The organism is Capnocytophaga canimorsus (assembly GCF_002302565.1).
GTDB classification, from domain to species: Bacteria; Bacteroidota; Bacteroidia; order Flavobacteriales; family Flavobacteriaceae; genus Capnocytophaga; species Capnocytophaga canimorsus.
Genome location: NZ_CP022382.1, coordinates 115,343 through 173,013, shown reverse-complemented (window position 1 = coordinate 173,013; position 57,671 = coordinate 115,343). Strand labels below are relative to the sequence as shown.

At 35.8% G+C, this 57,671-nt stretch carries 53 protein-coding genes and 2 tRNA genes (1 of these 55 cut by a window edge); 15 read left to right on the top strand and 40 right to left on the bottom strand.

All coding sequences use genetic code 11. The features are described 5' to 3' along the window. The 3 genes from CGC47_RS00775 to CGC47_RS00765 all read left to right on the top strand — a co-directional run. Positions 1-702: the 3' portion of a metallophosphoesterase gene (locus CGC47_RS00775; RefSeq protein WP_042000908.1), read on the top strand. Its footprint begins 144 nt before the window's first position; the window shows 702 of its 846 coding nt (coding positions 145-846); its start codon lies beyond the left edge, outside the window; the stop codon is at positions 700-702. A gap of 500 nt (positions 703-1,202) precedes the next feature. Next, complete coding sequence (locus CGC47_RS00770; protein ID WP_042000168.1) at positions 1,203-3,623, top strand: glycoside hydrolase family 95 protein; 2,421 nt, start codon at positions 1,203-1,205, stop codon at positions 3,621-3,623. 57 nt (positions 3,624-3,680) lie between these two features. After that, the gene (locus CGC47_RS00765) at positions 3,681-4,061 is read left to right on the top strand and encodes a LysM peptidoglycan-binding domain-containing protein (protein ID WP_041984616.1); all 381 of its coding nucleotides are present in this window, start codon (positions 3,681-3,683) and stop codon (positions 4,059-4,061) included. A gap of 40 nt (positions 4,062-4,101) precedes the next feature. Here CGC47_RS00765 and CGC47_RS00760 read toward each other — a convergent pair whose 3' ends face one another. The 10 genes from CGC47_RS00760 to CGC47_RS00715 form a co-directional block, all read right to left on the bottom strand. Beyond that, positions 4,102-4,428: a translation initiation factor gene (locus CGC47_RS00760; protein WP_042000171.1), complete on the bottom strand. Its 327-nt coding sequence runs from the start codon at positions 4,426-4,428 to the stop codon at positions 4,102-4,104. A gap of 23 nt (positions 4,429-4,451) precedes the next feature. After that, positions 4,452-5,735 carry an adenosylmethionine--8-amino-7-oxononanoate transaminase gene (gene bioA / locus CGC47_RS00755; protein WP_042000174.1) on the bottom strand — a complete coding sequence of 428 codons (1,284 nt, stop codon included), beginning with the start codon at positions 5,733-5,735 and terminating at the stop codon, positions 4,452-4,454. 380 nt (positions 5,736-6,115) lie between these two features. Beyond that, positions 6,116-7,126: an META domain-containing protein gene (locus tag CGC47_RS00750; RefSeq protein WP_095899856.1), complete on the bottom strand. Its 1,011-nt coding sequence runs from the start codon at positions 7,124-7,126 to the stop codon at positions 6,116-6,118. Between the two features lie 187 nt (positions 7,127-7,313). Beyond that, a complete protein-coding gene (locus CGC47_RS00745) occupies positions 7,314-9,854 on the bottom strand; it encodes a GIY-YIG nuclease family protein (protein WP_042000177.1) in 2,541 nt (846 codons plus the stop codon). 15 nt (positions 9,855-9,869) lie between these two features. Beyond that, positions 9,870-10,454 (bottom strand): Uma2 family endonuclease, encoded by a 585-nt coding sequence (locus CGC47_RS00740; RefSeq protein ID WP_042000180.1) that lies wholly within the window; start codon positions 10,452-10,454, stop codon positions 9,870-9,872. Positions 10,455-10,567: 113 nt separating this feature from the next. Beyond that, positions 10,568-12,067, bottom strand: coding sequence for an Eco57I restriction-modification methylase domain-containing protein (locus CGC47_RS00735; RefSeq protein ID WP_042000183.1), 1,500 nt, complete (start codon positions 12,065-12,067; stop codon positions 10,568-10,570). A gap of 43 nt (positions 12,068-12,110) precedes the next feature. After that, on the bottom strand, positions 12,111-12,752 hold the full coding sequence (locus CGC47_RS00730) for a hypothetical protein (protein WP_013997089.1): 642 nt from the start codon (positions 12,750-12,752) through the stop codon (positions 12,111-12,113). Positions 12,753-13,479: 727 nt separating this feature from the next. Next, positions 13,480-14,403 (bottom strand): cation diffusion facilitator family transporter, encoded by a 924-nt coding sequence (locus tag CGC47_RS00725; protein WP_042000192.1) that lies wholly within the window; start codon positions 14,401-14,403, stop codon positions 13,480-13,482. A gap of 130 nt (positions 14,404-14,533) precedes the next feature. Next, the gene (locus tag CGC47_RS00720; RefSeq protein ID WP_042000194.1) at positions 14,534-15,397 is read right to left on the bottom strand and encodes a pirin family protein; all 864 of its coding nucleotides are present in this window, start codon (positions 15,395-15,397) and stop codon (positions 14,534-14,536) included. Between the two features lie 67 nt (positions 15,398-15,464). Further along, positions 15,465-15,860: a hypothetical protein gene (locus tag CGC47_RS00715; RefSeq protein WP_042000197.1), complete on the bottom strand. Its 396-nt coding sequence runs from the start codon at positions 15,858-15,860 to the stop codon at positions 15,465-15,467. Positions 15,861-16,109: 249 nt separating this feature from the next. On the opposite strand from CGC47_RS00715, the gene CGC47_RS00710 reads away from it, so the two are divergent. The 6 genes from CGC47_RS00710 to CGC47_RS00685 all read left to right on the top strand — a co-directional run bounded on the left by CGC47_RS00710 (position 16,110) and on the right by CGC47_RS00685 (position 20,044). Next, the gene (locus tag CGC47_RS00710; RefSeq protein ID WP_095899855.1) at positions 16,110-17,096 is read left to right on the top strand and encodes a hypothetical protein; all 987 of its coding nucleotides are present in this window, start codon (positions 16,110-16,112) and stop codon (positions 17,094-17,096) included. Positions 17,097-17,198: 102 nt separating this feature from the next. Further along, on the top strand, positions 17,199-17,555 hold the full coding sequence (locus CGC47_RS00705; RefSeq protein WP_018278986.1) for a winged helix-turn-helix transcriptional regulator: 357 nt from the start codon (positions 17,199-17,201) through the stop codon (positions 17,553-17,555). A gap of 13 nt (positions 17,556-17,568) precedes the next feature. Then, positions 17,569-18,138, top strand: coding sequence for a Crp/Fnr family transcriptional regulator (locus CGC47_RS00700; RefSeq protein ID WP_042000202.1), 570 nt, complete (start codon positions 17,569-17,571; stop codon positions 18,136-18,138). Between the two features lie 75 nt (positions 18,139-18,213). Then, on the top strand, positions 18,214-18,714 hold the full coding sequence (locus CGC47_RS00695) for a DUF6252 family protein (protein ID WP_095899854.1): 501 nt from the start codon (positions 18,214-18,216) through the stop codon (positions 18,712-18,714). 66 nt (positions 18,715-18,780) lie between these two features. Beyond that, complete coding sequence (locus CGC47_RS00690) at positions 18,781-19,386, top strand: hypothetical protein (protein ID WP_042000209.1); 606 nt, start codon at positions 18,781-18,783, stop codon at positions 19,384-19,386. A 10-nt stretch (positions 19,387-19,396) separates the two neighbouring features. Further along, entirely contained in the window at positions 19,397-20,044 is a 648-nt protein-coding gene (locus tag CGC47_RS00685) for an outer membrane beta-barrel protein (RefSeq protein WP_095899853.1), read from the top strand. A 182-nt stretch (positions 20,045-20,226) separates the two neighbouring features. Here CGC47_RS00685 and CGC47_RS00680 read toward each other — a convergent pair whose 3' ends face one another. From CGC47_RS00680 to CGC47_RS00660, 5 genes are all read right to left on the bottom strand, one after another. Next, positions 20,227-23,655, bottom strand: a complete 3,429-nt coding sequence (locus CGC47_RS00680) for a T9SS type B sorting domain-containing protein (RefSeq protein WP_095899852.1) — start codon at positions 23,653-23,655, stop codon at positions 20,227-20,229. 98 nt (positions 23,656-23,753) lie between these two features. Further along, positions 23,754-24,602, bottom strand: coding sequence for a hypothetical protein (locus tag CGC47_RS00675; RefSeq protein WP_042000226.1), 849 nt, complete (start codon positions 24,600-24,602; stop codon positions 23,754-23,756). A gap of 3 nt (positions 24,603-24,605) precedes the next feature. Then, positions 24,606-25,307: a hypothetical protein gene (locus CGC47_RS00670; RefSeq protein ID WP_042000229.1), complete on the bottom strand. Its 702-nt coding sequence runs from the start codon at positions 25,305-25,307 to the stop codon at positions 24,606-24,608. A 40-nt stretch (positions 25,308-25,347) separates the two neighbouring features. Further along, a complete protein-coding gene (locus tag CGC47_RS00665; RefSeq protein ID WP_042000232.1) occupies positions 25,348-26,061 on the bottom strand; it encodes a CDP-alcohol phosphatidyltransferase family protein in 714 nt (237 codons plus the stop codon). A 61-nt stretch (positions 26,062-26,122) separates the two neighbouring features. Then, positions 26,123-26,968, bottom strand: coding sequence for an FKBP-type peptidyl-prolyl cis-trans isomerase (locus CGC47_RS00660; protein ID WP_041985670.1), 846 nt, complete (start codon positions 26,966-26,968; stop codon positions 26,123-26,125). A gap of 89 nt (positions 26,969-27,057) precedes the next feature. Here CGC47_RS00660 and CGC47_RS00655 point away from each other — a divergent pair, with 89 nt between their 5' ends. From CGC47_RS00655 to CGC47_RS00635, 5 genes are all read left to right on the top strand, one after another. Next, positions 27,058-27,435 (top strand): RNA-binding S4 domain-containing protein, encoded by a 378-nt coding sequence (locus CGC47_RS00655; protein WP_041913570.1) that lies wholly within the window; start codon positions 27,058-27,060, stop codon positions 27,433-27,435. 27 nt (positions 27,436-27,462) lie between these two features. Beyond that, positions 27,463-27,954, top strand: a complete 492-nt coding sequence (locus CGC47_RS00650; RefSeq protein WP_042000235.1) for a phosphoribosyltransferase family protein — start codon at positions 27,463-27,465, stop codon at positions 27,952-27,954. A gap of 355 nt (positions 27,955-28,309) precedes the next feature. Continuing rightward, positions 28,310-29,113, top strand: coding sequence for a M48 family metallopeptidase (locus CGC47_RS00645; protein ID WP_013997075.1), 804 nt, complete (start codon positions 28,310-28,312; stop codon positions 29,111-29,113). Positions 29,114-29,191: 78 nt separating this feature from the next. Beyond that, on the top strand, positions 29,192-30,526 hold the full coding sequence (locus CGC47_RS00640) for an MFS transporter (RefSeq protein WP_095899851.1): 1,335 nt from the start codon (positions 29,192-29,194) through the stop codon (positions 30,524-30,526). 51 nt (positions 30,527-30,577) lie between these two features. Continuing rightward, entirely contained in the window at positions 30,578-31,222 is a 645-nt protein-coding gene (locus CGC47_RS00635; protein ID WP_095899850.1) for a hypothetical protein, read from the top strand. A gap of 98 nt (positions 31,223-31,320) precedes the next feature. On the opposite strand, the gene CGC47_RS00630 is transcribed toward CGC47_RS00635, so the two are convergent. The 22 genes from CGC47_RS00630 to CGC47_RS00525 all read right to left on the bottom strand — a co-directional run bounded on the left by CGC47_RS00630 (position 31,321) and on the right by CGC47_RS00525 (position 50,778). Continuing rightward, positions 31,321-31,629, bottom strand: a complete 309-nt coding sequence (locus CGC47_RS00630; RefSeq protein ID WP_081461655.1) for a septum formation initiator family protein — start codon at positions 31,627-31,629, stop codon at positions 31,321-31,323. Continuing rightward, the gene (gene udk / locus CGC47_RS00625) at positions 31,629-32,252 is read right to left on the bottom strand and encodes a uridine kinase (protein ID WP_042000238.1); all 624 of its coding nucleotides are present in this window, start codon (positions 32,250-32,252) and stop codon (positions 31,629-31,631) included. The genes CGC47_RS00630 and udk overlap by 1 nt, the downstream gene beginning before the upstream one ends. A gap of 111 nt (positions 32,253-32,363) precedes the next feature. Continuing rightward, the gene (locus tag CGC47_RS00620) at positions 32,364-34,523 is read right to left on the bottom strand and encodes a S9 family peptidase (protein WP_042000241.1); all 2,160 of its coding nucleotides are present in this window, start codon (positions 34,521-34,523) and stop codon (positions 32,364-32,366) included. A 171-nt stretch (positions 34,524-34,694) separates the two neighbouring features. Continuing rightward, complete coding sequence (gene azu / locus CGC47_RS00615; RefSeq protein ID WP_042000244.1) at positions 34,695-35,213, bottom strand: azurin; 519 nt, start codon at positions 35,211-35,213, stop codon at positions 34,695-34,697. A 67-nt stretch (positions 35,214-35,280) separates the two neighbouring features. After that, the gene (gene lpxB, locus CGC47_RS00610; protein WP_042000247.1) at positions 35,281-36,390 is read right to left on the bottom strand and encodes a lipid-A-disaccharide synthase; all 1,110 of its coding nucleotides are present in this window, start codon (positions 36,388-36,390) and stop codon (positions 35,281-35,283) included. 55 nt (positions 36,391-36,445) lie between these two features. Next, positions 36,446-37,606, bottom strand: a complete 1,161-nt coding sequence (locus tag CGC47_RS00605; RefSeq protein WP_042000314.1) for a class I SAM-dependent methyltransferase — start codon at positions 37,604-37,606, stop codon at positions 36,446-36,448. Positions 37,607-37,619: 13 nt separating this feature from the next. Beyond that, complete coding sequence (locus CGC47_RS00600) at positions 37,620-38,003, bottom strand: thiol-disulfide oxidoreductase DCC family protein (protein ID WP_042000249.1); 384 nt, start codon at positions 38,001-38,003, stop codon at positions 37,620-37,622. Then, positions 37,996-39,252 (bottom strand): ABC transporter permease, encoded by a 1,257-nt coding sequence (locus CGC47_RS00595; protein ID WP_042000317.1) that lies wholly within the window; start codon positions 39,250-39,252, stop codon positions 37,996-37,998. The genes CGC47_RS00600 and CGC47_RS00595 overlap by 8 nt, the downstream gene beginning before the upstream one ends. A gap of 47 nt (positions 39,253-39,299) precedes the next feature. After that, positions 39,300-39,503 (bottom strand): hypothetical protein, encoded by a 204-nt coding sequence (locus CGC47_RS00590; RefSeq protein ID WP_013997064.1) that lies wholly within the window; start codon positions 39,501-39,503, stop codon positions 39,300-39,302. Positions 39,504-39,516: 13 nt separating this feature from the next. Further along, entirely contained in the window at positions 39,517-40,323 is an 807-nt protein-coding gene (gene mazG, locus CGC47_RS00585) for a nucleoside triphosphate pyrophosphohydrolase (RefSeq protein ID WP_042000252.1), read from the bottom strand. Between the two features lie 91 nt (positions 40,324-40,414). Continuing rightward, positions 40,415-41,197: a zinc ribbon domain-containing protein gene (locus CGC47_RS00580; protein ID WP_044729008.1), complete on the bottom strand. Its 783-nt coding sequence runs from the start codon at positions 41,195-41,197 to the stop codon at positions 40,415-40,417. A 6-nt stretch (positions 41,198-41,203) separates the two neighbouring features. Then, positions 41,204-42,298: a Nif3-like dinuclear metal center hexameric protein gene (locus tag CGC47_RS00575; protein ID WP_042000255.1), complete on the bottom strand. Its 1,095-nt coding sequence runs from the start codon at positions 42,296-42,298 to the stop codon at positions 41,204-41,206. A gap of 15 nt (positions 42,299-42,313) precedes the next feature. After that, positions 42,314-45,124, bottom strand: a complete 2,811-nt coding sequence (uvrA, locus tag CGC47_RS00570; RefSeq protein WP_042000258.1) for an excinuclease ABC subunit UvrA — start codon at positions 45,122-45,124, stop codon at positions 42,314-42,316. A 235-nt stretch (positions 45,125-45,359) separates the two neighbouring features. Further along, entirely contained in the window at positions 45,360-45,629 is a 270-nt protein-coding gene (locus CGC47_RS00565; protein WP_041913817.1) for a GlsB/YeaQ/YmgE family stress response membrane protein, read from the bottom strand. A 222-nt stretch (positions 45,630-45,851) separates the two neighbouring features. Further along, positions 45,852-46,565 (bottom strand): DNA repair protein RecO, encoded by a 714-nt coding sequence (gene recO / locus CGC47_RS00560; protein WP_042000261.1) that lies wholly within the window; start codon positions 46,563-46,565, stop codon positions 45,852-45,854. A gap of 12 nt (positions 46,566-46,577) precedes the next feature. Next, the gene (locus CGC47_RS00555) at positions 46,578-47,684 is read right to left on the bottom strand and encodes a hypothetical protein (protein WP_052456123.1); all 1,107 of its coding nucleotides are present in this window, start codon (positions 47,682-47,684) and stop codon (positions 46,578-46,580) included. Positions 47,685-47,784: 100 nt separating this feature from the next. Continuing rightward, positions 47,785-48,042, bottom strand: a complete 258-nt coding sequence (gene rpsT / locus CGC47_RS00550) for a 30S ribosomal protein S20 (RefSeq protein ID WP_013997047.1) — start codon at positions 48,040-48,042, stop codon at positions 47,785-47,787. Between the two features lie 61 nt (positions 48,043-48,103). Then, a tRNA-Glu gene (locus CGC47_RS00545) sits at positions 48,104-48,175 on the bottom strand. Positions 48,176-48,223: 48 nt separating this feature from the next. Then, positions 48,224-48,295: transfer RNA gene (locus CGC47_RS00540), tRNA-Glu, on the bottom strand. Positions 48,296-48,435: 140 nt separating this feature from the next. Then, positions 48,436-49,629, bottom strand: coding sequence for a bifunctional phosphopantothenoylcysteine decarboxylase/phosphopantothenate--cysteine ligase CoaBC (gene coaBC / locus CGC47_RS00535; RefSeq protein WP_042000263.1), 1,194 nt, complete (start codon positions 49,627-49,629; stop codon positions 48,436-48,438). 15 nt (positions 49,630-49,644) lie between these two features. Next, a complete protein-coding gene (locus tag CGC47_RS00530; protein WP_013997049.1) occupies positions 49,645-49,965 on the bottom strand; it encodes a DNA-directed RNA polymerase subunit omega in 321 nt (106 codons plus the stop codon). Between the two features lie 12 nt (positions 49,966-49,977). Continuing rightward, entirely contained in the window at positions 49,978-50,778 is an 801-nt protein-coding gene (locus tag CGC47_RS00525; protein ID WP_041913815.1) for an outer membrane protein assembly factor BamD, read from the bottom strand. 204 nt (positions 50,779-50,982) lie between these two features. On the opposite strand from CGC47_RS00525, the gene CGC47_RS00520 reads away from it, so the two are divergent. Continuing rightward, positions 50,983-51,465 (top strand): carboxypeptidase-like regulatory domain-containing protein, encoded by a 483-nt coding sequence (locus tag CGC47_RS00520; RefSeq protein WP_042000266.1) that lies wholly within the window; start codon positions 50,983-50,985, stop codon positions 51,463-51,465. 69 nt (positions 51,466-51,534) lie between these two features. Here the strand turns inward: CGC47_RS00520 and CGC47_RS00515 are convergent, their stop codons facing one another. From CGC47_RS00515 to CGC47_RS00505, 3 genes are read right to left on the bottom strand one after another with little or no spacing between them, the layout of a single operon-like run. After that, entirely contained in the window at positions 51,535-52,962 is a 1,428-nt protein-coding gene (locus CGC47_RS00515; RefSeq protein ID WP_042000268.1) for a TlpA family protein disulfide reductase, read from the bottom strand. A 12-nt stretch (positions 52,963-52,974) separates the two neighbouring features. Beyond that, complete coding sequence (locus CGC47_RS00510; protein ID WP_095899848.1) at positions 52,975-54,321, bottom strand: RagB/SusD family nutrient uptake outer membrane protein; 1,347 nt, start codon at positions 54,319-54,321, stop codon at positions 52,975-52,977. 11 nt (positions 54,322-54,332) lie between these two features. Then, positions 54,333-57,620 (bottom strand): SusC/RagA family TonB-linked outer membrane protein, encoded by a 3,288-nt coding sequence (locus CGC47_RS00505; protein ID WP_095899847.1) that lies wholly within the window; start codon positions 57,618-57,620, stop codon positions 54,333-54,335. Positions 57,621-57,671: the final 51 nt, after the last annotated feature.

Below are 57,671 nucleotides of genomic sequence, written 5' to 3'. Positions count from 1 at the left end.
CTTATCGGCAAAACATTGATGCAAATCAGTGACCTACACGTGGGGCATAGGGTCAGTACCGATTTTTTAATCGACGCTTTGAGAAAAGCACAAAACTTTCAGCCTGATTTTGTAGTTTACACAGGAGATTACATCACCTTACACCAACGTAAAGTATTGTACGATGAACTAAATAAAGTATTGGAAAACAGTGTAAAAGGTACATTAGGCACAACAGCCATTTTAGGAAATCACGACTACGGACACCATTGGCGTGAACCTCATATTGCCGATGAAATCACCCAACTCATTGAATCAAAAAACATTAAAGTCCTCAGAAATGAATCTGTTGAATTTCAAGGATTACATTTTATTGGATTTGATGATTATTGGGCTGGCACTCTTGATGCCCAAAAGGCTTTAAAAAATTATTCTCCTGAAAAGGCAAATATCGTGCTTTGTCACAATCCTGATGTATGCGATTTGGAGGTTTGGCAATCCTTCAAAGGTTGGATACTATCGGGGCATACCCACGGTGGTCAATGTAAACCACCCTTTTTACCTGCACCTATTCTACCGGTAAAGAACAAAAAATATGCTTCTGGTAAAATTGAACTTTCAGACGAGAGAACACTATACATCAACAGAGCATTGGGGCATTCCTTACAAGTGCGGTTTAACGTCAGACCCGAAATTACAATCTTTGAACTTGAAAAAGCTTAAAAAATTGATTTGATAACGATTAACCTCTCTCCTATTCTATTTTCTGTATTTTCTTGAACAAATCAGACAACAACAATCTGAATATAGCTCCCTTTTTTCTAGATTGTCGTGACAACTCTTATTTAAAAAAAGATTTTATACAGCAACTATTTAAAAATAATTGGCTATATTATTTATAAGTGAAAAATACTGATAGGAAATAGTTTTTTACTGACAGGAAATCCATTTTTCTTGATACAAAATTACTTTTTACTGATAGGAAATTCAATCTTACCAATAGAAAATAAAATTTTACTGATGAAAAATTGATTTTCTTTGATAGAAAATGAATCTTTACTGATAGGAAATTAATTTTTACCGATGGATAATGAGTTTTTACTGCTATAAAACAAATCTTTTGTAAAGTATTTCCTTATTGGGTTGCCTTTTTTGCGTAAAATGATTATCTTCGGACCTCTAAAAATCAAAATGATATAACAACCCATATTTGTAATTGCATTATGAAACAACTTTTTTTTATTGTTTTTGTAACGATTTTCAACTTCGTAATTGCTCAAAAGCAAGATATTTCGGTGGTGTTTGACCAACCTGCCGCTTTTTTTACCGAAAGTTTACCTTTAGGCAACGGACGTTTAGGAGCTATGGTATTTGGTAAAACCGATATAGAAACCATAGTACTCAACGAAATTTCATTATGGTCAGGAGGTAAACAAGAAGCCGATGATGAAAATGCGCATAAGTATTTAAAAGAAATTCAAAATTTACTTCTGCAAGGGAAAAATCTGGAAGCACAAAGTTTACTGATGAAACATTTTGTTGCCAAAGGAAAAGGAACGTGTCACGGCAACGGTGCAAATTGTCATTACGGATGTTATCAAACATTAGGACAGTTAAAAATCGATTGGAAATCAGATGCATCGGTAACCCATTACAAACGAGTTTTAGACCTTGAAAAGGCTGTGGCTACCACCCAATATGTACGCAATGGAAACCAAATCGAACAAATCGTTTTTACTGATTTCAATAATGATGTGATTTGGGTAAAAATTAAATCTGCTCAAAAAACGAATTTGGGTTTAAGTCTATTCCGTAAAGAAAATGCTCATTTTTCTTACGACAAAAATAAACTTATAATGCAAGGTACACTTCCGAATGAAAACCAAAAAGGAATGGAATTTGCCACAATAGCAGAGGTTTCCACTGACGGAGAGCTCACTGCCTCATTAGCTGGTTTAGAAGTACGTTCAGCCTCTGAGGTAATTGTAAAAATCAGTGCATCAACCAACTATAGTTATGAAAATGGAGAACTTGAAAACACCGATGTCGTAAAACAAACACTAGCGTACTTAAAGGCGATAAATTCCTTGTCTTTTCAAAACGCTTTACTTGAAAATCAGGTAACCTACGGAAAGATATTTAATCGAAATCGATGGGAAATGCCTACTTCATTAACCGATGAAAACTTGACTACTTGGCAACGATTACAGCGTTATCAGGCTGGAAATACAGATGCTCAACTTCCTGTTTTGTATTATAACTTCGGACGATATTTACTCATCAGTTCCTCTCGAAAAGGATTACTCCCTGCCAACCTACAAGGGCTTTGGGCTGAAGAATATCAAACGCCTTGGAATGGTGATTATCACCTAAATATCAACGTACAGATGAATTATTGGTTAGCAGAGGTCACTAATCTTTCTGATTTGGCTGAACCTTTACTTCGTTTTACTAAAAATTTGGTGCCTAACGGAAAGAAAACGGCAAAAGCCTACTATAATGCCGAAGGATGGGTAGCGCACGTGGTGAGCAATCCGTGGTTTTTTACCTCGCCAGGCGAAGGAGCTTCTTGGGGTTCTACCCTAACAGGAGGAGCGTGGCTTTGTCAGCATATTTGGGAGCATTATCAATTTACACAAAACATTGATTTTCTTAAAGAATACTATTTTGTACTGAAAGAAGCAGCCCATTTTTTTGAAGATATGCTTATCAAAGAACCTAAAAGTGGATATTGGGTAACTGCCCCTTCCAATTCTCCCGAAAATGCGTATTATTTACCCGAGTTGAAAGACGGAAAAAAACAACACGGATTCACGTGTATGGGACCAACAATGGATATGCAAATCGTACGTGAATTGTTTTCTAATGTACTCAAAGCCTCTGAAATTTTAAATAAAGATACGGACAAGCACCCTAAATGGAAAGATATTATTAAAAACACCGTACCTAATACCATAGGGGAACAAGGCGATTTGAACGAATGGTTTCACGATTGGGAAGATGCTGAACCTACTCACAGACACGTATCCCACCTATATGGGTTGCATCCGTATGACGAAATTACCCCTTGGGATACGCCCAAATTGGCTCAGGCAGCCCGAAAAACCTTAGAAATTCGTGGTGATGGTGGAACAGGTTGGTCGAAGGCTTGGAAGATCAATTTTTGGGCGCGTTTAGGTGATGGAAATCACGCTTTGACACTTCTAAAGCAATTGCTTACACCTGTAGCTATGGGTAGGCAACAAAGCGCAGGAGGAACGTATGCTAATTTATTTTGTGCCCATCCGCCATTTCAAATTGACGGAAATTTTGGTGGAACAGCAGGAATTGCCGAAATGTTACTTCAAAGTCACGGAAAAACCAATACCATTCGGTTCTTACCTGCGCTTCCTTCACATCCTGACTGGCAAAAAGGTAAAATAACTGGAATGAAAGCACGTAACGGCTTTGAGGTATCTTTTTCTTGGGAAAAAGGAATGTTAAAAGAAGCTGAAATTATTGCACAAACAGCAGGGAAGTGTTCGGTGGTGTTACCCGCACGTAAAGGTCTCTACCATAATGGAAAACGTATTGCTCGAGCAAGATGTAAGGCAAAACAAATTGATTTTCAAACTTTGAAAAATAATAAATATATCATAAAATAGAGAAAAGTTAAAAATAAATGACTATCTTTATCGGAGATAATTCAAAAAAACAAAAAAATGAGCATTAAAGAAAAGTACAGTTCTCTTTTGGACTTTGGCAAGGAGTTAGGAATGAAAAACGTGAGTGTTGAAGAAAAAGAAGATGCACTTTATGTTAATGGAGTGGTTAATACCGCTTATGAAAAGAACATCTATTGGGATAAGTTAAAATCAATTGGAGGAGAAAAACCTTCTGATATTAAAGCAGATATACGCATATTGGACGAATCGGTTTATGCTTATCATACCGTACAAAAAGGTGAAAGCTTAAGTAAAATAGCCAAACATTACTATAAAGATGCCTCAAAGTACAACGCTATTTTTAAAGCAAATACCGACATTTTAAAAGACCCAAATTTGATACACCCTGGGCAAGTACTCAAAATTCCTAAATTGTAATGATTTTAAAGGAAAAATGGTAGCTTTCGCTACCATTTTTTTATCCACCTACTCGTTTTACTTTAAAGCCTTTTTTGCATAAAAATTGCATAATCTTCTCCCGATAATCGCCCTGTATAATAATACTTTCGTCTTTGAAAGCACCACCTACCCCCAAAAAGATTTTGATTTCTCGGGCAAGAATTTTAAAATCGGCATCAGCTCCTTGGTATCCTTCAATAATAGTTACAGGTTTGCCTTTTCGTTTTTCGTATTTGCAATGTAAGGGTTCGTCTTGCATCCAAATATTGGGTTGTTCGATTGTAACTTCCTCTTGTTCAATATGATCAGGAAATAAATTTTTCAATTGTTCGCGTAAGTCTTTCATCGTTTTTTGATTTAAAATAAAGGTTACTCAATTCCGAAACGTTCAATGGCTTTTTCAAGCACGTGATAAACTGTATCTAATTGCTTGTCAGTAATGATATAGGGCGGTAGCAGATAAATACTATTTCCTACTGGGCGTAAAATCACCCCTTGTGAAATAAAAAAATTATACAATTGGTTGCGCAATGCTCCGTAATAATCGGTTTGTTGTTTTGTTTTCAACTCAAAGGCTAAAATAACCCCCAATTGCCGTAAATTTTCGATTTTGAAATTATTTTTATGTTTATTGATAAAGCGCTGATGTTGATTTTCAATACGTTTTATGTTTTGTTGCATCTCTTCGGAAAGTAGCAAATGTAATGCCTCCAAAGCAATGGCACATCCTGTGGGGTTTGCCATAAAGGTATGCCCGTGGAATAAGGCTTTATTTACATCTTGGTCGTAAAAAGCCTCAAAAATACGTTCGGAAGCTGAGGTAACGGCAAGTGGAATGGTTCCTCCTGTTAAAGCTTTGGACAGACAAATAATGTCGGGCTTTTCTTGCAAATAATCACAAGCGAAAGTTCTTCCCGTTTTACCAAATCCGGTCATTACTTCATCAGCAATGGTGATTACTCCGTTTTTTTGAGCGATTTGTAGCAGTTTGTCCAATGCCTTTGGCGCATACATTTGCATTCCTGCAGCCCCTTGTACTAAGGGTTCAAAGATAAAAGCAGCTACATCTTTTTCGGTGATAATTTGTTTTAGTTTTTCGGCGACAAGATTTTCATTTTTTTCTGTTGGAATCGGGATACGAACCACTTCAATGAGTTGTTTTTCAAAAGCTTTTGTAAAAAAAGAAATTCCCGAGGCAGCCATAGCCGCAAAGGTATCTCCGTGGAAAGCATTTTCAAAAGCAACCACTACGTGTCGTTTTTTTCCTTGATTGAAGAAAAATTGTAGTGCCATTTTAAGAGCAACTTCAACAGCTGTGGAACCGTTATCGGAAAAAAATATTCTTTGTTGATTGTTAGGCAATAACGCAAGTAATTTTTCGGCAAGTTGTACCGCAGGGGCGTGAGTAAATCCGCCAAAGAGCACGTGTTCAAGCTCAGTAAGTTGCTGGAATGCAGCTTGAGCCAAAGCATTGTTACAATGTCCAAACGGATTTACCCACCAACTGGCAATGGCGTCGATGTATTCATTTCCGTTTTCGTCCCAAAGCAAAGCATCTTTTCCTTTGACGATGCCTATTGGAGCATTGGCAGTTGCGTGTTGCGTGTAAGGATGCCAAAGGCAATTTTGGTCGCGTTCTTGTAGAGTAGGCATATTTTTCAATAAAATGTTTTGGGTTATATTACAAAAAAGAGGATGACAATTTTTAGTGTCAAGCTCAACGAAGTCGAAGCTTAAATATATGATGCCTTATTCACATACTCAATTTCGCAACTTTGATCAGCTTAATAAGACACCTTTTTGTTTCTCCGATATCATACCTTTTTAATCATTCCTATGTCTTATACTATATTTTGGGGTAAAGATACCACATTTTTAACGATTCCTTATTTTTCATTTGGTCGTTATTTAAACATTCTGTTTTAAGATGTTTATTTTTAGGTTGATATGATATTAAAATTTAAAAACAAAGTTTGAAAGATATTTCGTATTACAAAATTTCTCACAAGAATAGACACAAAAAAAGAGGATTTTTAATCCCCTTTTATAAAAGCAAGTACTTCATTTCCCTGAGCATCATACAGCGTCAGATTTAATTCCTCAAGCTTATAGGAAGTTACCTTTTCCATAGCTTGGTTGTACTGATTGGCAATTTCCATTTCAGGACATAATTTGGCGGTTACCCCTATTCCTGCGAAGACAATTTTCTCATCAGTAAGCTGCTCAATCTGACCGAAATAATTATTACAGCTATCGCTTCCACTGATGCTCATTTCTGTAAGATTGATTTCCAATATCGGAATGCCTTCTTTTTTCTCAATCGACTTTCCTCCAATGCGAACAGCTCCCCAAATATCGTGCAAACGCTCATTTACCTTCTTTTTAGGACTGAAAATCAGTATCTCTTTATTTGAAGCATCCAAGAAAATCAACTTTCCTTCGTCTATTTTAAAGGTACGAACCTGCGACAAGGCATCGAAATATGCCATTTCGATGTTATCATCCATACACATTTTTTTGGTTGCACCAATTTTTCCAAACTGAATTTTATTCTGATGAAGTTCTGTAATCGTTCCGAAATAATTGTTACATCCGCCAACTCCGTTTATTTTTTTCTCTTGTAAATGAAGTTCCAAATTGGGCTTTAATGATTGTGTAACTTGGTTTCCGTTAATTTTTTCCAATGTCCAATTTGCGTTAAGTTCAAAAGACATATCTTTCTGTTTTTCAATTTCTTTTATCATCGTGTATTTTACCGAAGAAGCATCGGCAGGGACATTTTTGCTATCCAATTGGGTTTCTTTGACTTGTATCTTCTTAAAAAATCCTTCCTCGAAAACAAAATTTTCTATTGGAGCATAAAAATATTCCCATTGAGCTTTATCAAGGTCTTCATTTTTAGAAACTTGCAAACATTCGGCTTTTCCTGCTCCTGTATCACAATCTACTTTTACGGAATTCACCCAATAAATTTGTTCTTTTGAAGTAGAACACGCCGAAATGGCACCCCCAATTGCCAAAAAAAGAATATATTTTAATTTCATATCTTAATAATTTAAAAATTTGCTAAGCATTACTACAAAAAGCATTCCATTTTCGCACAAAATCTGGATTTTTTATTTCTACTTAGGAAATAAATTCGAAGCTTTTTTTCAACTTTTAATCATAAAAAAAGACACATTATATTGTGTCTTTTAGTTTCTGTTATTGTATATTTCTCTCAAATTAAGGCTACTGTTGTACATATTCTTTTACTGGAACTATGGTATCAAAAGCCCCTACAAAACGCAAGCCTTCATAGGTAGGTTTTCCTGTGTAGGCGAGTGAAGCGTCTTCGTAATGTTTGAATTTTAGCACGGCATCGTTCATCAAGGCATTATTGAATAAACCTAAACGGCTGAGTAGCTCAAAGTCTTTTACCGTGATGCCTGTTACTTTTTTAAATAACTCGGGTTCTAATAGGGTAATCACATCGTGTAAAGTTTGTTCTCTATGCTCTGAGAGATACATAAATATTGGGATTCTGGTAGCAAATTTGATGAGTTTTTCTTGAATTTGCTTTCTTCTATTTTTATACTCTTTTTCCTCTTCTGTGAGTTCTTTTTTAGCTTTACTATCAATGGTTTCATTAGAGTTTGCCATCTCTTTTTTGGTTTTCTTTATCTTCTCTGATGTATTGATGATGGTTTCTATCTCTTGGCTCAGATTACGGAAGCCTTCTATCTTTTCTAATACGGCTAAGGCTTCGGAATTGCTCAGAAGCTTTTGCAGGGTTACATTATCCACATTCACCAAGAGTGCCGATTCCCAACGCCTTGCTAAAAGTGTGGCGGATGTTCCGCTACTTGCGATGTCTAATATTTCTGCAGGACTGATTTCTTTCATACTACTGCCATCATACGCTAAAATAGGTAAGAAGTTCACCAGCTCGGCTACTTTTTCTTCGGGGGAGACTTTGGGGGCAATGTTCAGCCTTTCCGAATAAGCGGCCACTTGCTTCAAAGCTCGGTTGGGAGCAAAATCAAATATATAGCATTCGTTCTTGATGATTTCCTCCTCGTTGGGGCTATCGCCATTAGGGTTTTTAATGACCCAAGGTGTTTGTACACGGAAAATCGATTGAAAATAAGTTTCGGGGCTGGAAGAGTTACGAAGCATAAAGAATCCTGACCAAGGGTGTACCGAAACTCCTGTAGTGAGCTTCCCACAAGAAAGGGTAATGGTCTTGGTTTTTAGTGGGTCTTGCATTGCTTCTTTTACTGGTTTTAGGGCATCTACCCCTATTCCTGCCTCTGTTCCTGCACATACAATTACTTTATAGTCATCAAAGAATTTGTTTTGTGGCTCTGCTAATAAGTTTGCCATTGCGTAGCAAGAAGCTACATTGGGCAAAAACCAAAAAGTATGTTGTAAGATACCTAATAAACGGCTGTCGGAAAAAGGCATTGGAGGTTTGTTCTTTCCTTGTTTTAGGTCAGACTCTACCGTTCCAATGAATTGTCCACGGATAAGATTTAGCCATTTTTGAACTTCGTCTCGGTATTTAAAAGTAGCATTTTTGCCTTTGACCTCTGCGGAGAAAAATACATTCAGGTCAAACTCGTTAAACTCGCCTTTCATTGCGATATGCTGTATTTGTTGAGGAAGTTGGTAAGTCATCATTACCATTCTTGGGAGCGAGGCATAGGGGTTATTTTCGCCTTGCCATTGGGTTTTGGCTTTTTGCTCATCAGAATAAGTCCAGTTGTAGATTTGTTCTTCGATAAACTCCCCATCGGCAATGGCACGGAAGGGCGTACCCGAAAGGTATAAATAATGCTTGGTAGTAATGGGTAATAGCTCTTCATCAAAGTAGCTGAAATCCTCCACCTTACCTAAATCCTCTTTCTCTAATTCTTGTTGCTCCTGTGTTATGCTTTCTAGCTCCTTTTTCTCTTCTTTACCGAAAAGGTCTTTAGATTTGTCTCGCCACGCCCCGAAGTGGTATTCATCAAAAATTACGCAGTCCCACCGCTCCTGATGTACCCATTCATTTTTAGCCTTGATACCTCCGGATTTTTTGTCTAGACCTAAATGATCTTGAAACGAACCAAAATAGACAAAAGGCTTGCTGTTATCAATGTCTTTGGGAGATAAATCTTCTTCTTTGTTGGAAACAAATTGCCAGTCTTTAAAGTCAATATGATTTTGTAAATCCTCACGCCAAGCACTGAGTACGGCGGGTTTGAAGGTAAGTACCAATATCTTTTTCCAGCCCATTTTGAGTGCCAACTGATAGGCGGTAAAAGTTTTCCCGAAACGCATTTTGGCATTCCAAAGGAAATGAGGGGTAAAGCCTTCGTCTTTTACGCTGTTAAAATATTGGGTGGTTTTTTCTACGGCAGCTTTTTGCTCGGGACGCATACCGAAACTTTGCGTCCTATCGGTAATGGTTTTAAGTCCTTTTTTCTCAGAGAGAATGGCGGCTTTTACATCATTTAGCGAACACTGAAAAAACTCTGTTCTTTTGCCTTTATCTCCCACAATTCTGGCAAAGCCCATTTGCTCTAATCTCTTATGAATATTGGTGTCTTTGAAGTAAGTGCCGTCTTCTCGGGTGGCGATTTCCTCCAACACGATTTCCCAAGTTTGGCGAGGGAGATTGATGTTTTCTTGTTGCTGACGCACACGCTCTGCAGCATCATTCTGCGTGGTATAGCCCACTTTTAGGCAGCCCTCAAAACGCTCGTCTTGATAGGCGTAGATTTTTGGGATATTGTTGTTTGGAAACATTATTTTAATTTTTTTTTACATCTTAAAGATTTCATCTGTGTGTATCTTTAAGTTTGGAAATATTATAGAATTTACATCATCATCTACAATAGGGTTTTGTGTATGATATTTTCCGTTTTCTAATACATTGACCAGTACGCTCTCTTGGTTGGGGTCTATGATCCAATATTCCTTAACACCAGACTCTTCATAAAGCTGGAACTTCTCTTTCATTTCTTTTTTTGAATTGCTGGGTGAGAGAATCTCCACCACCAAATCAGGGGCTCCTATACAGCCTCTTTCATCTAACTTGCTAAGGTCACAAATGATACAAAGGTCTGGCTGAACCACGCTGAAAATATCTTTATCTTCAAGACTCTGTTTGGGTATTCTGACATCAAAAGGAGCAGAAAATAATTTACAGGTTTGCTCTTTAAAATGTAGTTTCAGCTCAAAATGTATATTCCCTGAAATGATTTGATGTTTAGTGCTTGGTGCTGGGGACATTTCCATTATTTTACCCTTGAATAGCTCCACTCTCTCCTTAAATCTCCAAAGAAGATAATCAGCGTAAGAATAGGTTTTATTTAAGTCTAATTGGTTAATATCTGTGATTTCCATACCTTAATATTTTCCACAAATTTAGAATTTATTATTTAGAAAATCAAGTTACAAGAGCCAATAATCAAGTTGTGAAAACAAAGAGCTTACCTCATCTAAAATCTCACTTCTCTCTACTCCATGGGTCTTACCATTTTTTCTATATAGGCGATTTCTTCCTCCGTAAGACCATACTTAGCATAAAGCTCATCGTCCGTCCAAGGCTTGGAAAAATCCTGCATTGGCACGAATTGGTAAGTGCCTTTTGATGTGTTTTGAGTAGGTTTCTTCAACAATACCATAAACCGAAAAAATTGAGTCTTGATATAGCTCATTACATTCTCGCATCGTTTTTTATCTCTAAAAGGACCGATGACCAAATAAGTTTCTGTACAAGCCGAATTAGGTTCTCCATAAAGAGGCGTGTTTAAAATCTGGTGAGGAAAACCTTCCCCCGCACCATAGGCTTTACCTACATATACCTTATGAGCATCTATCCATTGAGTGTTTTGTGGAATATCGTTTCTTTTGTAATAAGCCGTTCCTTTGGTTTGGTATAACAAAACATTATCTTCATCTTTATAAGGCTTGACATTACCTTTTATCGTGGATTCTAATCCAAAAGGTCTTCTTGAACTCACCACCGTAGAAAAAGATTCTTCTTTAAAACTTTGTACTTTTCTCAAAATAGGGATAGCTTCATTATAACGGATAAAGACTTCATTCCCTTCCTCTTTTAGTGGTCTTTGCATTTCAGAAACCACTTTACCCTCTTCGTAAGTTTTTATCAAACAATCTCCATTATAATCACTTTGCCAAAGGAAATAATTTATACCCCCTTTAATTTCTACCCCTGGGAATACTTCGGAAGCCATTGGATAATCGTAGATTTCTTTTATTCTTTTGTCTTTGAGCATTTCATCTCTAAAATCATCTAAGCCTTTCCCACCAGCAAACCAACGGCTCGGCACAATCATACAAAGATAATGAGGATTAAGCTTTATAGCTTGTTGGATAAATAAATGGTAAATAGGCTTTGCTGAGCTACCCATTCCTCCACCTCCATCACTCATTTGATAAGGAGGGTTTCCTATAATGACATCAAATTGCATATCTTGGTAAGGGTTATCGTTATGGATAAAATTATAAGCGTGCTGGGAGAGTCCTTCTCTTTGGTCTTCACCAAATTCTTTTTGGGTGGCTCCGCAGTAGGTGCATTTCCCGTTTTTGTCCCAGCTATGGGGCAGTTCTTTAAAGTAAATATTACCGTTTTCGTTTTCAAAATGGGTAACAGAGTGTTTGCCATTGGCACGGGTAGAGCAGTACAGGCTTCGGCGTGAGAGATAGACGGTAAGCTCGGTAATACCTATGCCATAGAGCTGGCGGTGCATAATGTGGTCTATCCGCTCTTGCAGGTCGGGGATTTGGGGTTCCAGTCCTTTTAAAAGTCGTTTAGCAATTTCGCGTAAGAAAACGCCACTTTTAGAAAAAGGGTCCAGAAATTTGGCGTCGGGGTTGCTAAAGAGTTCCTGCGGTAGGGTGTCCAGCATTTGGTTGGCAATGTCTGGTGGGGTAAAAACCTCATCGTTGCTCAGGTTGGCAAGGCAAGTGAGTACATCAGGGTTGTAATTCATTTTTAACTAGGTGATTAGCGTATGGCATATTGCCTATCGCTTTTTATTCTGTTCCCAGTTCCAAAAAATGCTTTGTGATAGGTGCTTTTACGGTTTGTTCGGCAAAAAGTGAGAGCATCCCTCCTTTGACATTGGCTTTTTCACCGTAATCAAAGTAGTTGGCTATAATTTCCCTTGTAGATAGTAATCCTGACCAATGGGTGAAGAGGATAGGCTCGCCCTCGGGCGTGGTATAGCTTAGGGCATCGCCACAGATGATGTTTTGGGAAATGATGAACTGTACGCTCTTCATCAGTTTTTGATGGTCTTCGTTTCGTTCGATAAATTTTTTGGGATACGATTTTTGGAATTCCGCAAAGAGCCTTTCTCGGCATTCTTGGGTATTATCAGGAAGGAGCTCCACACCATATAGACTACCTGCCACCAGCACCAAGCTAAAATCGTAGTCTAATTTGTTTTTTTGGGTGGCTTTTAGCAAGCTGATTTTTCGTCTTAAAATCTCAATGAGGAAGTTACCCGAGCCACACGAAGGTTCTAAAAAAGTAGCGGTCAATACTTTATCTGTGGTGCCTTGTTCCAGATTTTTCCAGACCAAATCTACCATTGCTTTTACCTCTCGTTCATTGGTAAATACCTCACCGTGGTCGGCTACTCGCTGTTTAGATTTTACTTGCCTTCCCTCCATCTAATTTTTAGATACAGAAATAAAATATCTCCTTGTTCCTTGGGGAGATGTTAGTATTCAACTCAAAAAAGAGCAGGAACAGAAATTTTATTCCTTACAAGATAGAAGAGGTGCTACACAGCAGAGGAACAATGAATGTTCCTCCACCTCATAGGCTAACCTATTCTGCATTGCTTAATGAAATTTTCCAGTTTTCAAACAACAGAATAAAATTAACTCTTTTTATGTTTCCTAAAATAAACGAAAAAAAGCGTGAGTATTTTACATATCTTGTTGTTTGTGGCACTGGAATAGCCTAGCAATACAAAATAGAAAATCTCACGCCTATACAGCGAGAGCATTAACCATTTGTTTCTGTATTGCTAAGAAAGTTTCCAGTTTTCAAACAACAGAACAAAAGCCAACGCTTTATTTATCGTTAAAATTTGTGCAAATATAATAAAAAAATTAAAACATTAAAGTCTAGCTACATTTAACTTCTATAAACGTACGAAATAATATTTTTTGAGTTATTATAATTTGAAACACATAGAAAGCATAAAAAACACTACTCAATGTATTATTTTGTAAATTATTTGTAAAAATTTTATTTTTTTAACTAATTTTTTAAAGATATCATACTTTTTACATTACCTCCTGATTTTGAGGCAAATTTAAAAACTTTTTGCTGTTTTTCAATATTTTAAAAAAGAGACGTTTCTTCGTTATTCCATAAATTTAGAATTTATCAAAGACAATCATCACATTTACATTTCATTTTTGAGAGTTCTACTTCAAAAGTTGTATGATGGATATTCTGATGTTCAAGCGTGTGCTTTAGTTCTTTTTTGACTCTTTCCATTTCTTCAAATGTAATGTTGTCCTTCACCACCAAATGAGCCGTCAGTGCGTTTTGCGAACTACTTAAAGCCCAGATATGTATGTGATGTACCGAACAAATTGCAGGGTGCTGTTCTATAATTTCTCTGATTTTATCCACCTTAATATTTTGCGGAACTCCGTCAAGAATTAACTTGACGCTCTCCATAAGCAAACGCCAAGTAGAAATAAGAATAATTACCGCAACAAGGCAACTTGTTATCACATCAGCAATATTCCATCCAGTAAAATAAATTATTATCCCTGAGATAATTACACCAACGGACACTAACGCATCTACCAATAAATGCAAAAACGCCCCCTTGATATTGATGTCCTCTTTTTGTCCTTTATGGAAAAGAAAAGCGGAAAGTGTATTGATAATCACTCCAATAATAGCGGTAATAATAATCACACTGCTGGTCATTTCAGGCGGAGATTGCAATCGCTCAACAGCTTCAATAATAATTTTAATAGCAATGTACACCAGCAACAACGCATTGATAAGAGACGCTAAAATAGAAGCCTTTTTGTAACCATACGTAAAGGAATAGGAACTCGCTTTTTGTGTCAACTTAAGTCCGATGAGGGAAATTAAAAGACTTGCTACATCGCTCAGGTTGTGTGTTGCATCTGAAATAAGTGCCAATGAATTTACTTGAAAACCCGCTACAAATTCAACAATGGTGTAAATCAAATTCAGCCCGATACCCACATAGAAAGCTCTGCTGATATTTTCCAAATGGCTCACAGAATGATGATGGTGATGATGCTCTTCGTGTAAATGTCCCATTGCTTTGTATTTTTAGTTTGTTGTTTATCGGTTTTGTTTTTCTTCGCAAAGGTAATGCTTTTCGGATTGAAAATCACGTTAAAAAGAAAAAACTACCCTTTTCAGGATAGTTTTATTAAGTTTCTTCCAATTATTTCAGCTCTCCAAACTTGCCTTGTTCAAAATCTTGGAAGGCTTGTATGAGTTCTTGGCGGGTGTTCATCACAAACGGACCATAAGCTGCAATGGGTTCGGCAATGGGTTCTCCGCTAAGCACCAATATCAAGGCATCAGAAGTGGCTTCCAAAGTGAAATTTTCACCATCGTTTTTGAACAAAACAAAGTGGTCAGCAGCGACTTCCTCCTGTTCGTTTACACGGATGCTTCCCTCCACCGTTACCAAAGTCGTGGTGTAATGTTTTGGGAAAGAAAGTGTGGTTTTTCCTCCTCTTTGCAAACGCACATTATACATATGGATAGGACTAAAAGTAGAAGCCGCACCTTTCACGCCGTTGTATTCCCCTGCAATCACCGCTACTTCGCCATCGGTTATCGGAACTTTGGGGATATCCGCATTTTTTATCGCCTGATACTTAGGCGGAGTGGTTTTGTACTTTGCCGGAAGATTCACCCACAGCTGCATCATATGGAAAATTCCGCCCGATTTACTCCACTCGGTTTCGTGAAATTCTTTGTGCAAAATGCCATTTCCAGCGGTCATCCATTGTACATCGCCCTCTCCGATTACTCCACCTCCACCTGCACTATCAGTGTGTTCTACCTTGCCTTTGTAAGCGATGGTTACGGTTTCAAAACCCTTATGCGGATGCACATCTACACCTTTCGGAATTTCACTCGGTGGGAAAACATACGGGGCATTATAATCCATCATTATAAAGGGGTCCATACGCTCCATAGAAGAAGTTCCAGGAATGAAATTATGTACGCGAAATCCGTCTCCCACAAAATGCGGTGTGCCAGGACGAACGATTTTTTCTATATGTTTGGTGTTCATAGTGTTCTTTTTTTGATATGTTATTTACTGTTTTACAACATATTAACTACAATGAAAATTATTCTGACTAATCGTTTTTCTTAAAAATATTGGTTTTATCCAAGTTCAGAAAAGGATTGTTCAAATTCGGATTATCTTCAAAAGTATAATTCGACATTCTTCTTCTAAATAATTCATTACGAAGATTGATGACTACTTTTTCCAAATCTGCCATATTTTTGAAATCTGCTTTTTCAAATATAATCTCCGAATCTAAAATTCCTGCGATTTTCTTTATTTTGAGAATTTCTTGTTCTTCAATAGTTGCATCTGCCAATATTGCTCCCACAGCAAAGAGATTCAATTTTTCAATAGCTTGTTCGGCATTATCCGCAAATTCAAACACAACTGAAGTATATACTTTTGCCAACTCTTTGATGAAAGTTTCTTCTTTAGAAACAATCAAAACAACATTTTTTTTCATTGTTTAATCTCCTTTAATTTTTCCAATACAAAGATACAACTATCTGCAATATATTTTTCAGTAATAGCACATTATCTAGCTAATATACTTTTATATATCAATTGATTTTCATCATATTAACAAAGTTACAATACAATGTTTTTGAAAAATTATTGTTTTTAATTTTGAAAGTAAAATAACAGAAATCATTCTGTTTTTATTTAAATATATGAAAGTTTTTATATTTTAGCCTTTTAAAATCGGTATTCTATGAAGAAAATAATTTTACTGATACTCACCCTTATAACATTTGTAGGATATAGCCAACAAAAGAAAAAAAATCACTTAGAAGAAGCTGACCTAAAAGGTAAAGTAAAATCCATTAAAATCACTCAGTATGAGTCGCTTGAAATGACAAAAAAAGACACCATTTTAAATAGTAGTCAATTTATTCTCTATAATGAACAAGGCAATAAGATTGAAGAAAACAACTATGATGCGTACGGAAAACTCTATAACAAATCTACTTATATATATGACGATAACGCTCGTTTAATCGAAAAAAACTGGCTCAGTTCCCAAAATGGGAATTTGATTCTCATTGATAAGCACCGTTACGAGTATGATAAAAACGGAAATAAAACAAAATACAATAGCTACGATTCCAACGGAAATAACTATGGAACAATTGTTTACAATCACGACAGCAATGGTAATAAAATTGAAGAAATCAGATACAATTCCGATGGTAGCATTGGTAGAAAGCTCACTTATCAATACAATCAAAAGCAACACTTAACAGAGGAAATTCGGTATGTTCCCAAGGAAAACTTGTCTTTAAAAATCATTTATAAATATGATAATCAAGGACATCTAATAGAAGCTTTTTTTTACAGTAGCAGAGGTAAACTTGAAAATAAACAAACTCACAAATACGATAAAAAAGGTAATTTAACACAGACGAACACCTATGATTCTAGCGGAAACCTATATGCCAGACAGACTTTCAAATACGATAATAAAGAGAACAAAATAGAGGAAAACAAATTCGGTAAGGACTCAAAATATGATAAGAAATCTATCTTTAAATACAATACAAAAGGAGATTTAACAGAAAAAATTCACATCTCAAAAGAAGGCTTTTACAGCAAATGGACTTACAAGTACGATTCACACGGAAACTGGATAGAAGAAATTTTTTATGACGACAACCTTTTCGTTGCAATGACCAAGCGAGAAATAGCATATTACGAATAATCCCCCATAAATATATCACACTGAAAACAAATATTTTATCCAAATAAACATATTTTTTTACCTAAATAAAATAATTAAGACTACTTATAATTCTAAGAATAAATGAAAGAAAACAACGAAAATAAATACACGGAAATACAATCGGTTTTAGATGCGATTGAAGTCATTGGCGGAAAGTGGAAATTCCCCATTATTTACAGTCTCTGCGACCATACCAAGCGGTTCAAAGAATTGGAAAACGAACTGAAAGGTATTTCACCCAAAGCCCTTTCCAACGCATTGAAAGATTTGGAAATGAATGGACTAATACATCGGGAAGTGTTTCCTACCGTTCCCGTTACGGTAGAATACAGCCTTACGCCCTACGGCAAAGACCTAAAGCCTGTACTTTCTGCCCTGCAAGAATGGGGCAAAAAACACCGCGAAAAAATCGTGGAATCTTGTAAGGAGAAAAACTAAATAGCATCAAAAAATGAATATTTCTTTATTTGCAAACTTTTACCAACCTTCGGAGCTTACTACTGAAGAAATGGAAATTCTTGCCGAAAAACACCAATATTGGGAAGTTCCTAAGGGAACTATCATCTTAAAACAAGGCGAAATTTCCAATGAAAATTATATCATTGAAAAGGGTGTAATGCGTACCTACACCTTTGATTCGGACAACAAGGAAATTACCACCCGACTTTTCTTTGAAAACGAATTAGCCATAGAAACGCTTTCTTTCTTTGGAAGAATGCCCTCGCCCGAGTTTTTGGAAACGATTACCGATTGTAAAATCTGGCGTTTCCACTGGGATACAGTGCAAGAACTTTACCACACGATGCCTTCCTTTCGTGAGTGGGGACGCTACTGGATGACACGCGAACTCTTCCTCTCCGAGACCCGAATGCTCGATTTTAAAACCCTTAGTGCCGAACAACGCTACCGAAAACTTATACACGAAAAACCTAAAACCATTCACGAAGTACCACTGAAATACATCGCCAGTTTCTTAGGCATCACCGATTCTACTTTAAGCCGCATTCGGAAATTGAAGTAATTTTTTGCTCTATGTCAAGTGATAAATTGGAAAAACCTTCATAGCTTTGCTTCATTAACTTAAAATCATATAAAAATGAGACACTTACTGAAGAATACTTGGATTTTTGCAATATTGGCAATCGTTTTTGTAAGTTGTTCCAGAAGTGAGGGCTCGGATGACGGAAGCTATTTTATAAAAATGCGAGTGGATGAAAGAGCGGTGGTTTGCAAACCTATCAACGCGTATCTCATCAAATATAAGGCAACCGTAGGCAATGAAGAGAAAGATTTAGTGCATATTACATTTTCCTGTCCAGCAAATAATGATCCTTTGGAGACCGTCACTGTGAGTATGACCGATTTTAAAGGTCTGGGAACTTACGACATTGAAAACCCTCAAAATTCGGCTCAATACGCCAAAAATGTTACCATTGCCGATGAAGTGTGTGGTGCTGTGGAAGGGGAAATCACGATTACAGGAGTTACCGAAACCAGCATAACAGGCACTTTTAAGTTCAAAGGAGTGAATCATACAAACTCAAAAACCGTAAATATCACCGAGGGAAGTTTTCATCTTCCTCTGAAGAAATCTTAGTTTAATCAAGGTGAAAGGAAAGAATTTAATTTTATTCTACTCACCTTTGAGCAAAACAAAAATAGAATGAAAAAATATATTTTTCTGATTTTATGTATTTTACCCTCGTATATTCTGGCACAAAAGCAAGTTTTCCCAAAAGAAAAATTTGACGCAAAAGATGCAGAAAACAAATTAGCGTATGGCAACAGCACCATAAAAGGGGTTGCCGTTACCAGAGAGTACGCCCATGCACGAGGCATCAAGGAATTTACGGGGGAGAAACACCTCGCTCCAAAAGGTACGGTGGTGATGCTTTTTCCTGTAACAGATTATTTTAAAGCCTATTACAAACTTAGAAATAAATATAAAGAAAGCATCAAATATGTAGCAGCAATTTCGGCAGAAGCATTTAGTTATCGTATCGAAACCCAAGTGAGCGGCAATGGTGAATTTGTTTTTGAAAAGATGAAGCCTGGCAAATATTACATTGAAACCACAAGTTTTCAGTATAACGGAACAGCAGTAGGACATCGTGAAATTGGTAGAACTCACTATTGGAACGGCTTGGGGCATTACAAAGGTTACGACCCCATTTACGAAAAATACAATTATAACTACACAGGAATTGCCGTAGAAAGTGCTTTTGTAGAAATCAAAAAAGACGGAGAAATTAAAAAAATAAAACTTTAAAATTTTCATTATGAACAAATTAAAAAGTAAAATAGTTTCTACTATCGTAGTTTTTATACTTTTGATGGGGCACAATGCAAACGCTCAAAAAAGAACCTTTCAAAGGGTGAAAGCGGGATACAGCCACGGAATGCCCAAACTGAGCTTGGACAAATTAAGTGAATTGAAAACCAAAAGTTCGCACGGTTTTTACGCCAATTATTCACTTGAAATCCGATTTGCAGAGCGTTTTGCCTATTTTATGGACCTTTCGTACGAACAAATACACTCAGAATTTACACCTACTCTACCCGCTGCTTCCATCAAAAATACCAACGGAAGTCTCAATGTAGCTTTGGGACTAAAATTTTATCCGACATACAATTTAGGAATATATGCTGGAGGCTTCGGTGGATTTAATATTGTCAATAACATCGTCATTTCGTCCGACACGATGAAAAAAGACGAAGTAAATGATTTGGAAGAAGCTTTCGATAAGAGTTTAAAGAGCGGTTATGGTTTACGTTTCGGAGCAGATTATCGCTTTGTAGATAACTGGTTTATAGATATTTCGTACAGCTGGGGTAACAATCAAAAAATAAAAGAAGTCAGAGGACTCAAAGAGATAGGCAACTACCGCCTAAGCTACATTAGTGCTGGGATTGGATATCGCTTTTAGGGAACCAGAATTTGTTTTTCACCTTATGTCAAGTGATTAACCCAAAGAACTTCCATACCTTTGATATAGTAATCTTGTAAATTACAATAAAGCACTTATCAAAATCACTATCAATCTTATTTCAAAAAAACCATCTTGAAGGTAATTTTCTAATTTCTGTGATAACTCATCTTAAAAAAAATTTATCGATACAGCGTAAAGTTTCCAATATATATTCGTTTGTCTTTCAAATCATTGAAATCAATTTTAAACCAATAATCGCCACTAGGTAAAGGGGTATTATTCCAAGTTCCGTCCCAAGAACGATCAGATGAAATAACGGCGATTTGCCTTCCAAATCGGTCAAAAATATAGACTTTCATCTTTTTGTAAGCAAGAGCATTCCCAATTTTCCAAACATCATTAATGCCATCACCATCTGGAGTAAAAAAATTAGGAATTTGAATATCGAAGAAAACCTCTTCTAAGTATCGCTCTGAAAAACAGCCTAATTCATCTTCTACACGTACGTGTATTTTTTTGATGTGGCGTTTCCATTGGTCAGTATATCCTTCATCAGTAGCACGTAAGTAATAAATATCCGAATCGTGTTTTATGCCGTTTATGTAATATTTATAATTTCCTTCACCGCCATAAGCCTTTATACGAATGGCGGAAATCAGTGTAGGGTCAGTGTCTTTACTTAAAATGATGGAGGTATTATTTTCAAAGTTGAATAATTTGCTTAGGCTGCACCCCTCATTGTATGTGATTTTTATGGTTTGATTTTGCTGTGAAGCGAGTTTAGGATAAATATAAGCAATATCTCCGACAATATGCTCTAAATGATGTATTTGGGTATCATCGTTGAATTGATACTTTACCTTGCTTAAATCCATTTGGTTCTGATTGTTGAAAGTAAGCACCAATCGTGATGTTGGTACGTTGTTATGACAAATGAGTTCATTTTCAACTTGAAAATCTAAAAACGAAGCCGCTTCTACCGAGAAAGGATATTCCTTAACGCACTTTTGGGCATCTTCTACCACCAAGATATAATCGGTGGGAGGAAGATTGTCGAACGAAGTTATAGTAGCTTCGGTTATAGAGGCTATTTCACCAATGCTGTGGGTTCTTCCATTCTTTAGAATGGCTTTGTAAGGCGCTTTTCCGTTTACTAATTTGAAAGATACACTACCATTATTTTTACCATAACAACTTTCGTGATTGATGGTTAGGTTTTGAATTTGTTGCTCAAATCGGTTGACGGTAATTTTATCAGCAAGAATTTCGCAATCGGATTGTAAACGTTCTTTCTTTCGGGCATATATTAGGTACGTACCCGCTTTTTTTATGGAAAAATTACTTTGCTCTTGAAATGCTTTGGCAGTAGTATCTCCTTCTAAAACGATAGTAAATTCATAATTTTCAGGTGCATTGATAATATTTATAGTCCCGTCATTGCAGTTGATATCTGTTTTTTCGATAAGTAAATCTGCCGAAGAAGTATGTACTCTGAAATAGTAATTAGCAATACATCCGTTGTTAAATGTGAGTGTAATTTGATAGATTCCTTCTTGGGTTAGCTTGAATGTTTTTCCGTTGAAAACAGTTTGCCAAAGCCTCACATCGGTAGGAGGACACGTTTGGGAAATGGAGATTTCCGCCCCTTGGTATTTCTTTACTTCAACACTATTTACATTAGAAAGGTGGGTTAGATCAATATCTTTATGAGCATTGGTTCCGCATAAAAAAATTTGAGGAAATGATTTTTTTAAGTCCGTACATTGAAAAATTTCTCCTGCGTATGGTGATAGCGGATTTTCGTTTTCTCTTTGTACGGTGGAAATGTTATAGGTTTCAGTTCGAATTAAACAGTTGTTTTTTTGCTTAAATACGGTATAATTTCCAGAGGAAGTAACTACAATATTTTTTGAATTCCCTATGATTTCTCCTGTTGCATTTTTCCACTGGTAACTATCAAAACCTTCGGTTGCAGTTAAGGTTAAACTTTCACCACAAAGCAGATCGTTAATGTTTTGAGTTAAGTTACAGCCACTTAAATCAGCATAGAAAATAGTATTTTCGATCGTTCCTAAATTACAATCATCAACGGAGGAAAAACTTCCATTGTCGTTAATTATGGTTCGATTCAAATTTCCTTTGTAGATGGAATAGGCTTTGTTGGCAATGATTTCGGAACAAGGCTGCGAAAAGGCATCACAATTACTTTCTAATTGCACAGCAAAGCGAATTTTATGTTTTCCGCCGTTTTCGCGAACCAAATTATCAGAAATATTGAATGTTAGTTGGGTTTGACCTTCTGCATTGGTTGTTAGCGAATAAGTAATTCCGCTACCACTGGGAATTTCAATCAGTAAAGGTGTGGTTAAATGTACTTTTTCGGGCAATATATCAATGATTTGGTAGTCCAAGGCATCATCATTGCCCACGTTTTGAAATTCAAGTCCGTAATAGAGTGTACTTCCTAACGGAATGGTTTGATTGTTTAATACATTTCCAGTAGCATCTTCAATGGTTTTAAGCAAATTCATTTTGGGTTCAATAACTTCTACCTCGAAGGCACTGAAAAAAATATCAAATCGGTCTTGAGTAGTATGAGCTTTGAAATTGGCAGAAGTTTGGTTGTTTGTGATGATGCTATTATCGTTATTCGGAATTGAAAAAAGGTCGATATCCCAACCTAATGTATTGGTTGAATTGGGTCGTCGTTGATGATTAATTTCGTTTTCATTACTAATTGAACTGTTAAAAAAGTTATTACTCGGATTTACAGTATTATGCAAATCAAAGTACGACAAGTCGGGCTTCTGTACGGAAAGTTTGTCGCCTTTAATTTGTTTATCACCCTCCAAGGCAATAACACCAAATCGGGCGTGTACGGGCAAGGGTGCAGGAAGTGTTTTAAAACCCGTAAAGGAAAATGCAACATCGGTAGGAGCATTGTTATTTTGCGCATTAGAAACACTTGCATAGCCATCGAAAGTGGTAATGTATTTAGAGGTTGCTTCTGGGTCTTCATAGATAATGACCAAAGCCCAACCAGCTGATAAACCGCCCAATACACGAATGTAATCTCCGCTTTGAGTTGCTTTCACATTGGCTACAATGTATTCCCCAGCAGGGTTTTGAGCAGAAATTAAATGGGTAATATCTTTGTAACAAATGTAAGGCTTGTGAGATAGCGGAAAGTCCGATGTGTGATGATTATAGATATAACTATCAGCTTCAATATTTATGTAGTTGGAATTTGAGGGGATTTTTATTTGGATATTTTTTTTAGAATCGTCATTTTCTGCGTACATACCTCCCCAATAAAGTCCTGCATATCGTATTTTGGAACAATCGTTATTATTAAAGGAAAGTGTTGCGGCACTGGAACTGAATGTGCTTGTATCGTTGTCAATATCAACGTAATCCATATTCAAATCATCATTTGCAGTCATCAAATTAAAAGGCTGATTAGCCGGACGATGGCTTAGAATGTTATTGCCAATAATTTTAAGTCCTCCCTTTAAATTTTCTTGCTTACGAATGGTAAAAGGAACAATTTCTTGGGCATAAACGCAAAACTGTAATAGGATAAATCCCCAAAAAAACAGTTGTTTCATCTGTTAAGATTTTAGATAAAAAAATGTTAAAGCACAAAGTTATGAAAAATACACACTAGAAAAACGATTTTTTTGAAATTTAGATTGCTCAATCATACTCATTCTTCGATAAAATAATAGAACTCCGCTACTTTTAATCGCCAAAGGGTTAAGAGTTGTTTTGCTGTTATTTTTTTGTTGGATTCGCTGATTATGAGTTTATTTCTAAATGAAGAAATAAAACGAACCCAATGGTTGTTTTTGGAATCGTTCAGTAGAAAATAAAAACCTTCTTTACCAAATTTATTGCCCGACGCATCTAAAATAAGTTCTTGCTTTTTACCTACCGAAGGTCTCATAATTACAGTAGCATTCCCTTTAGGAAGGGGAAAAATAGCTTTTATACAAGTTTGTTCATCAGGAAGCTGACAAGTTCCATAGATGCCAAAAAAAACAATTTCTCCCGAATTTTCGTGTTTTCGTAGCCATATTTTATACTTTACAATATTGCTTAAATCGACCAATTCAATAATTTCACCCAATAAATTTTGTTGAACTTTGTTTTTCAGTGGAATATGTAGTTGTTTAATTCTTTGACTAAAAAGCCGATTAATTATATAAGCAAAGCCCTTAAAAAAAGGATTCCATTTTACTTCAAATTTTATTTTATAGGCTGTGGTATTTTCATAGAAATTGATAATTTTTTCAGAAAGATTCTTTAATTGATTATCTGGCAAATTTAAAAGTTCTATTGAACTTAAAAGCCCTCCGCATTGTAAATTTCTTCGAATTGTTAAATTTTCTTTTTCAGCTAATTGTATGATGAAACTTTCATAAGATTGTGCTATTTCTCCGAAGGGTCCCATCAGCCAATCTTCTTTCAAAGGATTGAACTTTCTTCCTAAAAAAATAATCCATTGTTGTGTAACCCAATCTTGTACTTTTTGCATCTTATGGGCTATATACATATATCATTTTTCTTTAAGTATAAAATTTGATTTTCCATTCCAACTTCCGTATTCATTGATAGGAATAAATCGTAATGTGGTAAACTCAAAATGAAATTCTTTACGTATATTTTCTTCCATAGCTTTTTTATGAAGTTGATTTTTAGGTTCTTTTGAGTAACCGTAAACCATATCATTCATTTGTTTTTGTGATTTCCAGATAGAAAAAGTAGATATCAGATTGGGTAAGCGTATTGAAGCCGACCCCAATGTAATTCCGCTATGGTCGCGAACCAATTTTTCAACAGGTCTTCCCCAACGAAGAAATCGCGGTATCTCTTTATACTTCATTTTAGCCATAGTTACGGCAACAACCATTTGATTATCATCAATTTTTTGGGAATAAGAAGGGATTTTATAACCTGATATTTTTCCCCATTGTCTTACAAATTTAAGTTCTACGTACCAACTTTTCAACAAAGATTTGCCCTTCGGGTGGGTTGTTAAAAATTGATTTAGTGCCTTTTGACTCTCCCATTGGGCAAAAATAGCAATAGAACCTACAAAAAAACGCGAAACAGAAAATACAGGAGCACCTAACTCCATAACAGCCATTGTTTCGGCGTGAATCAATCCGTCAATATTTGATGATTTTATAGGAAAAAGAATGGATTTCAGTGTCCCAAAAAGATGCTTTTTTACCAAATGATAAGTAAATATGCTCATATTTTCTAGTTTTTACTTTTTGGGAATTATATTGTCTGCGCTACTTTTTAGATTTTTGAGTAAACAAAGACAACAAAACGTACACAAGTATAATCAATGCAAGAGCAATGAATTTCAAAAAAAACACCGATAGAACACAAAAAATCAAAAATAAATAAGTGATTTTATTATTTTTGAAAGAGTAATCTGAAAATTTCAAAGAAAACAAACGAATGTTAGCATTGAGTAAATAGGCACTCAATACGCATATTCCTAATAATACCCAAGTATTGTTAAGTAAATATTGAAAAAAAGTGCTGTTTTGATATAACAAAATTAGAGGTAACGATAAAATAAACAGCGCATTTGCTGGAGTAGGAAGCCCTATAAAACCTGTAGTTTGTCGGCTATCAATATTGAAGTTTGCTAATCGGTATGCGGAAGCTAATGTAATGATTAGTCCAAAATATGGAAGTAAGGTAGTGGTTAAAGAAGTGTTTTCCTCTACAAAATGGCTGTACGAAAGCAGTTGAAACATAACGATACCTGGGGTAAGCCCCGAGGTAACCATATCGGCTAAGGAGTCTAATTGTAAACCCAAATCCGATTTTACGTGCAATAATCTTGCGAAAAATCCGTCAAAAAAATCAAAAAAAATACCCAAAGCTACAAATAATCCTGCCCACTGCAATTGATTTTTAACAGCAAAAATAACAGCAATACAGCCACATAACAGATTGAGTAACGTAATACAATTGGGGACGTGTTTTTTCATATCGTATTTTTGAAATAGAAAGAGGGCGGACAAGATTTCCTGTCCGCCTTAGTCCATTTTTTTATTTACATTTTTTAGGGTCTAAGTAATCTGGAATTTGATTTTGGTCACAATCGGTAAACTTAATACCTCCGAATGATTCGTGCTCAATTTCCTTGATTGATGGAATTCCATCTTTATCGTGGTCAGCTTGTTTGGTTTTTATGAGTTTGATTTCGAAAGCAATAGGTGCATAGGCAGGGATTCTACCTGAAGGTTGGCTAAAATAAGCTAATCCTGAAGGCAAAAAAATCAATCCGATTCCATAAGTGTTTGGTACATTAAAAGTTCCATCATCATTGACTGTAGGAGCATCTGCACTAGCCTTCATCTGTGCTACTCCTTCTCTAAATCCTATAATGCTTCCTCCTGATACTCTTGGGTTTAAGATATTGCCTATCAAATCCATCCAATTGCTACGAGACAAATTTTGATTTTGGTCAAAAACCGTTCCGTTGAGTAAAAATCCTTTGTAAGCCACAAAAACCGAGTCGGCAACAGTAGCTTTTTGACCATTACCTTCTTGCACTGGCAAATAATACATTTTATGCGCCACTTTTTTCCCTTGAGCATCAGTAACGTGTAATGTAAGGGTTGTAACTTGGTCAAAGAGTGCCGTTTTGTTAGCGTTTGTCCCTGCCAAAGTATCAATAATCACATTGTAATCAAAATCAGAAGAAGGATTCTGGAAAGCCTCATAATTATAAAAGTGGCTTTTTAGGTATTTCACTATGGAAGCATCGTTTTCAGTAGCAACTTCAGTCACATCACGTGGCGGTTTTAAAGTGGGGGTATCGTCGTCTTTTTTACACGAAACGCTTAACAAAATGGAAGCAGATACAACACTTAAGAAAAATCTTTTTATCATAATTGTCTTTTTATACTCATTTTTGAGGTCGCAAGATACAAAAAACTATTATTTTTGCGGTAGATTTTTAACCTTGAATTTAAAATTTTATGCGGATTGACAAATTTTTGTGGTGCGTTAGGTACTACAAGACTCGTAATATGGTTACCGAAGCTTGTAAAAAAGGACACATACGTATCAATGGAGATCTTGCTAAGGCTTCACGAGAGGTGTTTGTGGGAGATAAAATTATGGTACGAAAAGACCAAATTCAGTACCAAATGCAGGTTTTGGATATTCCGCAATCACGAGTTGGTGCAAAATTAGTCGATTTATACCGAAAAGACCAAACCCCAGAAGAGGCTTTCAAACACGCCGAATTGGTACGCCTTTCGCAAGATTATTATCGGAAAAAAGGCGAAGGACGCCCTACCAAAAAAGACCGCAGGGCTTTGGATGATTTGTTCAACGATGTACAAGAAGAGTAAAATAATTTTAACATAAAAAGCTTTATAATGACCCTTATATTAAATCATCAGGATATTCAGCACCGAATACGGCGCATTGCTTATCAAATTTATGAAACTCATCTGCACGAAACCGAAATTATTTTAGCAGGAATACAAGGTAATGGATATGTTTTTGCTGAAAAAATCAGACAATGCCTGACAGAAATCAGTCCATTGAAAATTACGCTCTGTAAGGTAAATATGGATAAAAAAAATCCGATAGGTAGCGTAAGTGCTTCATTACCTCCTACCGAATATGAGAACAAATCGGTTGTTTTGGTAGATGATGTTCTTAATTCAGGGCTTACCCTCATCTATGGTGTCCGTTATTTTCTTGAGGTGCCTCTTAAAAAATTCACTACAGCCGTTTTGGTTAACCGAAATCATAAACGTTTCCCTATAAAAGCTGATTTTAAAGGAATTTCACTTTCTACTTCTTTACAAGAGCACATTCAGGTGGTTTTTAAAGAAAGGAATGATTCAGCTTATTTGGAATAAGCATTTTTGAGGTTGTCTTATCAAAAGCGAAATGATATTTTTTTCTGTATCATATCTTTTGAGCCTCTCCTAATTTTTCAGATACAGTTTTTCGTTCCTTTTTTTGATGACACGGTCAATTAAAAAACAGTTTATCGTAACAATTCTTCATTTGAAAGAGATACGGAAGAGTTTTAAAGAAAATATATCTGAAGTGCTTTGTATTTTTAGATTCTCTGCTTTCACAGACTTCCTTATTCAAAGGAGAATTTTATGTAACTGACCATTTAAAAATAAGTTAGCTATAAATTAAAGATAAAAAAATGATTTTCTATCGGAAATGTTTACTTTTGTAGCCTAATTAAAATGATTGTTTATGAAAAAAATAAGTCTAGTTGTTTTATTTTTGATGGTTTTTTCTTGTAAAACTAATCCATTTACAGGGAAGAGCACGTTAAATTTTATGCCTAATAGTAGTCTATTTCCAATGGCTTTTTCGCAATACTCTTCTTTTTTAAAACAAAATGAAGTAATTATAAATACGCCCGAATCGGAGATGGTAAAAAAAGTAGGCGAACGTATTGCCAAAGCTGCCAAACTTTGGTTAGATGCTAACGGATATAAAAATTATCTGAAAGATTATCGTTGGGAATATAATCTAGTGAAAAACAACGAAGTAAATGCTTGGTGTATGCCTGGTGGGAAAATTGTGGTTTATACAGGAATTTTACCCATCACACAAAACGAAACGGGATTAGCCGTAGTAATGGGGCACGAAGTGGCTCACGCCTTAGCCGACCACGGTGCGCAACGTATGAGCGCTGGAACCCTACAACAATTAGTAGGCGTAGCAGGGAATATAGCCCTGCACGATAGTAAATATCGTGATGAATTCAACATAGCCTACAACGTAGGAAGCCAAGTTGGGGTAATGCTTCCTTTTAGTAGAAAACACGAAAATGAAGCTGATGCCATCGGAATACAAATTATGGCAATCGCAGGGTACAACCCCGAAGAAGCCCCAAAACTATGGCAAAGGATGCAAAATGGTAGTGGCGGACAACCCTTGGAATTTTTAAGTACCCACCCATCACACCAAACCCGAATTTCAAAATTGAGCGCGTTAATTCCTTCGGCAAAAGCAGAGGCCGCCAAATACGGAATCACAAAATTCCAATAAATTAAAAATCAAACAAATAGCCAGAAAAACTTTTTTTAGTCCCATTCTGGCTATTTGTCTTTTATTAAAAAATAATCTATGCAGAAATCATTTCCACGAGGGCATAAAAAATTACTTCACGCTTGGGCTTTTTACGATTGGGCAAACTCAGTTTATAGCTTAACCATTGCTTCCGCCGTATTTCCTATTTTTTACGGAACGCTTTTTAAAATAGCTGGTACTACATATATTGAACTTTTTGGAATTCCTTTTAAAAATACAGCAGTTGTAACTTTCACCACAGCTTTAGCTTTTTTGCTTGTTGCTGTACTTTCCCCTATTTTAAGTGGTATTGCCGATTATTTGGGCAATAAAAAAACATTTATGCGTTTCTTTTGCATATTGGGGGCACTTTCTTGTATTGGTTTATATTGGTTTTCTTTAGAAAATATTTATTGGGGATTAACATTCTACTTTCTGGGCGTGATTGGTTTTTGGAGCAGCATTGTTTTTTACAATTCTTATCTCCCTGATATTGCATTGCCGCATCAGTACGACACCATCAGTGCCCGAGGATTTATTATGGGGTATATCGGCGGAGTAGTTTTACTCATTTTCAATTTAGCTATGGTGATGTATCCTACTTTTTTTGGTATCCAAGGTGATGAAATACAAGCTACTGTAAAGGCAATGAAAGTTTCATTTATAACAGTTGGAATTTGGTGGATTGTTTTCAGCCAATATTCTTTTTACTACCTGCCCAGTTTCAAAAAAAAAGGGCGAAAAATCAAAACGAGTGTCATTTTCGACGGACATAAAGAACTCCTCGGAGTTTGGAAAATACTCAAACAAACTCAAGAACTCAAAGGATTTCTATTTGCATTTTTCATATATAGTATGGGAGTACAAACCGTGATGCTGGTAGCCACTTACTTCGGAGAACAAGAAATTCTTTGGAAAGACAACCAACAACGCACCTTAGGGCTGATTATAAGCATTTTAATTATACAATTAGTAGCTGCTTTAGGAGCAAAATTAACAGCTATAGCATCAAAGAAATTTGGTAACTTGTTGGTACTAATCGTTTTGAACCTCATCTGGATTGCCATTTGCCTTATTGCTTATCAGGTTTACTTACCCACACATTTTTATGCCACAGCAGGACTCGTAGGCTTGGTTATGGGAGGTATCCAAACCCTTTCTCGTTCAACTTATTCCAAATTGCTCCCCGAAACACAAGATACCACTTCTTTTTTCAGTTTTTTTGATGTTTCTGAAAAAATAGGTATCGTCATCGGGATGCTTTTTTACGGAATCATTGACCAAATTACAGGCAGTATGCGCAACTCGGTAGGAGTTTTAGTATTTTTCTTTGCCTTGGGCGTATTTTTACTTGTAAAAGTATATCGAATAGAAAAAAGAAAGAAAACATAAAATTTGGTAAGCTTTTTGCTGTTATACACGAAAAAGAAAAAATCACAAGAAATGAAAAACAGTTGCTTCATCTTTTTTACTTTTTTTATTTTAGGAATTACAAATGCTCAAATCCTTGAAAATGGGAAAAGAGAAATTCCAGTAATCATTCCTTTGGAAGACGCTCCAAAAACGGAATCTTCTTCTGATTTATTAAAACTTCCTATTGGAAAAGACAAGCAGCAAGGTTCTCTTTTAGACAAACCCAAAAAGCAAATCGACTTTACTGGGCAGAGCAAGTTGGTACGCCGAAAAATTGATTTCAAGCCCAATTACGGCACACTCAATGACCACAAGCGTGAGGAATACGATGCTCCAAAGGGTAATCAGTTTTTTGGTGATTTTACAAACAACGGAAAATTTGTGCGCGTATATTGTCGAGACCACCAAGCCTTTGACGGAGATCGCATTAGTATTCTGGTGAATGATAAATTAGAAATACACGACGTGTTACTGACCAATAGTTTTAAAGGATTCCAAATTGAATTGAAACCTGGCTTTAATAAGGTTGAATTTTTAGCACTCAACCAAGGCGAATCAGGTCCCAATACCGCCGAATTTAGCGTACTTGACGAAAATGGCAATACCATATCTTCTGCACAATGGAATTTGGCAACAGGTGCTAAAGCACATTTTGTTATCGTAAAGAATGAGTAATTAAAAAAAGGAAAACTAGTTACAAGGGACAAGAAACAAAGAGCAAAAGGCTAAGAATTATTGAACCTTAATTCTTTAAACTTTGAACCTTTATTAAACTAATTGATAGTATCATATTCAATAATAAAAATTTCTTCGTGTTCGCGTTTAAGATAGTACAATTCTCTGCCTAACTTTTCTTTACCTTCCGTTGTATTTAAAATTTGCAGATTTTTTTTATCCTTTTCAATCTCTTTTTCTAAAAACTGTTTTTGTTTGTTTAGCTTATAAATTTCCTTATTAAGCTCACGATGAGTTAGATACGAATTGGTATCAAAAAAAAGCATCCATACCAAAAAAAATAGGATTATAATGGTATAAAGGCTGGAAAACCCCAATTTTTTAAAGTATGGAAATTTGAATTTCATTATCCTTGTTTTGAAGTGTTTATGCGATTGTGAATGATTGTTTTAACAATGTCAATCGCCACTGAATTTCTTTTATTATTAGGAATAATAATATCGGCAAATTCTTTAGCAGGTTCTATAAATTGCTGATGCATTGGTTTTAATGTCGTTTGATAACGATTTAACACCTCCGATACATCTCGCCCGCGTTCGGCGGTATCTCTTCGGATACGACGAATGAGTCGTTCGTCCGAATCGGCGTGTACAAAAATCTTAATATCAAACAGATCCCGAATATCAGGATGCGAAAATATCAAAATCCCTTCTACAATAATTACCTTGGTAGGGCTGGTCAACACCGTTTGTGGAGTACGATTATGTTCTACAAACGAATAAACAGGTTGCTCTATAGAATTGCCTTTTTTCAATTCAGAAAGATGAAATTTCATCAACTCAAAATCAATAGAATTAGGATGATCAAAATTAACTTTCACTCGCTCCGAATAAGGCAAATGTGACATATCCTTATAATACGAATCCTGTGAAATAACAGTAACCTCCCCTTCTGGAAGCTCACTAATTATCTGATTTACAACTGTAGTTTTACCACACCCCGTTCCTCCTGCAATTCCAATGGTAAGCATATTTTATCTTTAATCATCTTGGGCAAAGGTAAAATAATATTGAATAACTGACAAGACAAAATAAAAAATCCCTTACGTTTAAAGGGTAAGGGATTTTATTGATTTGAAAATTTACTTGGTTATTCCTTCCAAATCCAGCATAAACGCATATTCTTTGGCAGTTTCTTTCAGAGCTTCAAAACGACCAGAGGCTCCGCCGTGTCCTGCATCCATATTCGTGTCGAGGAACAGCAAATTATTATTGGTTTTCATCTGACGCAATTTAGCTACCCATTTAGCTGGTTCCCAGTACTGTACTTGCGAGTCGTGCAATCCCGTAGAAACATACATATTAGGGTAATTTTGTGCTTTTACTTGGTCATAAGGCGAATAAGAAAGCATATAATCATAATACTCTTTTTCATTCGGATTTCCCCACTCGTCATACTCTCCTGTCGTTAAAGGAATGGTATCATCAAGCATTGTAGTTATTACATCAACAAACGGAACCGCAGCAATCACACCGTTGTAAAGCTCTGGAGCCATATTTACCACAGCTCCCATCAATAAACCTCCTGCAGAACCTCCTTCGGCATACAAATGCTCGTTTGAAGTGTATTTTTCAGCTATCAAGTGTTTAGAACAATCAACAAAATCGGTAAATGTATTCTTTTTGTGTAACATTTTACCGTTTTCGTACCATTTTCTGCCCAAATATTGCCCTCCACGAATGTGAGCAATCACATAAATGAAACCTCTATCAAGCAAACTCAATCGAGAAGAGGAAAAATACGGACTTACTGTATGTCCATACGAACCATAAGCGTACAACAACAACGGATTTTTGCCGTCCTTTTTCATTCCCTTACGATAAACCATCGACATCGGAATTTTTGTTCCATCTTGTGCCGTTGCCCAAATTCGTTCTTCTACGTAGTTATTTTTATCGAAATTTCCACCCAAAACTTGTTGCTCTTTTAGCACCGTTTTTGCTTTGGTAACCATATTAAAGTCAATCACCGAAGCAGGTGTTGCCATCGACTGATATCCGTAACGCAATACATCTGTATCAAAATCAACATTTTGTGTAGTATATGCCGTATAAGTTTCACTTTCGAAAGGCAAATAATACGACTGCCCACCACTCCAAGGACGAATTTCAATTCTATTTAAACCATTGAACGTTTCTTCCACCACTAAGAAATTCTTGAAAATTTCGATTCCTTCCAAAAACACGTCCTCACGATGCGGAATAAGTTCTTTCCAATTCTCGGCAGAAGTCGCATTTTCAGCGGTTTTCATCAACTTGAAGTTCGTTGCATTGTCTTTATTGGTAACGATGTAAAAAGCATCGCCATAATGCGAAATATCGTACTCCAAACCACGTGTACGTTTCTGAAATACTTTAAAATCACCCGTTGGATTGTCCGCTTTTAAGATTTGATATTCCGACGTAAGTGTACTTCCTGAACCAATAACAATGTATTTTCTCGATTTTTCACGATATACATAGGTATAGAAAGTATCGTCTTTTTCGTGGAAAACAAGCACGTCTTTTTTGGTATCCGTACCCAATTCGTGACGATAAATTTTATCGGAACGAAGCGTTTGTGGATCTTTTTGGGTATAAAATAGCGTTTTGTTATCACTTGCCCAAGCTGCTGAACCTGTGGTGTTTTCAATTTTTTCAGAAAGAATCTCACCCGTTTCTAAGTTCTTGATTTGCAACACGTATTGGCGACGAGAAACGGTATCCACACCAAAAGCAGCCCATTTATTATCATCACTTACAGAAATTCCCGCAAGTTGGAAATAAGCGTGTCCTTTTGCCATTTCGTTACAATCGAACATAATTTCTTCGGAAGCATCCAAAGTTCCTTTTTTACGTGCATAAATCGGATAATCTTTTCCTGTTTCGTAACGGGTAATGTACCAATATCCGTTGCGGAAATATGGCACAGACGAATCATCTTCTTTAATTCGGGATTTCATTTCCTCGAAAAGCGAGTTTTGAAAATCTTTAGTGTGAGCCGTCATTTTTTGGTAATACTCATTTTCGGCATTCAGATAGTCGATAACTTCTTGGTTTTCACGTTGATTCAACCAAAAATAATCATCGGTACGTATATCACCAAATTTTTCCAATTTGTGAGGAACTTTCTTCGCCACAGGTGGCTGAATATCTGGATATTCTGTCTTTTTCATCGTTTCGGTATTATTTTTACAAGAAGTTGCAAAAATAACAGAAACGGCAGCAATAGTAAACCTTTTTAATGTTATTTTTTTAGGCATAATTACAAAATTTTAGTTTGACTTCCCAAAGGTATGAAAATTGAATTTATTAGCAATAACTAACACAATTTTTCCGTTTTTATATGATTTTGGAAAAATCTTAAATCATAAAAAAGAAAAAGCGGACTGCTAATGTATCAATCCGCTTTTACCAATGAAAAATTGTAATTCTTATTCTACGATAAACTCCCCTTTCATCATACTATAATGTCCTGGGAATGAACAAAAGAAAGGATAAACCCCTTTCTGCGGCGCATCAAAAACTACCGTAGTAGACTCACCACCACCTATCATTTTAGTGTAAGCTATAATCTCTTTAGAATTAACAGGAATATAATCAGTACTTTTAGCATTGGCGGCTTCTTGAGCTATCTTTGCTACATCAGCTCCTGAAGTGAGCAACACAAAGTTATGCCCCATCATTTCCTTGGACATTTTACCCACGTGTTTTAAGGTCAAAATTACCTTTTGCCCTTTTTTTACCCGAATTTCCTTCAAGTTATATTTCATCGCATCATTGCTCTCCAAAACGACAACCGCTTCATTCGGATTACTTGAAACTTGCTTTTCTTCCTGTTTTTGCTCAGTTTGAACCACAGTAGCCTCAGAAGCTTTTTTCTTTTTATTGTCTCCGCCACAAGAAGCTACAAAAACCCCTAACAGGGCAACCAACATCACTTTTTTTATCATATCTTTAATTTTTTAAGTTCCAAGCAAATATACAAAAATTATTCAATAAAAATAAAATGTTTTTCTTTTATTTAAGAGTTTTAACGATTTTTTCAGCTGTATGCTTACTCGCTCCCACTCCTCCTAATTTTTTCTCCAACGCTTCATAATCCGACAATATTTGCATACGAGTAGCTCCACTTAATAGTTTACTCAATTCAGTTTTTAAATTAGAAGTATTCAATTCATTTTGAATAAGTTCTTTAACCACAGGTGCATCCATAATCAGGTTAACTAATGAAATGTATTTCAGATTTATGATCCGCTTAGCTATTTGATACGATAGCCAATTGCCTTTATAACAAACCACTTGTGGGACTTTGAGCAAAGCCGTTTCGAGGGTTGCTGTTCCGCTTGTGACTAAGGCGGCTTGGGCAACGGAAAGTAAATCGTAAGTTTTTCCACTCAAAAAATGCACATTCCTATTTATAAAAGACTTATAAAAATCGTATTCCTGCGAAGGCGCTCCAGCAATGACAAATTGATAATCAAGATAATAATCCACCACCGAAAGCATCACTTGTAACATCTTAGCAATCTCTTGTTTACGACTCCCCGGAAGCAATGCGATAATAGGACGAGCATCTAAACCGTTTTCTTTCTTAAAAGTATCAGCATCAATTGGAATACGTTGCGAAATGGCATCAAGCAGCGGATGCCCAACAAAATGCACCGGAAAATGATGCTTTTGCTCATAAAAATCCTTTTCGAAGGGCAAAATGACATACATTTGGTCAATATCCCTGCGAATTTGCTTAATTCGGCTTTCTTTCCAAGCCCATATCTGTGGTGAAATGTAATAATGTGTGGCGAAACCTTGTTTTTTTGCCCAAGCAGCAATACGCAAATTAAAACCTGGATAATCAACAAACACAATAGCATCAGGCTGAAAATGAGTAATATCCTTTTTACAAAAATCCAAATTTTTTAAAATGGTAGGCAAATTCATCAGTACTTCGGCAAATCCCATAAAGGCAAGGTCACGATAATGCTTAACTAACACCCCTCCCACTTGCGCCATACGATCGCCTCCCCAGGAACGAAACTCTGCTTGTGGGTCTTCCTCTAAAATGGCTTTCATCAAATTAGCGGCGTGTAAATCTCCTGAAGCCTCCCCTGCTATAATGTAATACTTCATAACCTTTACCTATATTTTTCGGAATACAAATGTATCATTTTTCCTACTAAATACATCATTCTGATTGTAAAATAACTTTTCCGCCTATGGTTTGGGTAAAAATAAGGTACTTATCCCCTCCTTCTTTAATTTTGTATTTCTTTTTGATGGCTTCGGTAGAAAGCGGATAATTTTTACTGATGATGTTATACGATTCTCCTTTTTTAATCGTTTTCGGATTGATTACATTGATTTTCAACACTCGACCAGGAAAATCCTCTCGATGTTGCTCTGAAGTGTACAAATGCGTATTAGGATGCAACTTTTCCAATCCAAATTTGTGAGCTATCAAATTAAAAGCTCCTGATTTCAATACGGCGTTATTAGGCAGATAAAGATATGTTTTAGGCTCAGCATAACTCACATTTTCAACCAATAACTCCGAAAAATAAAACTCAAAAGAGGGCTGAGTGGTTTCCAAATTAAAACATCGGCAAAACACATCATATTCATTTTCAGGCAAATCACGATTTTGCACCACCACTATCTCTTTTACTTCATTTTTAACCGACAAAATATCAACACGTTGTACCAATTTAAGTACTGAAAGTAAGTATTTTAAATCAATTAACGGAGATAGTTTTATCATAACCTTATCCGAAATAGCCAATAAATCTTCTTGTATTTGTAATATATTAGGCGACAAGACTTCAAGCAAAAATTGTTTTCGATTATTGGTATCGCGTCGTGCTGGGTCTATATAAATTAGGCTGTATTTCTGCCGGTTTCTTGCTAAAAATACAGATAATTGTTCATTATAAAAATTGGCTTTTCTACCCAAAACCTGCCAATTATGTGCTACCAAAGCCAATAAAGACTCGTTTTGTTCCACTAAAAACACTTCTTGAAAGTTTTGAGAGAGAAAAAAAGCATCAATTCCTAATCCGCAAGTCAAATCCAAAAAGGAATCACCTTTCAAGTCCTTCGATTTAAAAATAGCCGTAACTTGCGAAGAGGCTTGTTCCAAATTCAAATGTGGCGGAAATAAAATACGCTCCTTAAGCAAAAAAGGAAATTTCTTTTGAGCAATGCTTCTCCCTTTTAGCTGCTGAACCAATTCTTTATTATCTATCTTCTCAAAAACATTTTGTTGGAACAATAATTGAGTAAAATCAGTATGCGGATAGGTCGCTATGAAATGTTGCACTTCCTCCTCTAAAAGATTATGATTAAGCATTTTATTGATTTTTTTAAACGAATTTTTTTCGAATATAAGCATCAGGAGTGGGACACGACTTAACGATTTTCTTTCGCCTACGAGCAATAAAATCATAAATTACATTAGCTATAACACGGGGTGTCAAGTAAATCAAAAAACGAAGCCACGGAAACAATTGAGCCGTTTTTAAAAAATGATATACAGCTTCAGATTTGAAATAAAACTGGCGGTCAATTTTAACCACTACCGTTTGTGCTATCACTTCCTCTAAATGATTCTCTTTAAGGATTTTTTGGCTGATACTGGAAGTATGAGGTGTAAATTTAAAACGATTTTGCTTATCAGATTTTGCTAAGAATAGCGCTATCCGATTACAAAATAAACAATCTCCGTCAAAAATTAGTAAATTACTCATAACGCAATGCTTCTACGGGGTCTAACTTTGAAGCCTTTATAGCAGGATAAAGCCCAGAAATAAGAGCTACCAAAACAGCAATTATAACCGCAATAAATATAGCACTCCAAGGTATTATAAACTTAAAATCAGCTAATTGAGAAATCAAAAAACCTAATCCAGTTCCGATTAAAATCCCTGTAAATCCGCCTAATTGAGCTATAATCATTGTTTCGGTAAAAAACTGTAGGATAATTGCTTTTCTATGTGCTCCAAGAGCCTTACGAATGCCTATTTCTTTAGTTCTTTCAGTAACCGACACCAACATAATGTTGAGCAATGCGATGGAAGAACCAAAAATAGTAATCAAACCGATGATAAATCCAGCAATGGTAATACCTCCAGTAATGGAGGCTATACGCCCCAACAAATCGTCATTGCGCCCAATAGCAAAATTATTTTCTTGTGAAGGGGGTAGCCTGCGTATGTTACGCATCAGCAGTTGAGCGTCATCAATTACCCCTTCCATTTTTTGTTTGTCATCTACCTTTACTTTAATATTAAAATTAGGATTTGCCTCTGTAAACACAGCCCGAGCCGTATTTAGCGGTATCAATACTTGATAATCTTGAGCATTTCCAAAGGTAGAACCCTGTGATTTGAGCAAACCGATAATTGTAAATTTTCTTCCTCTAAGGCTGATAACCTTACCTATCGGATTTATATCCCGCAATAATTTTTTAGTAAAATCGGCTCCTATCACACATACATTGGCATTGTTAATAATATCCAAATCGGTAAAATTCCTACCTTTCTCAATTTCTAAGCCTGAGTTAAATATGTAATTTTCATCTACTCCAAAAACACGTACTTCGGGATCGGTTTTTTGATTTTCGTACTTTGCCTCTACTCCCGAAGCTGCAAAAAAAGAAATACTGGTAGAAGCAAACGGATTTTGTCGCATTCCTTCCTTAAAGTTTAAAGCCTCGTGATACGTTATTAAAGGATTGATTTTTTGTTTTTTACCACTACCTTCTGCCCGAGTTGTTGTTCCATAACGATTCACTGAAAACGTATTGGCACCCATAGCCGAAAAATCGCTTTCGAGCGTATTGCTAAGTGCCGAAATTACACTCAAAATACTTACCAAAGCGGTGATACCAATGGCTATAATAAGCACCGTTAGTATAGTTCGTAACCATTGACTTTTTATTGAACCAAAAGCTATTTTTACATTTTCCCGAAGAATAGTTAACCGAAAAACTGACATAAATAATAAAAGCGTTACACCTTCCAAAGGTAAACATTTTTCCCAATCTAAAAAACTTCGCCCTTGCTCCAAGCCTCCAAAATCGGTTGATATTCCGCAAAGCGATGCTCACGAATGGGGCGAACATAAGGCTCAGTATTGAAATACAATAATAAACAAGGGCTAATATGCTTATAACTAGCCACATATTCATACTTTACTAGCTCTCCGTTTTTTATACGTTGTTTGATTTTATTGTGATAAGGATACATCGATACTAAAAAATTAACAATTATCAAACGTTTTTGCTTCTTGCCAAAAAGCCTCCATTTCGCTTAAGGTCATATCTTTTAGAGCTTTGCCCTGTTGTTGAGCTTTTTCTTCCAGATACTGAAATCGTTTAATGAATTTTTTATTCGTCTTTTCGAGAGCATCCTCAGGATTGATTTTTAAGAAACGAGCGTAGTTTATCAAGCTGAAAAGCACATCACCAAACTCTTTTTCGATATTTTCGGTATTTTTGAGCGCTATTTCACGATGAAGCTCATCGATTTCCTCCTTAATCTTATCAAAAACCCCTTCTTTGGAATCCCAATCAAACCCCACTCCTGCGGCTTTATCTTGTATGCGAGAGGCTTTAACTAAAGCAGGTAAACTTTTAGGTACCCCCTGCAAAACACTTTTTTTCCCTTCTTTAAGTTTAATTTTTTCCCAATTTCGCTTTACGTCTTCTTCATTTTCAACCTTTACATTACCATAAATATGAGGATGCCTTTCGATGAGTTTATCACAAACACTATGAGCAACATGAGCAATATCAAAATCGTTAGTTTCACTACCGATTTTAGCATAAAAGACAATATGAAGCAATAAATCACCCAATTCTCTTTTGATTTCTTCCAAATTATTGTCTAAAATAGCATCACCTAGTTCGTAGGTTTCCTCAATGGTCAAATGCCGAAGCGATTGGAAAGTTTGTTTTTTATCCCAAGGGCATTTCTCACGCAAATCGTCCATAATATCTAGCAGACGCTCAAAGGCTTGTAATTGATTAGCTCTAAAGGTGTTGGAATTCTGATTGATTTTATTCATCAATTCGTTTATTTAGTTATTTATATAAAAAATGCCGTAAGGTAACCCACCAACGGCATTTCAAAAATCAAAATTTCAAATAATTATGAAACTACTTAATACTATTGAAAAGGTCATTCATCTTTTCTCTTTCTTCCTCAGCAAGAGCCGCATCTACCAAAATACGTCCGCTATGTTCATCGGTAATGATTTTTTTACGAGCTGCAATTTCCATTTGTACTTGTGGCGGAATAGTAAAAAACGACCCTCCAGAAGCCCCACGCTCAACAGGAACAATTGCCAAACGATTTACCACACTTGAACGTATTCTGCGATAAGCATTTAACAAGCGATCTTCTATTTTTGAAGCATATTCAGCCGATTTTTCACGTAAAAAATCTTCCTCTTTTTGAGTCTCTGCCAAAATAGAATCCAATTCCTCTTTTTTATGTTTTAAGTGTGTTTCGCGTTGCTCTTTGCGGTCTTCCACTTGTTTGATTACTTCTTTTTTGTGCTCCATTTGGGCTTTGAACTCTTTAATACGTTTCTCAGCCAACTGGATTTCAAGCTCTTGAAACTCTATTTCTTTAGTTATCGAATTATATTCACGATTGTTTCGAACATTTTTCTGCTGTTCGTTGTATTTCTTAATGAGTGCTTTGGCTTCTTCAATAACATTTTTTTTGTTAGTTACTTCCGTTTGCAAATACTCTAATTCTTCTTTAAACTTGCTCAAACGATTGGTTAATCCTTCTACCTCATCTTCAAGGTCTTGTACCTCTAAGGGTAATTCTCCTCGTACATTTTGCAATTCATCAATTTGCGAATCAATCAATTGCAAATCATACAAAGTTCTTAATTTTTCTTCAACGGTAACTTCTGTTCTTTTTGTCATATCTTTTTAATAATACTTGATAGGATTCGTATCTATTTGCGAAATAATCACGGCAAAATTAGGAATTTTTTTTGTAAGATATTCAAATAAAAGTATTTTTATGAATTGTTCACTTTCAAAATGCCCAACATCTGCCAATAGCAGCTGATTTTCTGCCCTAAAAAAGTCGTGATATTTGAAATCGGCACTAACAAAGGCATCAGCTTGAGCCGCTTTAGCCACATCGATAGCAAAAGCACCACTTCCGCCTAATACGGCAACTTTATGAATGGTTTTCCCTGTAAAATGAGAATGTCGGATACATTGTGTGGGCAATTTCTCTTTCAAAAATTGTAAAAAATCAGTCTCTGCCATTGGTTTTTCCAACTCACCAATCATTCCTAAACCGATAAACTGATGATCATTTTCTAAAATATGAATTTCATAGGCAACTTCCTCATACGGATGTACTTCGAAAAGCGTTTTTAGAATCTGTTTTTGCAAATGTTTTGGAAAAATAACACTAATTTGTGTTTCTGGCTGATTTTGAAGCATCAAAGGTTCTCCCACAGTTGGATTGGATATTTCATTACCTTTGAAAGTACCTATGCCTTCCAAATTGAAGCTACAATTCGCATAATTACCTATGTTTCCTGCTCCAGCATCGAATAAGGCTTGTCTTAAAGTGTCAGCGGCTTGTTGAGGAACATAGGTTATGAGTTTACGTATCGGATGTTTCTGCGGAATTAAAATGCTTCTGTTTTTTATCTGTAAAGCATCGCAAATACTGGCATTAACCCCAAAATAGCTATTATCTAACGCAGTGTGCATACTATAAATAGCAATATCGTGACGTAACGCCTTGATTACCACCCGTTCGATATAATTTTTACCTGTAAGACTTTTAAGCCCATTGAAAATAATAGGATGGAAACTAACAATAAAGTTGCATTGCTTTTCAATTGCCTCATCAACAACACTTTCAAGAGTATCCAAAGTCAAAAGAATACCCGTAACGGACATTTCAGGGTTTCCCACCAATAAGCCTACATTATCAAAACTCTCAGCATACGCCAATGGGCTTAATTGTTCTATTTGCCATATAATTTCCTTTACCTTCATAAAATAATGCTTTTGCTATTTCAAAAATTCAGCCGTAAAACTTTTTTTGTCTTTTGCTACTTCCTCAGGTGTTCCAGAAGCGACAACTTCACCGCCACCTTTTCCGCCTTCATAACCTATATCGATGATGTAGTCTACTTTCTTAATAACGTCAATATTATGTTCGATGACAAGCACGGTATTTCCTTTATCGACCAATTTATCCAAAACGTCTAAAAGTACTTTCACATCTTCAAAATGTAAGCCCGTAGTAGGTTCATCGAGAATATAAAACGTATTTCCAGTATCCTTTTTTGAAAGTTCTGTGGCCAATTTCACTCGTTGAGCTTCTCCACCCGAAAGTGTAGTTGATTGTTGTCCCAAAGTGATGTATCCGAGTCCTACTTCTTCAATAGTTTTTAATTTTCGATGTATTTTAGGGATATTTTCAAAAAAAACAACACTTTCCGAGATAGTCATATCCAAAATATCGGCTATAGATTTTCCTTTGTAACGAACTTCGAGTGTTTCTCGGTTAAAACGTTTTCCTTTGCAAGTTTCGCACTCCACATAAACGTCTGGTAAAAAGTTCATTTCGATAACTTTCAGACCTGAACCTTCGCACGTTTCGCACCTACCGCCTTTCACGTTAAAGCTGAATCTACCCGGTTTGTATCCGCGTATCATAGCCTCTGGCGTCTGTGTAAAAAGAGTGCGGATTTCACTAAAAACTCCCGTATAGGTTGCAGGGTTGGAACGAGGCGTTCTTCCGATAGGCGACTGGTCTATGGCAATTACTTTATCAATGTTTTCAAGCCCTTCGATACTTTCATAAGGCATAGGTTTCCTTACCGCATTGAAAAAATGAGCATTCAAAATCGGATAAAGTGTTTCATTTATCAAAGTAGACTTTCCGCTACCCGAAACCCCCGTTACGCCAATCATTTTCCCCAGAGGAAAAGTTACCGACACATTTTTGAGGTTATTTCCTGTACAACCACGCAAAATAATTTCCTTACCGTTACCTTTTCTGCGTTCTTTGGAGGTATTTATTTGTTTTCGTCCGCTAATATAGTCAGCAGTAATGGTGCTTGAAGCCATCATTTGCTTTGGAGTACCCTGAAAAATAATTTCACCGCCATTTTTTCCCGCTTTTGGTCCTATATCAATTACATAGTCGGCTTCCAGAATCATTTCTTCGTCGTGTTCCACTACAATAACTGAGTTTCCGATGTCGCGAAGAGCTTTTAATGAGTTGATAAGTCGTTTGTTATCTCGTTGATGTAACCCAATGCTGGGTTCGTCCAAGATGTAAAGTACGCCCGTTAGTTGCGAACCGATTTGGGTAGCCAAACGAATCCGCTGAGCCTCCCCGCCTGATAACGATTTTGAACTTCGGCTAAGGGAAAGATATGTCAAACCTACATCTACCAGAAATTGCAATCGTGTGCTTATTTCTTTGATAATTTCCGATGCAATTTTCTGTTGTTTTTCCGAGATTTTTTCAGGAAGAACAGCAAACCAGTCCGAAAGCTCTAAAATATCCATTTTGGAAAGCTCGGCGATGTTTTTCTCGTTTATTTTGAAGAAAAGAGCCTCTTTGCGAATGCGAGTTCCTTCACATTCAGGACAAGGAAGCGTATCCATAAAGTCGGAAGCCCATCTTTTGATGGAAACAGAATCGGAATTGTCGTGCTGATTCTTTATGAAGTTTACAATTCCTTCAAAATCAATTTCATATTCTCTTGTTATTCCTAAAACGTCTGATTTTACGGCATATTTTTCTTTTGCTCCGTATAGAATGATATCGATGGCTTCTTGCGGAAGGTCTTCTACATTATCAGATAGTTTTGCACCGAATTTGTGAAGGATAATTTCAAGTTGCTTAAATATCCAAGTGTTTTTTTGTTCGCCTATGGCAACGATAGCCCCATTTTTTATAGACATCTTTGGATTAGGAATGATTTTGGAAAGATTTACTTCCTGCACTTCTCCTAATCCGTTGCAATGCGGACACATTCCTTTGGGCGAATTGAACGAAAATGTGTTGGGTTCGGGCATCGGATACGAAATTCCCGTACTTGGACACATCAAATTACGACTGAAAAACTGAACTTTTTCCGTTTCTTGGTCTAAAACCATCAGCACTCCGTCGCCGTATTGCATTGCTACTTTTATAGATTCCTGTAATCGGCTTTGGGTGTCTTTATTTGAATCGATAAGAAGTCTATCGACCACTATTTCAATATCGTGCGTTTTGTAGCGGTCGAGTTTCATTCCTTTTTCAATATCCCGAATTTCGCCATTGGTACGCACTTTTACAAATCCTTGTTTAGCAATTTGTTCGAAAAGTTCGCGATAATGTCCTTTACGTGATTGCACCACTGGAGCGAGAATATTTATCCTTTTTTCGTGATATTTTTCTGTGATAAGTTCCTGAATTTGAGCATCGCTATAACTTACCATTTTTTCGCCCGTTTTGTAGCTGTACGCATCGGATGCACGAGCGAAAAGAAGCCTCAAAAAGTCGTAAATTTCGGTTATTGTTCCCACAGTAGAGCGGGGCGATTTGGAAGTTGTTTTCTGTTCGATGGCGATAACTGGCGAAAGTCCGTCGATTTTATCAACATCAGGTCGTTCAAGCCCTCCTAAGAACTGCCTTGCGTATGCTGAAAAAGTTTCAATATAGCGTCGTTGTCCTTCGGCATAAATGGTGTCAAAAGCAAGTGATGATTTCCCGCTTCCTGAAAGTCCTGTAATTACCACGAGTTGCTCTCTGGGAATGTCAATGTCTATATTTTTAAGGTTGTGAGCTCTTGCCCCCTGAACTTCAATTTTGTTTTCCATATTTATAGCGTATGCTGATGCTAAAAACTAGTGCGTTTACAAACGTGGCAAAGTTAGTGTTTTTTTAGGCTCCTTTTATTATTCGAGCCGTATGATTGTAAAATTATTTTGACAATTAATTATCAAACACTTATTTCGTTTTAAACTAAAAAAGCCTTCATTATGCACATACAAAAAGGGAAATTTTCGTAAATTACGAAAATTTCCCTCCAAAAAACATTTTATGAAAAATTTACTATGTTTTATGTTGCCATCCTAAAAAGATTTTCCAAGCTACCAGTAAGGTAAAACTTCCTAAGAAAGCAAAAGTCCAATCTTTGAAACTCCAAAAACTATCTGAATATTTCAAAACTTGAAGCATATTTCCCAAAAAACCTCCTATTATGGCTCCCGATAAACCAATCATAGTCGAAACCCAAAAGCCGCCTGGCTCTTTCTTTAGCGCAATAATTCTCATCAAAAATGCCGCTATAAGACCTATAATAATCCAAGAAACAACATTCATAGCTTGAATAATTTTTAACCTCATGGCAAACATACTCTTTTATTTGTTAAAAAAACAAACAAAAAACTTAAAATTTTTCTAAAAAATAGACAAATAAACATAAAATTAAAAATATTGAGACGAAAAAAAATCAATTTTTTTCTTAAAAAAGAAAAAGATTTCTAAGCTCATCAAGAATATGAATGAATGAAAACAAATTTATTAAGATAAAAAAATCTTTTTTTACAAAAATAACATTTGAAGTACATCTAACGATTTTTTGTGCTTAAATCCTGGAAAATGCCATTGATAATACCTTAAAATATGTAAAAGAAGTTGATTTCTGTCGTTTCTGTTTATCAAAATGGAAGATAAATCAGTGTATGAGGCTTGTAATATTCTTTTAAAAAGCAATAATTCTTCTCCCGAAATGTAATTAGCAGTTGGGCAATGATCCGAAAATATGCCTTCTTCCAAATTGAAAAACAAAGCATTTTCAATATCATTTTTATCTGGATAAAAACCCAAATAAGCAGTCAATTCCAACAAAAATTTTAAATGAAAATTAGGTTCAAAGAAATTTTGGTCAAAAAAACAAATCGTATTTTCTAAAAAATAATACAAATCTGCATCTGGATGCTCCACATTACAAACATCATTACACACTTCTGATAAAAATAAAATCACTGCACTTTTACGCACATCTGTATGCAACGTCTGGTAACTATACCCTAGCTTAACTTCTTTTATGTAAAACAATCCGCCCATTGATTTCGGATTTTCTACAATTTCTAACTGGTTAAAAGACTGGAAATAAGCAGGAGATATTCCTTTTTTTCGCGGACTGAGTACGCCTTTAAGCATATAACTTCTGATACCAAAATCTTCAGTGAAACACCTCACTATCAAGCTATTATCACTATATTTAATCGATGATAAAACAATGGCTTTAGTCACTTTTAAAAGCGGTTACATTAAAGAATCTCTACCCTTTTGTACCTCTTGCATTCTTTGGTCAAGAGTGCTTTCGTATATTTTATTTACTTTCAGAATTATAGTGTTAAAATTATGTTGAATTTCTGCTATTTTTCCTTTTACTTGAGTTTCATTAAATGCTGGATTATTTTGCAGATTATCACAAAGTTCGCGAACTTGAGTATAAAGCAGATGAAATCGTGATTTTATCATTGGGTGATTTACCTTCTCGGGGTAATCATCAGCCTCAATAAGGTGTCTAATTTCATTTTCTATCTGCTTCATCCAAAATAAAATAGTTGCATAAGAACTTTCTGTTCCTAGCTCATCTTTAACAATTTTAGCTGAAGATTTTTTTATTTTTTGCAAATCCTTAGCTTTTACTTGCAAAGTAGGACGATAAAACAATATACTCTCGCTAACCTGAGCGTCCTCATCATAATACATTTTTATACCATAACTTTCCTCTTGTTGAGGAGTAAAAACCAACTGAATTTCTTTCCAATTGTCTTCTAGAGGAATTATTTTTGAATTTGGTGAGGTTTGAACTGCCGAATCGGTTTCTAAACTAAAAATATGTTCCAATTGTTTTTGATTGTTTAAACCAATCTCAACTGCAAATTTTTTATAGTCGTTAGGCTTTACAAATATGGAAAAAGTATAAGGTACTTCTTTAATCAAATAATTGTTCCAAGTCACTGAAGCCTCCCCTAACTTTAGTTTTTGCAATCGGAAAATGGTATCTTTTACCTTGCCTGTAGTGCGCCAATCTCTGTCAATTGACATATTTTGAAGTACATTTTTTTTATCAGAAACAGAAAATCGTTTATATATCAGTAAGTTTTCAGTGCTATCGGCTACTAGTTTGTCCGCATTTTTTACCTTATGAGGTGATACATTGATAATGACCTGTACCAAAGAACGAAAAGACTTCCATTGCTGAACATCATCTAAAGCTTTTTCGGTAAGATTAGGGATTTTAAACTCCTCAAATTCAACAGTTTTAGGTTTTATTTTTCGATCTTGATTTGCATTAGAAGAGGTATTATTACATCCTAACAAAAGTAAGAACGATATTATGGTAATATATACTATTTTCATTTGTCTGACAATCCGTTTTACAAACACAAATATAATAAAAAGAAAGTCAGACTTATAAATAAGCCTGACTTTCAAAACAAAATTTGTAATAACCTATAAATTATTGAGCTAACTTGTTGATATGTTTAGCCAAGCTACTCTTAAGGTTAGCTGCTTTATTCACGTGAATAATATTTTTCTTAGCTAACTTATCAATCATAGAAACTACTTTTGGAAGTAGCTCTTTGGCTTGGTTTACGTCTTCTAATGCACGTAATTTTCTAACAGCGTTACGAGCAGTTTTGTGCTGATAACGATTACGTAGGCGAGCCGCCTCATTTCTTCTAATTCTTTTTAATGCTGACTTATGGTTTGCCATTTTTTCGTTATTCTTTTTAAATTCTACAGAGGTGATATAAAATCACGTATTTCTTTCTTTGTAGCCCGTAGGGGAATCGAACCCCTGTTTCAAGAATGAAAATCTTGCGTCCTAACCCCTAGACGAACGGGCCAAACCTCTTAATCTCTAAACCTTAAATAGAACTATTAATCAAAACCTGTAGCCCGTAGGGGAATCGAACCCCTGTTTCAAGAATGAAAATCTTGCGTCCTAACCCCTAGACGAACGGGCCATCATTTCTTAATTCTTTAATGCGGTTGCAAAAGTACAATTATTTTTTAAACTCACAAATTTTTATTCAAAAAAATATTTTTTTTTCTTCAAAAAAAACATAAAACACGAATAATCAGAATTTTATTTTTTGAATTATTTTCAAAGAATTTGTAAGATTTGCTGTATAATATCCTTAGCAACTTCTGTTTTTGACTTCAAGGCAAATGTAATTTGGTTTTGAGGCGTAATAAAAGTAATCTTATTGGTGTCAGTACCAAAACCTGCTCCTTCATCATTGAGCGAATTAAGCACAATGGCATCTAAATTCTTACGTTGCAATTTTTGCTTGGCATTTTCCAATTCGTTATGTGTTTCCAAAGCAAACCCTACCAAACACTGATTTTTCTTCATTTCTCCTAAGGTAGCCAATATATCTTTTGTAGGAATTAAAGCTATATTTAAACCGCCTTCCTTCTTTTTGATTTTTTCAGAAGCTTTCGTCAAGGGAGTGTAATCGGCAACTGCTGCCGAAAGAATAGCCACATCAGTCTTATCAAATCGACTTATGGTAGCTTGGTACATTTGTTGAGCACTAATCACACGATGTACTCGAATTTTTTCATCTATATTTTTTTCTGAAGTAGGTCCAAGCACCAAATCCACCTCGCCTCCTTGTCGGCTAACTTCATTAGCTAAAGCAATTCCCATTTTCCCAGTAGAAAAATTGCCTATAAAACGAACAGGGTCTATAGCTTCATAAGTAGGTCCTGCCGTTATCAAAAATCGTTTCCCCACAAGAGGTAGCTTTTGGTTAAAAGAATCTTCTAAAAATTGAACGATGGTTTCGGGTGATGCCATACGCCCCTCGCCCACCAAGCCACTGGCAAGTTCTCCTTTTTCGGCAGGAATTACCCGATTTTTAAAAGATTGTATTTTTTTAAGATTTTCAGCCACCGTAGGATGTGCATACATATCTAAATCCATAGCTGGAGCTACAAATACAGGTGATTTGGCAGAAAAATAAGTTGCCAACAGCAAATTATTACATTGCCCATTGGCCATTTTTGCCAATGTATTCGCCGTTACTGGTGCAATGAGCATCATATCTGCCCAAAGTGCAAGTTCAACGTGATTATTCCAATTGCCGTCAGCCGAAGAAAAAGTGGTATATACCTGATTTTTAGAAAGCGTAGCCAAAGTCAAAGGGGTAACAAATTGCGTAGCACTTTGCGTTAATACCACCTTGACTTTGGCTTGTTTTTTGACTAACAAACGAACCAAATGCGCCGTTTTATAAGCCGCTATACCGCCTGTTACACCTAAAACGATATGTTTTCCTGCTAAAACGGACATTATTGAACCTTAACGTTAAGAATTCGTTTCGCGATAGTAAATCTTACCTTCTAACCACTCCTTTACCGCAATAGCTTGAGGTTTAGGGAGTTTCTCATAGTATTTAGAAACTTCTATTTGTTCTTTATTTTCAAAAATTTCCTCCAAACTATCGTTATTAGTAGCAAACTCATCTAGTTTTTCCACCAATTCTTTTTTAATTTCAGAATTGATTTGAGTAGCACGTTTGGCTATTATAGAAATAGCCTCATAGATGTTATTAGTTGAAGCATCTATAGCATTTCTGTTGTAAGTAATGGTTGATGTGGGTGCATCTATCCTTTTCAAATCACTCATAATTATGGTAAATTATATCATTTCTTTTAATGAAGTTTCTATTTTTTGAAGCATTTTTTCAGCTTCTTTTCGGTATTGCGTTTCAGGAAAAGCACGTAACAAATTGTCATAGGCTTCCTTAGCCATTTTTAAGCGAGATGCTTTTTTCTCTTCAACGCTATTTATTGCCCATTCATAAGCTGAATGTAAGCGTATATAAAGGGCTTCTTCTTTGAATACAGAGCCAGGATTGTCTGACAAAAAATTGTCCAAAGCCTTTATCGCTGCTTGATAATCACGTATGCGACTATATTGCTTAGCAATTTCGAAGTCCTTGCGTTGCAGACGAATCAGAAGTTCCAAAGTCATCTCGTTTGCCTCTATCGAATACTCACCACTTGGGTATCTGTCCAAAAAATATTGTAACTTCTCAATAGCCTTGTATGTAGCTGTTTGGTCAACACTATAAATAGGGGTTTCTAAATACAAGGTCTTTGCTTCCAAAAAAGCAGCCTCTTCTACCTTTTGGCTTTTGGGATAAAGTTTTTGCATACGTTCATACTGATACGTTGCCAACGAATATTGTTTGGTTTTGTAATACGAATCAGCAAACATATAAACTAATCTTTCTCCTTGAGGCTTACCTACATAATGAGGTAAAGCTTGTTCAAACAAGCGAATGGCTTTTCGGTATTGTTTTTTATTATATAAATCTTCAGCCATTGTATATTTTACTTTGGCATCATCGGACTTGAGCGCTTTCTGATACTCTCCACAAGAGCTCAGCAACAGCACACTAAAGAGTCCTATAACTATAATTCGCATCATTTTCATCATTTGGCAAAAGTAATTGATTCTTCTTAAATAACAAAACATAAATTTGGATTTTGCCATAAAACTAAAAAAAATAACCGTTCACTAATCCTTTTTGATTTTGAAAATGTTCACTCCATTCCTTTTAAAACAGCATTTTTCTGTTTTTGTAACATTTTTTTCTTTCATACGTCTTTAAGGGTAGAAACCAATAATCAATATCATATGAAAACCACGTTATCCTTTTTATGTTTACTTTTTGCTACTGTTCTTTACTCTCAAGAAATCACTCTTTCGGGAGAAGTGAAAAATCAACAGCAAAAACCCGCTGAGTTTCTGAATGTCATCTTAAAGAAAGACGGAAAACCCGTACACAGAACACTTACTGATGTTTCGGGCAAATTTTTGGTGAAAATCCCGAAAGGCAATTACACCCTCATTTTAGAACAATTCGGAACGGAACTTTTCAGCAAAAATGTATCACTTTCCAAAAATACTGATTTAGGAGTTATAAAAATTGATGAGTCTATTCAGATGGAAGCCGTAACTGTTGAAGGTCGTAAAAAACTTGTAGAACAAAAAGTGGACAGAATTGTTCTCAATGTAGAAAATTCTGTTCAAGCAAGTGGTGGAGATGCCCTAAAATCTACCAAGAGGCGACTTTATAAGTATTTTGTATATTTTAAAATATCTCCTACACAAAGATAAAGAACAAAGGAAAAGTTTAAAACTTTTCCTTTGTTCTTTGAAATCAACAGATTAAAAAGGTCAAATGGTTTAAATATAGTTTTTTAATTGCTCAAAAAGTTGACTTTTATCACTAGGACGTTTGGCGGACTTCTCTTTAATTTTACCATCTTTCCCAACTATGATATAGTGAGGAATTGCCTTAACAAACTCGCCCAATTCCTTTTGAAATGCTTCGTTGGCTCTGATATGAACACCTTCCAATTTCAGATTTTTAATCATCGTTTTCCATTGATTATCAGAACTATTTTTATCAATCGAGAGATAAACAGGAATCACGCCCATTGTTTCCAAAGTAGAATGATTTTCCTTAGAATATTGTAATTCTTTACGGCAAGGCACACACCAAGTCGCCCAAATATCAATGTAAAGCACTTTTCCTTGATATTTTGCAAAAAGTTCATCTAAAGAGTTAATATTTTGATAATTTTCCACAAAATTCACAGAAAAACCTTTCTCACTATTGTGATATTCAACAACTTTATTTACATAAGGAATAAGCAAATCCGTGAGTTTGCTACTCGGAAATTGTGTTTTGAATTCTTCAAAATTAGTAATCCATTCTTTTTCAAAATTTCCTTGCATCAGCCCTTCGTACATTGTATTTGCCCAAGCATACTCAACTAAATTTTGAGGTAAATTTGTTCGAAAAAAATCAATTTCACGAATGAAATAAGGCTTTTCAGATGATTCAAACTGCAAAGTTCCTGTATTTTTAATATCTTGTAACATTCTGTAACGCGAAAGAAAGGCAGTTTGTCCATCGTACGCCAATAAATCTGGATTTTGAAAGGCTTTTTCATAAATTTCTTCCCAAGAATTCAAATATACATTGGCAAATTCCTTGTTTTTTTCGGGAGTTTGTTCGTAAAAAAGTCGGAATGTAAAGAAAAAATCAGCAGATTGCAAGTCAGCTACTTTTAATTCTACCAGATTTTTCAACTTTTCATAAGCCTCTTTAGAAAGTTGCAATTCTTCACGAGCTTTATCCAGAATTTCTTTTCTTCGTTGCAATAATTTGGAATAATACTTGACTTTACTCTCCAAGTCCGTGTGCTTTTCCACATCTACTGTGCTGCGAACATCAGCAAACAATTCCAAATCATTGAACAATTGAAACATCTTTTGATTATCGGAGTCGTAAGTAACTTCTTCACCCTGAAAATCCACAACATATTGTTCTTGCTTATCTACAAACAAATAGGCTGGAACAAAGTGATTATGTAAAAAAGCCATTCCAATTGTTCCCTCAGGAATTTCAACAGAATAACTTCCGTCTTTTTTAATGTTGATTTGCTGATTATTCCCTGCAAAATATTTCCCGTCAATAGGCAAATTAACCGACAAATTATTATTGGCTTCTCCTGAAACTTTTCCCGAAAGTAAATTACCTTTTTTATCTGGCGTACCACAGCTAATTACCATAGTAAAAGCCAAAAGTATGCTTATTTTTTTCATCACATAAATTAATTATCCTTCCCAAGAAGGGTTGAATTTCATTACTTGTGCAGGAATAGGTAGCACCAACTTGCCTGAATTTGGTTCAGCCTTGTAAGTTTCTCCCTGAAATTCCTTTACAAGTGTGGTTGCAAAATCAGGCTCCAAATTCATTCGCTTCACATCAAACAGGCGTAAATGTGATTGGAAAGTTTCTCGTCTTCGTTCCTCCAAACAGAATTTTATCAAATCTTTATCTGACGAAAAATCAGCAGATTGCAAAGGTGTGTAATTTTTAAGGCGTTTTTCGCGTAACGTATTCAAATCGGCGATTGCCAAATCTTTTTTACCCAAACGAGCATAGCATTCAGCACGAGTTATGTACATTTCACCCACAGAAGGAGCCGCATTGGGTGTAACTTGGTAGGATATTCTTCCCTCACCATAGTTTGGATCAACCTCATAGAACTTGTAATAACGGGCATCGTCCGTAGTGCTTAAAACAGTTTTCAAATTATTAGATAAACTACCTCCATAACCTGCAGTTGCACCAAAATAGCGAATGGAATATTGTTCAAAGCTATAAGCTTCTTCCATTTTTGTTTCATCAAAATTTACATAATCCTGCAACGTAACATTAGAAATTCCTATTGCTTTATTAGCATATTCTAACGAATTTTGATAATCTCCCTTGTAAAGATATACTCTTGACAACAACGCATAGCCTGAACCTATATTCGGACGAATATGCGCTTTTGATTTAGCAGGAAGATATTCTAACGATTTTTCTAAATCATTGATAATAAAATCATAAACCTCTTTAACTGTTGCTCTTGGTAAATTATATTGTGTTACATCAGCCTTAGTAACTATGGGAACAGAAAAGTCTCTATCAGCTGAAGATGAATAGGCTTTAGCAAAAATGTTTGCCAAGAAAAAGTAGTCCAATGCTCTGTTGTAATAGGCTTCAGCTTGTATTTTAAATTTATCTTCTTCCTTGTAGCTCAGTGAAGGGTCTGATTGTACTACCTCATTGATGATTTTATTGTTGATATAGATATTACTATACGATTTGTTCCAAGCTGAAACAGGGTAGGTTATGTTATAAAACCGAAAATCACCCCACGAATACAACTGAAAATCTTGGTTGTCTGGACTTTTTACATCTATCGCCTGTGACGAATTGAAAGTATAAAGATTAAAATCATCAGCTGTAAGTGCCAGAACATCTTCATTAGAAGTACTATGTATCCCGTTAAGGAGCAAATCGTATTCTTCCACCGTACGAGGAATAACAGAGCCTTTTGGCTCAATATCCAAATATTTATCGCAGGAAACTACAACTCCTGCCAGTATGCTTAAAAAATATAACTTTTTCATTTCTTCAAGATTTAAAAGATTAGATTAACTCCCATAGTATAACTTTTGGGTAATAGAGGGGTTCTGATACCCAACCCTTGTGTTTCAGGGTCGATACCTTCTTTATTTTTAGTCCATAGCCATAAATTTCCTGCTCTCATATTTATTGTCAATTCTTTGACTTTAAGCCCACCTAAGAGGCTTGTTGGTAGAGTATAGCTTAAAACTACATCTCTTAATCGAATGAAATCGGCAGGTAACACATTCTTGGTTGAACCACTAATTATACTGCTATACAAGGCTGAACTAAGTTTAGGAATATCAGTAAAAGATTCATCACCAGGTTTTTGCCAAGCTCTTTCAGTATCTTTGTGCATTAGTGTAACCCCATTCTGGGTTGGAGAACCATTATAACTATCTTTGAGCATAACGTGCCCTCCTTGGTACACAAATAAAAAAGAAAGTCCTAGTCCTTTGTAAGTAAAATTGTTATTCATTGAAGCCGTATATTTAGGTATTACCGTACCTGCGGCTTTTAAATCATCATAATTGAAAAGTCTGGGAGTACTATAACTATACTCTACTTTTACTAGACTGCCATCTGCCTTACGGATTTGACCTTCTCCAGTGTCACTAACCCCAGCATACTCAAATACATACAAAGAGTTAGGTTCGTTACCTTTCATATTGTGTACTTTTCCAGAAAAATTGTGTGGTCTTCCTGTACTGGTATCAAAACTTGCTTCAGTAATCTTTGATTTATTATATCTGAAGAAGAGTTGAGTCTCCCAAAGTACATCTGGTGTACGAATATTTCGAGAAGTGAGCATTACTTCATACCCATTGTTGATTAAAGAGGCATCATTGCGATAAACAAAATTAGAACCAAAAGTGGGGTCGGAATCTACTTTTGCCAAAGCATCTGTTGTATTTTTACGATAATAATCCAATACTAATTCTAAACGATTGTTGAAAAAAGACAAATCCGCTCCAAAATTGGCAGTTTCTGACCTTTCCCATCTTAAATTGTTGATTTTGTAATTTGTGATATTTAAAGCGAGGATGTCTCCTGCTCGATACTCGAATCTCTTTTCTGCAATATCAAAAGGTCCATATTTATTGGCAATATTTCCATTAACTCCATAAGAAGCACGTAAATCAAGTTTCATATTTTTATCTTTTAGGAAAGCCTCTTCTCCCAAACGCCAACGTCCTGCCAATGACCAAAAGGGTTTGTATCGATATTTAGGATCTGTTCCAAAAAGATTGGATTGATCAATACGTATGCTTCCGGAGAGTACATATTTATCAGTATATAAGTACGAAAAGTTAGAATACGCGGCAATATATCTATTTTGAAATTCTTCAAAACCTTCATCAAAATGAATACCACTAGCAATTCTTTTGTTAGGATGATAAACATTGTTTATATCATCACGCAACGTTTTATAATCGGTAGGTAAATACAAGTTTGACTTAGGGTCATATCCTAAACGATCGATTCTGGTTAGTTGTATTTTGTCTTCCTGAGCTTCAGCTCCTGCGAATAAATGTATGTTATGTTCACCAAATGTTCTATTAAATTCAAGTTGGGTGCGGAACAAATAATCAATAGATTCTCCACGAGTTTCTCTGAAACGAGCTCCGTAAGGAATTATCAAATCTCTGGCATTTCCACTGAATGACAATGGTGTGGTATTATTGATAAGACTTTTCATATACCAAGAATCCGCAGCTGATGTATTGTTTATGTTAAAGGCCTTCTTCCTCAATTGTCCTCCTACTTTAGCAACTAATCCTTCAGTAAGTTCAATATTCAAAAGCCCTTGAACGTGTGCCGTCCAATCGTTGTCTTTAGCTGTGTATTTACCAAAGTCAAGTGCTGGGTAATACGTTTCGTCCAAAAGCCCTGCAGCAACCAATCTTTGAATTTCATAAGGGTCTTTTCCGCCAAAAAGCCCTCCAGAGTTTGTCCCTACATTTCCTCCAGGTTTAAAAACAGATAATGGATTTCCTTTTTCGTCAAAAAAGCGGTCATATGAACCAATTTTAAAAATGTCGCTTCGTTCCAAACTTTTCTGTTGATCTTCTATGAGTTTGTAAGAATTATTGTTTGATGTTAAACTAGTTTGAAAATCTAAATTCACTTTTGGACTAAATTTCAAATTAGAGATAAAATCAAATATAACTCTTTGGTTCTCATTATTTTTAACACCTTTCAAACTATGTGTGTAGTTCAATGAAGTTCGATATTTGAATGCTTCTGAACCACCTGATACTGATATGTTTTGTTGATTAGTAATTGGGCTTTGCAAATACAAACGCTCAATATCTTTCGTGTTATCATACAAGCGAAGTTGAGCTATCTGCTCATCAAAATCTTGTTCGGTAATATACCCATATTTCTTTAATCCATAAAGATAATACACACGATTTGAATTTGCTGCATAGTATGAAGCATAAGGGCTATTCGCTTCAAAAAGTTTTTGATAATTTTGTACAAAATTGTGATTTTCCTTAGCATACTGATGCTGAATATCCACCAATTTAGACGAAGAAACCCGATTCATAATATACCCCAAATCCATTTTATCTTGAAATGTAAGGTTGCTAGTGTAACGCACTTGTGTTTTTCCTTCTTTACCTTTTCGAGTTGTAATTACGATTACTCCGTTAGATGATTTTGCTCCATAAATAGAAGCTGAGGCGGCATCTTTAAGCAAGGTGATACTTTCTACCTCATACGGATTGATGTCTTCAAGTCTCCCGCCGTATTGAAATCCGTCCAAAACAATAAGCGGACGAGAATCTCCAGAGAGTGTAGAAACCCCACGAATGGAAAATTCCTTAGAACCTGTCGGGTTATTCGGATTGTTGGACAAAACCAAGGAAGCCGAAAGCCCCTCTATCCCTGAAATAACATCAGGTGTTCCTCTTCGCTCAAAGTTTTTAATGTCAATTTTAGTATAGGAAGTAGCTACTTTAGTAGGGTCAACTGTCTGATAACCTGTGACAACCACCTCGCCTATTTCCATCAAATCTTCTTCCATTACAACAGAGATAAAAGCTCCGTTTTTCAGCACCTTTTTCTCCTGCGTTTTGTAACCAATTGCCGAAAATACAAGCACATTTCCCTCTTTGGCTGACAACACAAAATTACCTTCAAAATCAGTAGAAACTCCTTTGCTAGTTCCTTTGATAACGACATTCACCCCTATAACGGGTACGCCCTGCTGGTCTTTTACCACTCCTGTAACGTCTTTTTGCCCCCAAACCACAGCGGTTAGTAAAACGAAAAATAATACAAGTCCTTTTTTCATAAATTTAAGTATTTGATTTTAAATCACACAATAACCTACATTCATTTAAAC

Coding starts and splice junctions, on each gene's coding strand:
- CGC47_RS00505 (WP_095899847.1), bottom strand. CDS start 57,620: ATGAAAAAAGGACTTGTATTATTTTTCGTTTTACTAACCGCTGTGGTT.
- uvrA (WP_042000258.1), bottom strand. CDS start 45,124: ATGGAAAACAAAATTGAAGTTCAGGGGGCAAGAGCTCACAACCTTAAA.
- CGC47_RS00770 (WP_042000168.1), top strand. CDS start 1,203: ATGAAACAACTTTTTTTTATTGTTTTTGTAACGATTTTCAACTTCGTA.
- CGC47_RS00620 (WP_042000241.1), bottom strand. CDS start 34,523: ATGCCTAAAAAAATAACATTAAAAAGGTTTACTATTGCTGCCGTTTCT.
- CGC47_RS00690 (WP_042000209.1), top strand. CDS start 18,781: ATGAAAAAATATATTTTTCTGATTTTATGTATTTTACCCTCGTATATT.
- CGC47_RS00765 (WP_041984616.1), top strand. CDS start 3,681: ATGAGCATTAAAGAAAAGTACAGTTCTCTTTTGGACTTTGGCAAGGAG.
- lpxB (WP_042000247.1), bottom strand. CDS start 36,390: ATGAAGTATTACATTATAGCAGGGGAGGCTTCAGGAGATTTACACGCC.
- CGC47_RS00750 (WP_095899856.1), bottom strand. CDS start 7,126: ATGAAATTAAAATATATTCTTTTTTTGGCAATTGGGGGTGCCATTTCG.
- CGC47_RS00595 (WP_042000317.1), bottom strand. CDS start 39,252: ATGTCAGTTTTTCGGTTAACTATTCTTCGGGAAAATGTAAAAATAGCT.
- CGC47_RS00735 (WP_042000183.1), bottom strand. CDS start 12,067: ATGAATTACAACCCTGATGTACTCACTTGCCTTGCCAACCTGAGCAAC.
- CGC47_RS00670 (WP_042000229.1), bottom strand. CDS start 25,307: ATGAGCATATTTACTTATCATTTGGTAAAAAAGCATCTTTTTGGGACA.
- CGC47_RS00605 (WP_042000314.1), bottom strand. CDS start 37,606: ATGCTTAATCATAATCTTTTAGAGGAGGAAGTGCAACATTTCATAGCG.
- CGC47_RS00640 (WP_095899851.1), top strand. CDS start 29,192: ATGCAGAAATCATTTCCACGAGGGCATAAAAAATTACTTCACGCTTGG.
- CGC47_RS00705 (WP_018278986.1), top strand. CDS start 17,199: ATGAAAGAAAACAACGAAAATAAATACACGGAAATACAATCGGTTTTA.
- bioA (WP_042000174.1), bottom strand. CDS start 5,735: ATGCCTACTCTACAAGAACGCGACCAAAATTGCCTTTGGCATCCTTAC.
- CGC47_RS00725 (WP_042000192.1), bottom strand. CDS start 14,403: ATGGGACATTTACACGAAGAGCATCATCACCATCATCATTCTGTGAGC.
- CGC47_RS00660 (WP_041985670.1), bottom strand. CDS start 26,968: ATGATAAAAAGATTTTTCTTAAGTGTTGTATCTGCTTCCATTTTGTTA.
- CGC47_RS00730 (WP_013997089.1), bottom strand. CDS start 12,752: ATGGAGGGAAGGCAAGTAAAATCTAAACAGCGAGTAGCCGACCACGGT.
- CGC47_RS00575 (WP_042000255.1), bottom strand. CDS start 42,298: ATGAAGGTAAAGGAAATTATATGGCAAATAGAACAATTAAGCCCATTG.
- CGC47_RS00665 (WP_042000232.1), bottom strand. CDS start 26,061: ATGAAAAAACACGTCCCCAATTGTATTACGTTACTCAATCTGTTATGT.
- azu (WP_042000244.1), bottom strand. CDS start 35,213: ATGATAAAAAAAGTGATGTTGGTTGCCCTGTTAGGGGTTTTTGTAGCT.
- CGC47_RS00685 (WP_095899853.1), top strand. CDS start 19,397: ATGAACAAATTAAAAAGTAAAATAGTTTCTACTATCGTAGTTTTTATA.
- CGC47_RS00695 (WP_095899854.1), top strand. CDS start 18,214: ATGAGACACTTACTGAAGAATACTTGGATTTTTGCAATATTGGCAATC.
- CGC47_RS00590 (WP_013997064.1), bottom strand. CDS start 39,503: ATGTATCCTTATCACAATAAAATCAAACAACGTATAAAAAACGGAGAG.
- CGC47_RS00675 (WP_042000226.1), bottom strand. CDS start 24,602: ATGTATATAGCCCATAAGATGCAAAAAGTACAAGATTGGGTTACACAA.
- CGC47_RS00645 (WP_013997075.1), top strand. CDS start 28,310: ATGAAAAAAATAAGTCTAGTTGTTTTATTTTTGATGGTTTTTTCTTGT.
- CGC47_RS00740 (WP_042000180.1), bottom strand. CDS start 10,454: ATGGAAATCACAGATATTAACCAATTAGACTTAAATAAAACCTATTCT.
- CGC47_RS00530 (WP_013997049.1), bottom strand. CDS start 49,965: ATGAGTGATTTGAAAAGGATAGATGCACCCACATCAACCATTACTTAC.
- CGC47_RS00760 (WP_042000171.1), bottom strand. CDS start 4,428: ATGAAAGACTTACGCGAACAATTGAAAAATTTATTTCCTGATCATATT.
- CGC47_RS00710 (WP_095899855.1), top strand. CDS start 16,110: ATGAAGAAAATAATTTTACTGATACTCACCCTTATAACATTTGTAGGA.
- CGC47_RS00720 (WP_042000194.1), bottom strand. CDS start 15,397: ATGAACACCAAACATATAGAAAAAATCGTTCGTCCTGGCACACCGCAT.
- CGC47_RS00600 (WP_042000249.1), bottom strand. CDS start 38,003: ATGAGTAATTTACTAATTTTTGACGGAGATTGTTTATTTTGTAATCGG.
- CGC47_RS00630 (WP_081461655.1), bottom strand. CDS start 31,629: ATGAAATTCAAATTTCCATACTTTAAAAAATTGGGGTTTTCCAGCCTT.
- CGC47_RS00525 (WP_041913815.1), bottom strand. CDS start 50,778: ATGAAAATGATGCGAATTATAGTTATAGGACTCTTTAGTGTGCTGTTG.
- CGC47_RS00655 (WP_041913570.1), top strand. CDS start 27,058: ATGCGGATTGACAAATTTTTGTGGTGCGTTAGGTACTACAAGACTCGT.
- CGC47_RS00715 (WP_042000197.1), bottom strand. CDS start 15,860: ATGAAAAAAAATGTTGTTTTGATTGTTTCTAAAGAAGAAACTTTCATC.
- rpsT (WP_013997047.1), bottom strand. CDS start 48,042: ATGGCAAACCATAAGTCAGCATTAAAAAGAATTAGAAGAAATGAGGCG.
- mazG (WP_042000252.1), bottom strand. CDS start 40,323: ATGAATAAAATCAATCAGAATTCCAACACCTTTAGAGCTAATCAATTA.
- CGC47_RS00515 (WP_042000268.1), bottom strand. CDS start 52,962: ATGAAAAAAATAAGCATACTTTTGGCTTTTACTATGGTAATTAGCTGT.
- CGC47_RS00650 (WP_042000235.1), top strand. CDS start 27,463: ATGACCCTTATATTAAATCATCAGGATATTCAGCACCGAATACGGCGC.
- CGC47_RS00700 (WP_042000202.1), top strand. CDS start 17,569: ATGAATATTTCTTTATTTGCAAACTTTTACCAACCTTCGGAGCTTACT.
- CGC47_RS00635 (WP_095899850.1), top strand. CDS start 30,578: ATGAAAAACAGTTGCTTCATCTTTTTTACTTTTTTTATTTTAGGAATT.
- CGC47_RS00565 (WP_041913817.1), bottom strand. CDS start 45,629: ATGAATGTTGTTTCTTGGATTATTATAGGTCTTATAGCGGCATTTTTG.
- CGC47_RS00520 (WP_042000266.1), top strand. CDS start 50,983: ATGAAAACCACGTTATCCTTTTTATGTTTACTTTTTGCTACTGTTCTT.
- CGC47_RS00580 (WP_044729008.1), bottom strand. CDS start 41,197: ATGACAAAAAGAACAGAAGTTACCGTTGAAGAAAAATTAAGAACTTTG.
- CGC47_RS00680 (WP_095899852.1), bottom strand. CDS start 23,655: ATGAAACAACTGTTTTTTTGGGGATTTATCCTATTACAGTTTTGCGTT.
- CGC47_RS00510 (WP_095899848.1), bottom strand. CDS start 54,321: ATGAAAAAGTTATATTTTTTAAGCATACTGGCAGGAGTTGTAGTTTCC.
- CGC47_RS00745 (WP_042000177.1), bottom strand. CDS start 9,854: ATGTTTCCAAACAACAATATCCCAAAAATCTACGCCTATCAAGACGAG.
- coaBC (WP_042000263.1), bottom strand. CDS start 49,629: ATGTCCGTTTTAGCAGGAAAACATATCGTTTTAGGTGTAACAGGCGGT.
- udk (WP_042000238.1), bottom strand. CDS start 32,252: ATGCTTACCATTGGAATTGCAGGAGGAACGGGGTGTGGTAAAACTACA.
- CGC47_RS00555 (WP_052456123.1), bottom strand. CDS start 47,684: ATGAAAATAGTATATATTACCATAATATCGTTCTTACTTTTGTTAGGA.